This window comes from Acidovorax sp. 35-64-16 (assembly GCF_002281195.1).
GTDB lineage: Bacteria > Pseudomonadota > Gammaproteobacteria > Burkholderiales > Burkholderiaceae_C > Acidovorax > Acidovorax defluvii.
Genome location: NZ_NCFM01000011.1, coordinates 1 through 56,697, shown reverse-complemented (window position 1 = coordinate 56,697; position 56,697 = coordinate 1). Strand labels below are relative to the sequence as shown.

Annotated in this window: 47 protein-coding genes, 1 pseudogene and 1 riboswitch (1 of these 49 only partly in view); of the genes and pseudogenes, 19 read left to right on the top strand and 29 right to left on the bottom strand. The window is 63.8% G+C overall.

Annotation, left to right across the window (positions count from 1 at the left end; translation table 11 throughout):
- A protein-coding gene (locus B7Y64_RS09630; protein ID WP_291327131.1) for a hypothetical protein crosses the window boundary here: on the bottom strand, positions 1-282 show its beginning. The gene continues 420 nt to the left of window position 1, outside the view; 282 of the gene's 702 nt are visible here — the first part of the coding sequence; it begins with the start codon at positions 280-282; the stop codon falls past the left edge of the window.
- Between B7Y64_RS09630 and B7Y64_RS09625 the strand changes: the two genes are divergently transcribed.
- The gene (locus B7Y64_RS09625; RefSeq protein ID WP_291327129.1) at positions 281-499 is read left to right on the top strand and encodes a hypothetical protein; all 219 of its coding nucleotides are present in this window, start codon (positions 281-283) and stop codon (positions 497-499) included. The two genes, B7Y64_RS09630 and B7Y64_RS09625, sit on opposite strands and share 2 nt — an antisense overlap.
- Before the next feature lie 139 nt (positions 500-638).
- On the opposite strand, the gene B7Y64_RS09620 is transcribed toward B7Y64_RS09625, so the two are convergent.
- The 5 genes from B7Y64_RS09620 to B7Y64_RS09600 form a co-directional block, all read right to left on the bottom strand.
- Positions 639-1,883 (bottom strand): acyl-CoA dehydrogenase family protein, encoded by a 1,245-nt coding sequence (locus B7Y64_RS09620; RefSeq protein WP_291327127.1) that lies wholly within the window; start codon positions 1,881-1,883, stop codon positions 639-641.
- 33 nt (positions 1,884-1,916) lie between these two features.
- Entirely contained in the window at positions 1,917-3,002 is a 1,086-nt protein-coding gene (locus B7Y64_RS09615; RefSeq protein WP_291327126.1) for a phosphotransferase, read from the bottom strand.
- Between the two features lie 90 nt (positions 3,003-3,092).
- A complete protein-coding gene (locus tag B7Y64_RS09610; protein WP_024815278.1) occupies positions 3,093-3,812 on the bottom strand; it encodes a Crp/Fnr family transcriptional regulator in 720 nt (239 codons plus the stop codon).
- Positions 3,813-3,973: 161 nt separating this feature from the next.
- Complete coding sequence (locus B7Y64_RS09605) at positions 3,974-4,753, bottom strand: oxepin-CoA hydrolase, alternative type (RefSeq protein WP_291327124.1); 780 nt, start codon at positions 4,751-4,753, stop codon at positions 3,974-3,976.
- A gap of 34 nt (positions 4,754-4,787) precedes the next feature.
- Entirely contained in the window at positions 4,788-6,311 is a 1,524-nt protein-coding gene (locus B7Y64_RS09600) for a 3-hydroxyacyl-CoA dehydrogenase (protein ID WP_291327122.1), read from the bottom strand.
- 71 nt (positions 6,312-6,382) lie between these two features.
- Here B7Y64_RS09600 and B7Y64_RS09595 point away from each other — a divergent pair, with 71 nt between their 5' ends.
- A complete protein-coding gene (locus B7Y64_RS09595; protein ID WP_291328734.1) occupies positions 6,383-8,575 on the top strand; it encodes a hypothetical protein in 2,193 nt (730 codons plus the stop codon).
- A gap of 163 nt (positions 8,576-8,738) precedes the next feature.
- Here B7Y64_RS09595 and B7Y64_RS09590 read toward each other — a convergent pair whose 3' ends face one another.
- From B7Y64_RS09590 to B7Y64_RS09575, 4 genes are read right to left on the bottom strand one after another with little or no spacing between them, the layout of a single operon-like run.
- A complete protein-coding gene (locus B7Y64_RS09590; protein WP_291325458.1) occupies positions 8,739-9,641 on the bottom strand; it encodes a thiamine phosphate synthase in 903 nt (300 codons plus the stop codon).
- Between the two features lie 5 nt (positions 9,642-9,646).
- Positions 9,647-10,456, bottom strand: a complete 810-nt coding sequence (locus tag B7Y64_RS09585; protein ID WP_291325456.1) for a thiazole synthase — start codon at positions 10,454-10,456, stop codon at positions 9,647-9,649.
- Between the two features lie 14 nt (positions 10,457-10,470).
- Positions 10,471-10,668 carry a sulfur carrier protein ThiS gene (gene thiS / locus B7Y64_RS09580; protein ID WP_291325454.1) on the bottom strand — a complete coding sequence of 66 codons (198 nt, stop codon included), beginning with the start codon at positions 10,666-10,668 and terminating at the stop codon, positions 10,471-10,473.
- Positions 10,665-11,774, bottom strand: a complete 1,110-nt coding sequence (locus tag B7Y64_RS09575) for an FAD-dependent oxidoreductase (RefSeq protein WP_291328732.1) — start codon at positions 11,772-11,774, stop codon at positions 10,665-10,667. The genes thiS and B7Y64_RS09575 overlap by 4 nt, the downstream gene beginning before the upstream one ends.
- Positions 11,775-12,030: 256 nt before the next feature.
- Between B7Y64_RS09575 and thiD the strand changes: the two genes are divergently transcribed.
- On the top strand, positions 12,031-12,885 hold the full coding sequence (thiD, locus tag B7Y64_RS09570; protein WP_291324641.1) for a bifunctional hydroxymethylpyrimidine kinase/phosphomethylpyrimidine kinase: 855 nt from the start codon (positions 12,031-12,033) through the stop codon (positions 12,883-12,885).
- Between the two features lie 48 nt (positions 12,886-12,933).
- Here the strand turns inward: thiD and B7Y64_RS09565 are convergent, their stop codons facing one another.
- The 14 genes and pseudogenes from B7Y64_RS09565 to B7Y64_RS09500 form a co-directional block, all read right to left on the bottom strand.
- On the bottom strand, positions 12,934-13,329 hold the full coding sequence (locus B7Y64_RS09565) for a glutathione S-transferase N-terminal domain-containing protein (RefSeq protein WP_291324640.1): 396 nt from the start codon (positions 13,327-13,329) through the stop codon (positions 12,934-12,936).
- A 70-nt stretch (positions 13,330-13,399) separates the two neighbouring features.
- Positions 13,400-14,671 (bottom strand): cytosine permease, encoded by a 1,272-nt coding sequence (locus tag B7Y64_RS09560; protein ID WP_291324639.1) that lies wholly within the window; start codon positions 14,669-14,671, stop codon positions 13,400-13,402.
- 68 nt (positions 14,672-14,739) lie between these two features.
- Positions 14,740-14,845: riboswitch (TPP riboswitch) on the bottom strand.
- A gap of 191 nt (positions 14,846-15,036) precedes the next feature.
- Positions 15,037-16,467 carry a GGDEF domain-containing protein gene (locus B7Y64_RS09555; protein ID WP_291324643.1) on the bottom strand — a complete coding sequence of 477 codons (1,431 nt, stop codon included), beginning with the start codon at positions 16,465-16,467 and terminating at the stop codon, positions 15,037-15,039.
- A 151-nt stretch (positions 16,468-16,618) separates the two neighbouring features.
- Entirely contained in the window at positions 16,619-17,683 is a 1,065-nt protein-coding gene (locus B7Y64_RS09550) for an NAD(P)/FAD-dependent oxidoreductase (RefSeq protein WP_291324638.1), read from the bottom strand.
- Between the two features lie 61 nt (positions 17,684-17,744).
- Positions 17,745-18,074, bottom strand: coding sequence for a ferredoxin FdxA (fdxA, locus tag B7Y64_RS09545; RefSeq protein ID WP_024815265.1), 330 nt, complete (start codon positions 18,072-18,074; stop codon positions 17,745-17,747).
- Between the two features lie 104 nt (positions 18,075-18,178).
- Entirely contained in the window at positions 18,179-19,549 is a 1,371-nt protein-coding gene (locus tag B7Y64_RS09540) for a GTP-binding protein (protein ID WP_291324637.1), read from the bottom strand.
- Complete coding sequence (gene cysD / locus B7Y64_RS09535) at positions 19,549-20,493, bottom strand: sulfate adenylyltransferase subunit CysD (protein WP_291324636.1); 945 nt, start codon at positions 20,491-20,493, stop codon at positions 19,549-19,551. The genes B7Y64_RS09540 and cysD overlap by 1 nt, the downstream gene beginning before the upstream one ends.
- 176 nt (positions 20,494-20,669) lie before the next feature.
- A complete protein-coding gene (locus B7Y64_RS09530; RefSeq protein WP_291324635.1) occupies positions 20,670-21,302 on the bottom strand; it encodes a phosphoadenosine phosphosulfate reductase family protein in 633 nt (210 codons plus the stop codon).
- A complete protein-coding gene (locus B7Y64_RS09525) occupies positions 21,299-21,694 on the bottom strand; it encodes a DUF934 domain-containing protein (RefSeq protein WP_111868143.1) in 396 nt (131 codons plus the stop codon). Before B7Y64_RS09525 ends, B7Y64_RS09530 begins: the two co-directional genes overlap by 4 nt.
- Before the next feature lie 12 nt (positions 21,695-21,706).
- The gene (locus B7Y64_RS09520) at positions 21,707-23,500 is read right to left on the bottom strand and encodes a nitrite/sulfite reductase (RefSeq protein ID WP_291324634.1); all 1,794 of its coding nucleotides are present in this window, start codon (positions 23,498-23,500) and stop codon (positions 21,707-21,709) included.
- A gap of 15 nt (positions 23,501-23,515) precedes the next feature.
- Positions 23,516-24,319 (bottom strand): sulfite exporter TauE/SafE family protein, encoded by an 804-nt coding sequence (locus B7Y64_RS09515; protein WP_291324633.1) that lies wholly within the window; start codon positions 24,317-24,319, stop codon positions 23,516-23,518.
- Between the two features lie 241 nt (positions 24,320-24,560).
- A complete protein-coding gene (gene mnmC / locus B7Y64_RS09510) occupies positions 24,561-26,501 on the bottom strand; it encodes an FAD-dependent 5-carboxymethylaminomethyl-2-thiouridine(34) oxidoreductase MnmC (RefSeq protein ID WP_291324632.1) in 1,941 nt (646 codons plus the stop codon).
- 114 nt (positions 26,502-26,615) lie between these two features.
- A pseudogene (locus tag B7Y64_RS09505) lies at positions 26,616-26,681 on the bottom strand (oxidative damage protection protein); the annotation flags it as partial.
- A 28-nt stretch (positions 26,682-26,709) separates the two neighbouring features.
- Positions 26,710-26,982, bottom strand: coding sequence for an oxidative damage protection protein (locus B7Y64_RS09500; protein WP_005799545.1), 273 nt, complete (start codon positions 26,980-26,982; stop codon positions 26,710-26,712).
- Between the two features lie 154 nt (positions 26,983-27,136).
- On the opposite strand from B7Y64_RS09500, the gene B7Y64_RS09495 reads away from it, so the two are divergent.
- Entirely contained in the window at positions 27,137-28,159 is a 1,023-nt protein-coding gene (locus B7Y64_RS09495; RefSeq protein ID WP_024815257.1) for a sulfate ABC transporter substrate-binding protein, read from the top strand.
- A gap of 249 nt (positions 28,160-28,408) precedes the next feature.
- On the opposite strand, the gene B7Y64_RS09490 is transcribed toward B7Y64_RS09495, so the two are convergent.
- A complete protein-coding gene (locus tag B7Y64_RS09490) occupies positions 28,409-29,482 on the bottom strand; it encodes an AI-2E family transporter (protein ID WP_291324631.1) in 1,074 nt (357 codons plus the stop codon).
- 246 nt (positions 29,483-29,728) lie between these two features.
- On the opposite strand from B7Y64_RS09490, the gene B7Y64_RS09485 reads away from it, so the two are divergent.
- The 5 genes from B7Y64_RS09485 to B7Y64_RS09465 all read left to right on the top strand — a co-directional run bounded on the left by B7Y64_RS09485 (position 29,729) and on the right by B7Y64_RS09465 (position 37,326).
- A complete protein-coding gene (locus B7Y64_RS09485) occupies positions 29,729-32,605 on the top strand; it encodes a 2-oxoglutarate dehydrogenase E1 component (protein ID WP_291324630.1) in 2,877 nt (958 codons plus the stop codon).
- 48 nt (positions 32,606-32,653) lie between these two features.
- Positions 32,654-33,922, top strand: coding sequence for a 2-oxoglutarate dehydrogenase complex dihydrolipoyllysine-residue succinyltransferase (odhB, locus tag B7Y64_RS09480; RefSeq protein WP_291328730.1), 1,269 nt, complete (start codon positions 32,654-32,656; stop codon positions 33,920-33,922).
- Between the two features lie 96 nt (positions 33,923-34,018).
- A complete protein-coding gene (lpdA, locus tag B7Y64_RS09475; protein WP_291324570.1) occupies positions 34,019-35,449 on the top strand; it encodes a dihydrolipoyl dehydrogenase in 1,431 nt (476 codons plus the stop codon).
- A gap of 90 nt (positions 35,450-35,539) precedes the next feature.
- On the top strand, positions 35,540-36,637 hold the full coding sequence (gene zapE, locus B7Y64_RS09470; protein WP_111866582.1) for a cell division protein ZapE: 1,098 nt from the start codon (positions 35,540-35,542) through the stop codon (positions 36,635-36,637).
- Complete coding sequence (locus B7Y64_RS09465) at positions 36,637-37,326, top strand: hypothetical protein (protein WP_291324571.1); 690 nt, start codon at positions 36,637-36,639, stop codon at positions 37,324-37,326. The genes zapE and B7Y64_RS09465 overlap by 1 nt, the downstream gene beginning before the upstream one ends.
- 63 nt (positions 37,327-37,389) lie before the next feature.
- On the opposite strand, the gene B7Y64_RS09460 is transcribed toward B7Y64_RS09465, so the two are convergent.
- Positions 37,390-38,196 (bottom strand): protein phosphatase 2C domain-containing protein, encoded by an 807-nt coding sequence (locus B7Y64_RS09460; RefSeq protein WP_291324572.1) that lies wholly within the window; start codon positions 38,194-38,196, stop codon positions 37,390-37,392.
- A gap of 323 nt (positions 38,197-38,519) precedes the next feature.
- On the opposite strand from B7Y64_RS09460, the gene B7Y64_RS09455 reads away from it, so the two are divergent.
- Positions 38,520-40,571 carry an ATP-dependent DNA helicase gene (locus tag B7Y64_RS09455; RefSeq protein ID WP_291324573.1) on the top strand — a complete coding sequence of 684 codons (2,052 nt, stop codon included), beginning with the start codon at positions 38,520-38,522 and terminating at the stop codon, positions 40,569-40,571.
- Here the strand turns inward: B7Y64_RS09455 and B7Y64_RS09450 are convergent.
- Positions 40,534-41,331, bottom strand: coding sequence for an outer membrane protein assembly factor BamD (locus tag B7Y64_RS09450; RefSeq protein ID WP_111866590.1), 798 nt, complete (start codon positions 41,329-41,331; stop codon positions 40,534-40,536). The genes B7Y64_RS09455 and B7Y64_RS09450 overlap by 38 nt on opposite strands.
- A 199-nt stretch (positions 41,332-41,530) precedes the next feature.
- Here B7Y64_RS09450 and dnaE point away from each other — a divergent pair, with 199 nt between their 5' ends.
- From dnaE to clpA, 3 genes are all read left to right on the top strand, one after another.
- The gene (gene dnaE / locus B7Y64_RS09445) at positions 41,531-45,079 is read left to right on the top strand and encodes a DNA polymerase III subunit alpha (protein ID WP_024815246.1); all 3,549 of its coding nucleotides are present in this window, start codon (positions 41,531-41,533) and stop codon (positions 45,077-45,079) included.
- Between the two features lie 96 nt (positions 45,080-45,175).
- Positions 45,176-45,544, top strand: coding sequence for an ATP-dependent Clp protease adapter ClpS (clpS, locus tag B7Y64_RS09440; protein WP_114655870.1), 369 nt, complete (start codon positions 45,176-45,178; stop codon positions 45,542-45,544).
- Positions 45,545-45,601: 57 nt separating this feature from the next.
- Entirely contained in the window at positions 45,602-47,950 is a 2,349-nt protein-coding gene (gene clpA / locus B7Y64_RS09435; protein WP_024815244.1) for an ATP-dependent Clp protease ATP-binding subunit ClpA, read from the top strand.
- A 138-nt stretch (positions 47,951-48,088) separates the two neighbouring features.
- Here clpA and B7Y64_RS09430 read toward each other — a convergent pair whose 3' ends face one another.
- The gene (locus tag B7Y64_RS09430; protein WP_291324579.1) at positions 48,089-49,357 is read right to left on the bottom strand and encodes a lytic murein transglycosylase; all 1,269 of its coding nucleotides are present in this window, start codon (positions 49,355-49,357) and stop codon (positions 48,089-48,091) included.
- Between the two features lie 282 nt (positions 49,358-49,639).
- Here B7Y64_RS09430 and sbcB point away from each other — a divergent pair, with 282 nt between their 5' ends.
- A complete protein-coding gene (gene sbcB, locus B7Y64_RS09425; protein ID WP_291324574.1) occupies positions 49,640-51,085 on the top strand; it encodes an exodeoxyribonuclease I in 1,446 nt (481 codons plus the stop codon).
- A gap of 147 nt (positions 51,086-51,232) precedes the next feature.
- Positions 51,233-52,489: a cystathionine gamma-synthase family protein gene (locus tag B7Y64_RS09420; RefSeq protein WP_291324575.1), complete on the top strand. Its 1,257-nt coding sequence runs from the start codon at positions 51,233-51,235 to the stop codon at positions 52,487-52,489.
- 151 nt (positions 52,490-52,640) lie between these two features.
- Here the strand turns inward: B7Y64_RS09420 and B7Y64_RS09415 are convergent, their stop codons facing one another.
- The gene (locus tag B7Y64_RS09415; protein ID WP_291324576.1) at positions 52,641-53,870 is read right to left on the bottom strand and encodes a spore maturation protein; all 1,230 of its coding nucleotides are present in this window, start codon (positions 53,868-53,870) and stop codon (positions 52,641-52,643) included.
- A 324-nt stretch (positions 53,871-54,194) separates the two neighbouring features.
- Here B7Y64_RS09415 and B7Y64_RS09410 point away from each other — a divergent pair, with 324 nt between their 5' ends.
- The 4 genes from B7Y64_RS09410 to B7Y64_RS09395 all read left to right on the top strand — a co-directional run bounded on the left by B7Y64_RS09410 (position 54,195) and on the right by B7Y64_RS09395 (position 56,593).
- Positions 54,195-54,908 carry a YebC/PmpR family DNA-binding transcriptional regulator gene (locus B7Y64_RS09410; RefSeq protein WP_291324577.1) on the top strand — a complete coding sequence of 238 codons (714 nt, stop codon included), beginning with the start codon at positions 54,195-54,197 and terminating at the stop codon, positions 54,906-54,908.
- Positions 54,909-54,971: 63 nt separating this feature from the next.
- On the top strand, positions 54,972-55,256 hold the full coding sequence (locus B7Y64_RS09405) for a DnaJ domain-containing protein (protein WP_024815238.1): 285 nt from the start codon (positions 54,972-54,974) through the stop codon (positions 55,254-55,256).
- Positions 55,253-55,831: a hypothetical protein gene (locus B7Y64_RS09400; RefSeq protein ID WP_111866601.1), complete on the top strand. Its 579-nt coding sequence runs from the start codon at positions 55,253-55,255 to the stop codon at positions 55,829-55,831. The genes B7Y64_RS09405 and B7Y64_RS09400 overlap by 4 nt, the downstream gene beginning before the upstream one ends.
- Positions 55,832-55,843: 12 nt before the next feature.
- Positions 55,844-56,593 carry a hypothetical protein gene (locus B7Y64_RS09395; RefSeq protein WP_291324578.1) on the top strand — a complete coding sequence of 250 codons (750 nt, stop codon included), beginning with the start codon at positions 55,844-55,846 and terminating at the stop codon, positions 56,591-56,593.
- Positions 56,594-56,697 lie beyond the last annotated feature (104 nt).

Here is a 56,697-nt window from a genome sequence, read left to right as displayed (position 1 = left end):
CGCCTGTGCCGAAAAAACGTGGATGCGGGCGGCCAGTTTGTCTACCACCGCAAAGGGCAGGCCCTGGTTGTCGCCGGTGCCTTCGATCCAGCGCACCAGCTGGCGCACCAAAGGGCTGGTGCCAGCAGCAGGGTGGCCGTCTGCGAGCGGCGTTGCGGGCAGGTTTGCCGACGCTGCGTGGCCTGCCGGGGCCATCACTGTGGCAATCCACGCACCTGCACCACACAGCAACGTGCGGCGGTTCAGCGGCAGGGGATTCAGGGGTGTGCAAGAACGAGGCATGGCGCCTGCCATCGTATCGTCTTGGTGCGGGCCGATGGCTGCCATCGCGGTGAAATCATTCCATCTGTGCGGGGTGTGCGCACAAAAAGCACCCTGGCCTGGGGGTGATCCGCAGAGTCGTGAGGCGTGTGAAGACTTTCTCGCTGCAATTGTTTTCTTTGCAGATGAAAAAATGAGCCAAAACGGGCTTGAGCCCTTATTCCGTAAGCGCTGGTAGCTATCAAAATAAGAAAACCCGCCCAGGGCTGCCGAGGCAACCCGAAGGCGGGGAGGGGTGGCAAGCGGGCCTTGGCAATACTGGTGTGCGTGGCACCCGCCAGCGCACAGCGGTGTTGTCAGCCAGCAGCCGCGGGCGATCAGGGCTTTGGCGGTGCGTACTTGCCCAGTTCCATCTTGGCGATGGAGTTGCGGTGCACTTCGTCCGGGCCATCGGCAAAGCGCAGTGTGCGTGCCTGGGCGTAGGTAAAGGCGAGCGGGAAGTCGTCACTCACGCCGCCGCCGCCGTGCGCCTGCATGGCCCAGTCGATCACGTCGCAGGCCATGGTGGGTGCCACCACCTTGATCATGGCGATTTCGGTGCGTGCGACCTTGTTTCCGGCGGTGTCCATCAGCCACGCGGCCTTGAGCGTGAGCAGGCGGGCCATGTCGATCTTGCAGCGCGCCTCGGCAATGCGCTCTTGCGTCACGCCTTGCTGCGCCACCGTCTTGCCAAAGGCCACGCGCGCCATGGAGCGCTTGCACATGAGTTCCAGTGCGCGCTCTGCCAGGCCGATCAGGCGCATGCAGTGGTGGATGCGTCCGGGGCCAAGGCGCCCTTGTGCGATTTCGAAGCCACGGCCTTCGCCCAGCAGGATGTTGGAGGCTGGAACGCGCACGTTCTCGAACAGCACCTCGGCGTGGCCGTGGGGTGCGTCGTCGTAGCCGAACACATTAAGTGCACGCACGATCTTCACGCCGGGTGTGTTGGCGGGCACGAGGATCATGCTCTGCTGCGAGTGGCGTGGGGCGTCCGGGTTGGTCTTGCCCATGGTGATGAACACCGAGCAGCGCGGGTCCATGGCACCCGATGTCCACCACTTGCGGCCATTGATCACGTAGTCGTCGCCGTCACGCTCGATGCGGGTGGCGATGTTGGTGGCGTCGCTCGATGCCACGTCGGGTTCGGTCATGGCGAAGGCTGAGCGGATCTTGCCTTCGAGCAGTGGCTTGAGCCAGCGGGCCTTGTTTTCCGCGTCACCGTAGCGGGCGATGGTTTCCATGTTGCCGGTGTCTGGGGCCGAGCAGTTGAAGACTTCGCTCGACCACAGCACGCGGCCCATGATTTCGGCCAGGGGGGCGTATTCCTGGTTGGTCAGGCCCGCACCGTGGTAGCCAGATGCCTCGGCCGTGTCCACGGGCAGGAACAGGTTCCACAGCCCGGCGGCCTGGGCCTTGAGCTTGAGGTTTTCGATGGTCTGCAGCGGCGTCCAGCGCTTGCCCACGGCCGTGTTGGCGGCCAGCTCGGCGGCGTAGGCTGCCTCGGCCGGGTAGATGTGGTCGTCCATGAACTGGAGCAGCTTGGCCTGCAGTTCCTTGGTCTTGGGGGAGTAGTCAAAGTCCATGGGGGGTCTCCGTCAAAAAAATCGATCGTGGGTTTAGCTGCGCTGGGCGAACGACCAGGCCAGCTGGGCCATGGGGCGCGCCGTATCGCCCGAGGCCTTGGCCTGCGCGCTGGAGGCTGTGCCCGCCTCCACCCGCTTGGCGATGCCCTGCAGGATGGCGGCGATGCGGAACATGTTGTAGGCCATGTAGAAGTTCCAGTCGGCGCGCAGCGCCTCGGGCGTGGTGATGCCCGTGCGCTCGCAGTACAGGCGGATGTAGCTGTCCTCGTCGGGAATGCCCAGCGCCGCTAGGTCTTGGCCCGCGATACCCCGGCCCATCGCGGCAGGGATGTGCCAGCTCATGCAGTGGTAGCTGAAATCGGCCAGGGGATGGCCCAGGGTGGACAGCTCCCAGTCGAGCACAGCAACCACGCGCGGCTCGGTCGGGTGGAACATGAGGTTATCGAGCCGGTAGTCGCCATGCACGATGGAGACCTTGCTCTCATCGCGGGCGCTGGCGGGCATGTTGGCGGGCAGCCACTGCATGAGCTTGTCCATCTCTTCGATGGGCTGGGTGATGGAGGCCACATACTGCTTGCTCCAGCGCCCGATCTGGCGATCAAAGTAGTTGCCGGGCTTGCCATAGCTTGCCAGGCCCCTGTCGGCAAACTTCACCGAGTGCAGGGCCGCAATCACGCGGTTCATTTCGTTGTAGATGGCGCCGCGCTCTGTCGGCGTCATGCCGGGCAGGGACTGGTCCCACAGCACACGGCCCTGCATGCACTCCATCACATAAAACGCGCGGCCAATCACCGATTCGTCTTCGCACAGCACATGCATGCGTGGCACTGGCACATCGGTGCCATACAGGCCGCTCATCACCGCAAACTCGCGCTCGATGGCATGGGCCGATGGCAGCAGCTTGGCCACAGGGCCGGGCTTGGCGCGCATCACATAGCTGGCGCCGGGGGTGATGAGCTTGTAGGTGGGGTTGGATTGCCCACCCTTGAACATCTGGACCGTCATGGGGCCGGTAAAGCCCTCCATGTTGCGGGTGAGCCATGCGGTCAGGGTGTCAATGTCGAATGCATGCTGCTCCGAGACCGGGCGCGTGCCAACGAAGTGATCAAAGTTGCTCATAGTTCCAAAAGGTAGTCGCACTGAGAGGGCGTGGTTGCCGCACCGCAGGCGCAAGAAAATGGGGCCTGCAGCAGCCCAGGGGCGCTGTGCTCAGGCGTCGGCTTCGGCGATCCGCATCAGCGCCTGGCGGTCGCGCACCACCAGGCCGCCCGGCTCGATGCGGATGGCATCTTCGCGTTCCATGGCCTTGAGTTCCTGGTTGACCCGTTGGCGTGATGCACCCAGCAGTTGCGCCAGTTCTTCCTGTGCCAGCTGCAGGCCAATGCGCATTTCGCTGCCGTCCGACAGGCTGGGAATGCCGTAGCTGCGCACCAGGTGTACCAGCTGCTTGGCCAGGCGTGCGCGCAGGGGCAGGGTGTTGAGGTCTTCGACCAGGCCGTAGAGTTGCCGGATGCGCCGCGCGTGCAGGCGCAGCATGGCTTCGTAGAACTCGGTGTGCGCCGCAAGAATTTTCTTGAAGTCGGCCTTGGCCACGCACAGGATGGTGGTGTCGCCATGTGCATAGGCGTCGTGCGTGCGCCGGTCGCCGTCGAAAATGGCCACGTCGCCGAACCAGATGCCCGGCTCCACATAGGTCAGCGTGATCTGCTTGCCGGAGATGGAGGTGGAGCTCACCCGCACCGCACCGCGCGCGCAGGCAATCCACTCCTCGGGCGGGTCGCCGCGGGCGGCTATGAGGCCGCCATCCTTGAAGCGTTTGACGTAGGCACATCGCAGGATGTCGTGTCGAAGGGATGGTGAGAGGGATGAAAACCAGCGACCGGAATTGATCGCTTCACGTTCTTCGATAGTAAGAATCGGGTCGTCCATGGCCTGTCTTTTGTGTGACTTGAAACAGAACCATTGTCGCGTGAGGGACGGGCACTTACTGTCAGGGTTGTCACCTGCGTGTCTGCTGCCTTTGCCCAAAGCAAAACCCCCGAAACCTTGTGGGGCGCCGGGGGTGCGTGGGTGGGAGGTGAAGTGGGCAGCTATTCGTATTGCGGGGTGTGCTTGTCCAGAAATGCCGCGATGCCCGCACCGGCATTGGCGTGGTGCAGATTTTTGACAAAGTGGTCCCGTTCGCTTGCCAGGTGTGCGGACAGGGTGTTGCGGGGCGCATCGCTCACCAGTTCCTTGATGCTGGCCAGCACGTTGGGCGCCCGCGCATTGAGCTGCTCTGCCAGCGCCAGCGCGGTCGCCAGGGCACTGCCGGGCTCGGTCACGCGGTTGACGATGCCCAGGTCGTGCAGGCGCTGGGCAGTCAACCGGTCGCCGCACATGAGGATCTCGGTGGCCAGCTGGCGCGGCAGCGCCTGCGACAGGCTCCAGCTGGCGCCGCCATCGGGCGACAGGGCCACGTTGCTGTAGGCCATCACAAACACCGCATTGCGGGCCGCCACCACCAGGTCGCATGCCAGTGCCAGCGAAAAGCCGGCGCCTGCCGCAGCGCCTTCGACTGCTGCAATCACCGGCTTGGGAAAAGTACGAATGGTCTCGATCCAGCTGTGCAGGCCTTCGATGCTTTGCGCCTGCACCTGCGGGTCGGCCTGGCGGCTGGCTTGCAGACGCAGCAGGTTGCCTCCTGAGCAAAACACGCCTGCGGCCCCGGTGATGACAACACTGCGCACCTCGGCGCTGCTCTCGGCCACGTTGAGTGCCTCGATGCCGGCGGCATACATGGCGGGGTCGATGGCGTTGCGCAGTTCCGGGTTGCTGAGCGTCAGAACCAGGGTCTGGCCCTCGCGGGCGGCTTGAAGTTGTGCGGGCATGGGGAGTTTGCAGGCGGTAGGGTTGGGTGCTTCCTCAATGCTCTTCAACGTGTGCCAGGCTCAGGCCGATGGCCCCGCGCCGGCGCAACCAGGGGCTGGGGCGGTACCGTGTGTCGCCATACACCGTTTGCATGTTGAACAGCACTTCGAGGATGTTGGTGGGGCCCCAGCGGTCACCCATGGCCAGTGGTCCGAGTGGGTAGCCCAGCCCCAGCGTGACAGCGGTTTCCAGGTCACGCGGGCTGCAGATCTGCTGCTGGCAGATGTCGCTGGCAATGTTCACGATGGTGGCCACCACGCGCTGGGTGACAAAGCCACCGCTGTCCCGGATCACGCTAACGGCCTTGCCGTCGCGGGCAAAAAGGGCGTGTGCAGCGTCCCGAATATCCACGCGCGTGGCCGGATTGGTGGCCAGCACGCGCCGCCGGGTGGCAGCATCGTCAATGAGCATGTCGATGCCGATGGTGCGGGCGGGATCGAGCCGTTCCACGACCGCGACGGTGGTGATGTCAAAACCCAGCGGTGCCACCAGCGAGATGGCAGTCTGCGACGGTGATGCGCCCGTTTCAATGGTGGCGCCCAGGTCCTTGAGCAGTTGGTAGAGCTCGGCGCGCCGCGCCGCGCGTGTTGAAACCCACACCGGTGGAATGCTGGCAACTTCGGGAACAGCGGGTTCGGCAGGAACCTGCGCCACGCCGTTTTCGTAGCGATAAAACCCTTCGCCCACCTTCTTGCCGAGTATTCCGCCCGCCAGACGCTGCGCAGTGATCACGCTGGGGCGAAAGCGCGGTTCTTCGTAATACTGGTGGTAGATCGACTCCATCACGGGGTGGGAGACATCCAGGGCCGTTAAATCCATGAGTTCGAACGGCCCCAGCTTGAAGCCCACCTGGTCGCGCAGGATGCGGTCGATGGTGGCGAAATCGGCCACGCCTTCACCGACGATGCGCAGCGCTTCGGTGCCAAATCCACGCCCCGCATGGTTGACGATGAATCCTGGGGTGTCTTGCGCCTGTACCGGTGTGTGCCCCATCTGGCGCGCATAGTGGGACAGTGACTCGCACACTGTGGGGGCCGTCTTAAGCCCGGCAATCACCTCCACCACCTTCATCAGCGGCACGGGGTTGAAGAAGTGAAAGCCCGCCAGCCGTTCGGGCCGCCGCAATGTGGCCCCGATGGCGGTCACCGCCAGTGAGGATGTATTGGTGGCCAGCACGGCGTGTGGCCCCACCACGGCCTCCAGTTGGGCAAAAAGGGCCTGTTTGGCATCCAGACGCTCCACGATGGCTTCGATGACGAGGTCACACGACGCCAGGTCGGCGATGGTGGGAACGGGCTCAAGTAGGTTGCCCCAGCCCTGGGCCTGTTCATCGGAAATGCGTCCTTTGTCTTGCAGGCGCTGCCATTGGGCCTGGATGCTGCCGCGCGCCGATGCTGCGGCGTCCGGTTGCATGTCGAGCAAGAGAACCCGACTGCCAGCCTGGGCCGCTATTTGTGCAATGCCTCGGCCCATGGCGCCCGCGCCTACGATGCCGACGATGGGAAACTGATTTTTCATGGCGGCATTATGGCGTTGGCGTTCTTTGGCACTTGTGTGCAAAAATGACCACACCAAAAAAAGAAATTTTTGTGAAATTGCGTAACGTTATTTTCGGGGCCGGGTGTTGGGTGGTCGTCGGCGGTGCTGCAGCCATTTCGCTGGGGCAAAGCCGGGGGGCCGTCATTCTTGGTGCTCCAGTCGATCTCGCCTTTGATGTGCAACCCGACGAGGGGGCAGATATTGCCTCGTCCTGTGTCACGGCAGATGTGGCGTTTGGCGACTCTCCGGTTCCCGAATCCCGGGTGCGGGTGTCTGCGTTGCCCAAGTTGCCGGGGCGCTCCCCCGCGGTGCGTGTGCAGGTGGCGGGTTCGGTGAATGAGCCCGTCATTTCTGTCAGGATGTCGGCTGGATGCTCAGGAAAAATCACCCGCAACTACACTTTTCTGGTTGATCCACCCGTTGCCTACGTGCCCGGCCACGTGGTGAACATTGACCAGTTGGCGTCGGTCCCCCCCGCATCAGGCCGCGATGCGGGCGCAGGTGCGGGGCGCCCCGCTTCGTCTCCCGCCATGCGTCGCAACGCACAAGCGCCCGCCGACCCCAGTGCACAGGCCGACGCCACAACTCCTGCCCCCCGCAAGCCACAGACCACCAAGCAGCTAGCTCGCGTTGCACCACCCCGTGCGCCTCGGGCTGTGGCCCCCAAAGCACCCGCACGCGAGGCTGCCCCTGTCAAGGTGGCGGCATCGCCCCCGGCGCCAGAGCGGTCACGGCTGGTAATGGAACCGCTGGATGCCTTGGCCGATCCGTCCGTTGCGCTGCGTCCTTCAGTCGACATGGGTGCCCTGCCGGCCCAGGCCTCGGCCTCACAACGGCTCGAAGCAGCAGCGGCCTGGAAGGCTATGAACACGGCACCCGAAGCGGCACAGCGAGACGACGAACGCGTGCGTGCGCTCGAAGCCGAGATGGCCGTCTTGCGTGCCAAATCCGCCTCCGACCAAGCCAGCTTTGCTGAATTGCAGCAGCGACTTGCCTTGATCGAGAGCCAGCGCTTTCCTGCAGGGCTTGTTTATGCGCTGCTGGCTTTGCTGGCCTTGGTATCGGGCCTGCTGGCCTGGGTATGGACCAGGGCGCGCCGCGATTCCCGGCTGGCCATACAGGCCTGGCGCGATTCGGTTGCGTTGAGTGCCAAGCACGGCGATGCCGGTCATCACGATCCCCATGATCTGGTACCCCATCCCCACGACACGTGGGGGCCGGAGGACTCTTCGCAATTTGCTGAAGATACGTATATTCACGCCGGATCGCAGCCCGTCCAGCCTGGAGACGCGCCCTCGATGGCAACGCCAGAGCGCGCGCCGCAACCCATATCGGTGGCAAAAGCCGCGCCACCCACCGAAAGCCCCTGGCACATCGTCAACCCCGAAGCCCTTTTTGATCTTCAGCAGCATGCCGAGTTCTTTGTTTCGGTAGGTCAGCACGACCAGGCCGTGGAGGTGCTCAAGAAGCACATTGCAGCCCATCGCGAAACCTCGCCATCGGCTTATCTGGAGCTTTTGCGGCTGTACCACACGCTGGGCCGCTCGGACGACTTTGCCCAGCTGCGCGAGCAGTTTTGCAGCCACTTCAATGCGCAGGTGCCTGAGTTCTCGGCGTTCAGCCGCCAGGGCCGACCTCTGGAGCATTACCTTGATGCACTGGCCGCCATCGAAGCAGAGTGGACCTCGTCCTCCGTGCTGCAGTTGCTCGAAAAGTATCTGTTCCGCAGGGCGGGGGATGCATCGGTTGCACCGTTTGATCTGGCGGCATTTGACGATCTGTTGCTGTTGCTGGCCATTGCGCAAACCACGCCGGCAAGCGCTCGTGGGGCAGCGCCTCCGCGCATGCGCACAACACCACTTGCTTCGCCGCTGGATGCTCTGGACGGCGCAGTGTCAGAGCCGTTGCACGTTAAATCGCCTTCGGCTGCGGTCCCCGTTGTCGATCTGCCCCTGGATTCGCTGACGGCCAGCCTGGAGTTTGATTTTGGTCATCATGCGCCCGCAGCGCCCGAACTTTCTAGCAACGCAGTCCTGAAGCCCGGCGCACCAACAGAGTCCCATGAGCTGGACCTGGATTTGTCCGATCCTCCGCATCTCACGCTCAGCGATCTGCCACCCGTTCCGGTCACGGTGGCGCCGCGTCCAGACCAGCCGATTGGCTTTGGCATGGCCAACGATCTGGTGGAAGTGCGCCTTGAACTCGAAGAGCTCGAACAACGCAAACCCGAACCCAAGGTGTGAACCGAACCCGGGGCGCTGCGGTGCCAGGTCGCTCTCGGTCATGCTGACGTGAGAACCACCCCCGCTACCGACGCTTGTGCGGTGTGGTGGGGGTGTTGCAGCCACCGGCAAATCCCCGGCAGCCTGGACGCTGACCCATTTACGCTGTCCCAGCGCCAGGGCGCTACGTTGTGGCCATGCGTGCCATTAGCTGGCGCGCAGCCTTTTCGGGGTTGGGTGCGTTGACCAGCGCCCGCACCACCGCGATAGAGCCCACGCCGGTGCCCAGCACTTCGCCAAACTGATCAGCGCCAATGCCTCCAATGGCCACCAGTGGATAGCCTTGCATCAGGCGCGCATAAGCCGCCAGGCGGCCTATGCCCTGGGGCGCCGTCGCCATTTTTTTGAGCGTCGTGGGAAACACCGCCCCCAAGGCGACATAGCTGGGGCCCACGGCGTCGGCGCGCACCATTTCTGCGTAGCCGTGCGTGCTCACCCCCAGCCGCAGGCCCGAGGCCTGCAGGGCTTGCAACTCGCTGGGTTGCAGGGCGTCGAGGTCTTCCTGCCCGAGGTGGACGCCATAGGCCCCGGCCTCAATGGCCTGGCGCCAATGGTCGTTGATGAACAGCAGCGCCTGCGTGCCTTGCACCGCCTGCACGGCTGCTGTCACCTCGCGCGCCACGGCGGCGCAGTCGTCTGATTTGAAACGCAGCTGCACGGTGGGTACGCCGGCCCGCGCCATGCGCCCCACCCACACCGCATCGGGCAGCACGGCATACAGGCCCAGCTGCTGCGGACAAGACGCAAAGGCGCTACGCCGTGGCGCTGGCTGCAGGCCAAAATCCTGCGGCTCATCAGGCCATGGCGTGGGCGCAAAATGGCCCATGCGCGCGCTGCGTGCCTGCCATGCGTGGGCCACGCACTCTGCATCGTGCGTAATGAACCCGAGTGCGCTGCAAGCCTGAAGCGCAGCCTGGTACACCGGATCTGGCGATGTGGGCGCTGGCGTGGGCTGCGCCGCAAAGCCGGGAAACGCGCTGGCATGGTGCTGCAGGATTTCTTGCAGCATGGCGTGGACATCACTCATGGGCGTCATTCGTGGGCGTGGTGCCAGAAGGGGGTGCCAAGCACGGGGGTGCTGGCCTGGGCGGTGTCCTGGGCTGCCATGGCGCCGGCCTTGCGGGCAGATCGCCCCGCCTGCACCGCGTCGGCAAATGCCCCGGCCATGGTGACGGGGTCTTGCGCCAGTGCAACGGCAGTGTTCAGCAGAACGCCGTCATAACCCCATTCCATGACCTGGCAGGCGTGCGAGGGCAGGCCCAGGCCTGCGTCCACCAGCAGCGGCACATCCAGGCGCTCGCGCAGCAACTGCAGCGCATAGGGGTTGACGGGGCCGCGCCCGGTACCAATGGGGGCAGCCCAGGGCATCACGGCCTGGCAGCCTACGTCCACCAGGCGCTGGCACAGCACGAGGTCTTCGGTGCAATAGGGCAGCACCTGAAAGCCGTCCTTGATGAGTTGCGCGGCAGCTTCCACCAGGTTGAGCGTGTCGGGCTGCAGCGTGTAGTCGTCGCCAATCAGCTCCAGCTTGATCCACGGGGTGTTGAACACCTCGCGCGCCATGTGCGACGTGGTGATGGCCTCTTGCACGCTGTGGCAACCGGCGGTGTTGGGCAGGATGGGCACATTCAGGCGGCGCAGCAGCTCCCAGAAGCTGTTGCCCGCCTCGACACCAAGGCTGCCCTGGCGGCGCAGTGATGCCGTGAGCATGGCCGGGCGCGCGCGCTGCACTGCGGCTTCCAGCACGCTGGGTGATGGATAGCGTGCTGTGCCCAGCAAGAGGCGGCTGGAAAAAGACTGGCCATAAAGGACCAGCATGTCGTCGGAATTGGAAGAGGTCATGGCATGCGGTGGCATCAGCCACCCGTCACAGGAGAGATGATTTCCACCCGGTCGCCGGCCTGCAGCAGCTGATCGGCGTAGTGGGTGTTGGGCACAAAAACGGTATTGACCGCTACCGCGAAGGGCGGACGCGCCGCCACGGCGGCAATGGCATCGGCCAGCGTGGCGCTGTCGGGCAGTTCGTGGGATGTCTGATTGATCAGAATGTTCATGGCAACGCGCGGCTGTCGTCTCCGGTGGGCAAGGCAAGATCAAAGCGGGATGCCAGCGGCGACTGGCCCGTGGCCATGAGCTCCAGCACCACGTCGAGCATCGCCGGGGCGATCATGAAACCATGGCGGTATAGGCCGTTCACTTCCAGCACCCGGGGTTGCGATTGGCGCACGGCGGGCAGATTGTCGGGCAATGTGGGGCGGCACTGGGTGGCGATTTCCACAATGCGGGCCTCCGCAAAGCCGCTGTGCACGGCATAGGCGGCGCTCAGCAGCTCCAGGGTGGACCGCACGCTGGCTGGTGACAGGTCGTCGGATTCGATTTCCGTGGCGCCAATCACAAACAGATGATCTTCCTTGGGCGCAATGTAGATGGGGTAGCGCGGGTGCACCACCCGGGTGGGGCGCCGCAGCGTGACTTCGGGCGCGTGCAGGCGCACCACTTCGCCCCGCACGCCGCGCAAGGCACGCCATTGGCCGCGCGCACCCAGACCGCGGCAGTCGAGCAGCCAGTCGGCCTGCCCGGGTGTGCCGGGCGAAAACTCGCCAGGGTCGCGCGGGGTGTGCCAGTGGCAGCGCACCTGCAGGCGATCCATCTCGTGGGCCAGGGCGGCCAGCAACTGACGGTTGTCCAGCTGGCCTTCACCGGGCAGATAAAGCCCTTGCGAAAAGCGGTGCGCCAGCGTGGGCTCGGCGGCAGCCACGCCGGCGCTGTCGAGCACCTGCATTGCGGGCAGATCGGGAATGGTGGTCTGGGTGGTTTCCAGCAGGCGCTGCAGCCGCTGCGCCTCGGCAGAGTCCTGGCGGTGCCAGACGATCAGCGTGCCTTCTTGCTGAAAGAACACCGGCTGTTCCAGCGCCGCCAGCATCTGGGGCCAGCGCGTGAGGGAGTATTGGCCCATGCGCACTACCCCCGGTTCGGTCACGGCCGACTCAGCCAGTGGGGCCACCATGGCGGCCGCAATGGGCGCTGCGGCATGCTCGGCGGCCGGGCCGCCGCTGTCGAAAACCTCAACAGAGTGGCCTTGGCGGGCCAGTTCAACAGCCAGAAGCCGGCCCATGAGGCCGGCACCCAGAATGACAATGGAGGAAGGTTGGAGTTTCATGCGTCCTTCTGTAGGCAACAGGAGGACAAAACGGGGCTGTGCCGTTACTGGAAACTCCCCACGCCAGCATGACCTGGATCGGGTAGCGGAGCCCAGCGCCAAGAGGTGCTGTGAGAACTTGTCGTTTCGTGGCTCCAGGGTCTTTCTCAGTCGCGCGCCATATTGGCGGGACACCCCTGTTTCGTCCGTAAGCCGGAATTACAGCATATCCCTCTGCGCCCCGAATTGACCTGGCGCATAGGCCATAATTTTTGCCATGACAACTCCAACAAGCTCCGCTACGCTGCGGCCGCGCTACGTGCGCGTGCTGTCCATCGCCGGCTCCGACAGCGGCGGCGGCGCAGGCATTCAGGCCGACCTCAAAACCTTCAGCGCGCTGGGCTGCTACGGCATGACCGCCATCACCGCCATCACCGCGCAAAACACGCTGGGCGTGACGGGCATCCATGGTGTGCCGCCCGACATGCTGCGCGCGCAGATCGATGCCGTGGCGCAGGACATCGGCGTGGACGCAGTCAAGATCGGCATGCTGGCTTCACCCGAGGTGGTGCGGGTGGTGGCGCAGGCCATCCGCACCCACCGCCTTCCCCATGTGGTGCTCGACCCGGTGATGGTGGCCACCAGCGGCGACCGCCTGATCGCCAGCGAAACCGTGCAGGTGTTGGTGGACGAGCTATTTCCGCTGGCCGAAGTGGTCACACCCAATCTCGACGAAGCTGCGTTGCTGCTGGGCCGCGAGATCGAAGGCATTGATGCCCTTGACGACGCGGCGCGGGACCTGTTGGCCCTGGGCGCGCCTGCCGTGCTGCTCAAGGGCGGGCACCTGAAAGGCGAGCGCGTGGTGGACCTGCTGGCCACGCGGGCAGGCCTGCGCAAGCGCCTCGAAAGCGCGCGCATTTCCACGCACAACGGCCATGGCACGGGCTGCACGCTGTCGTCGGCCATCGCCGCATTTTTGGCGCAGGGTCTCCCACTGCCGCAGGCCGTGGAAAAAGCCCGTGCCTACATCCTGGGCGCCATTGCTGCCGGTGCCGATGTGCATACCGGCCAGGGCCACGGGCCACTAAATCATGGTTATGCGCCCATAGTGCAGCGGGTGCTGCAAGATTGAGTTCGAGTCCTGCGTGGCCCGTTAAGAGCTGAAGCGCTAAAGAGGTCCTCAAACCACCTGCGCGAAATTGCTGCGCAAGTAGGCAATGATTTTTTCGGAGTCGTAGAGCCAAAGGCTGTTGCCAGCTTCGTCCGTGATCTTCAGGCAGGGTGCCTTGGTGTGGCCACCTTGCTGCGTCAATTCGGCTCTGGCGGGACCTTCCGGCTGAGCGTCCACCTGGGTGATTTTCAGGGACAGGCGACGCATTTCCTGGCGCACCTTGATGCAAAAAGGGCAGGTCTTGTATTGGTACAGGGCGAGTGCGCGGCACGATTGGTCCACCGAATCTTGTCCGGCAGTGGAACGCACTATGCCCTGGGGACGCGTCAAGGCCTCCTTGAGCAGCATCACGGGGCCCAGAACAATGCGCAGGGTCTTGAAAAAGAATCGAACAAAATATTTCATGGGCCATTTTAGGCAAGCAGAGCGCTGTCCCTTTGTGGGCAGACCATGGGCTGCCCTTGCGCGAAATCGTTCAGCGGCGTGGGCGGGTTGCGAATGCCAGCACAAAACACAGCACCAGCGTGGGCAGAGCGGCACCGAGCAACGTGGAGACCATGGGCATCAGGTGGTAGAAAGCAATGCCTGCCAGCCAGATGGCAACCGGCACAGGGTTGACTTTGCGCGCCTGCGCCAGCAATGCGGGCGCATTGGTGCCAAAAGCCAGGCGCCCCAGGATGACGCCGAACAAGGGCACAAATACCGAGCTCAGCAGCAGCAAAAACGGCTCCAGGCTGTGCATGGGCAGCACCAGCGCCAGCGCGGTGCACAACGCTGTCATGGCCAGGCCCCAGCGGCGCACGCTCCAGCGTGGCAGCAGGCTGTGGGCCGATACGGCGCCCGAATAGGTGTCGCCATAGGCGTTGTCCACCTCGTCAATCAGGATCAGCGATAGCGCAATCAACCCGCCCTGGGCCAGCAGCAAGGCCTGCACCAGATCCTTGCTGGGCAAGGTCAGTGCCACCAGTACACCCAGCGCATAGCACCACAGGTTGGCCAGCGCATAGCCCAGCCAGGTGCCGCGCAAGGCCGCGCCGCCGTTTTTGCCGTGGCGGGCGTAATCGGCCACCAGGGGCAGCCACGAGATCGGCATGGCAATCACCAGATCCAGCGCGGGCAGTACGCCCATGCCGCCTTCGCCTTTGCGGTTCCACAGCGCTTCAAAACCCTGGGCCTGCGCCAGCGACAAAAATTGCCAGCTCAGCCACAGAAGCGACACCACCACCAGCGGCAGCGCCACGCGCGCAATCACCTTGCGCACCAGCTGCACCATCGAGCCGCTGATGAGCAGCATCACCACGCCGCCCCACAGCAGCGTGGCCAGCACTGGCCAGTGCGCGCCTGCCATGGTGGCCGATTGCTGACCGATGGCTACCGTGGCATCGCGCATCACCACCAGCTCAAACGTGCCCCAGCCCACCAGCTGCACGATGTTCAGGATGATGGGAAGCCCCGCAAAGGTGCGGCCATACACCGCATGCATCAGGCCCGCACTGGCCAGCCCGCTGTCGCAGCCCAGCTTGGCCACCCAGCCCAGCAGGCCGGCACCCAGGATGGAGCCCGCCGCGATGGCCCACAGGGCCTCTTGGGTGCCCAGCGCGGGCATCAGGTACGCGCCCACTTGCATCACCAGCAGGCCAACGCCCAGGCTGAACCACAGCGACGCGTGGTCATGCCAGGCAAAGACGCGCCGCTCGCTCGAAACGGGTGTCAGCGCCTCGTTGGCAGATGGGGTGTGGGTGCTCATGCGGGTTCCTTGGCAGTGCGGTGCGTTGCAGCGCAAGGAAGACCCGGGCCAAGCGCGGTCAAGGGCGTGGAATGGCGGACGGGCTTCCCTGCGCGAGGATGATCTCAGTCAGGTTCAAAGGGACTCTCTCAGCCCGTGCAGCGTTGGCGCTGCGGGGCACCCCTAGCGGTGCAGCGCCTTGCGGCGGTGCGGGGCGGATTCTAGCGGGGTGGGGCAGGGCGCAGGCTGGAGTGCAGGGAGACTATCCAGAAATCTCGGTTCCCGAGGCGAACTCATCCGGCCTGCAGAAGGCGCTGCTATCAGGGTCGCGCCCCATCTGCCTGGCGGTGCGGAGTCCGAAAGAGACCCCTTCGAGCCAGAAAACCTCAGGCTGCGTCCGACCGCCGGTCCTGCTCTCTTGCCTGGTAAAAACGACTCTTTTGTGCGTACATCTCCTGATCCGCGCGATGCACCACGGCTTCCATGAACGCTCCTTCCTGAGCGCACGCAGATCCCATGGAAACCTGGATGGTGTGCCCGGGATAGAACTGGTTGTTCAACTCCAGAAGAGACAAAATTCGCTCTTGCATCGCCTGGGCGCCGCGCTCATCCGTTGCGGGTAGCAGCACCATGAATTCATCGCCGCCGATCCGGGCTGCGCAAGCCGGCGCATCCACCGCCTTGGCAAGCACCTCGCCCACGCGGCGCAGCATGGCATCCCCTGCGGCATGGCCGTGCTCGTCATTGACGGTCTTGAGGCCATTCATGTCGATGGCGATCACTGAAAGGGGCCATGGCCCCTTGCGCGACAGGCGGTTCAGCTCTTCCATATAGAAAGCGCGGTTGCGCAACTGGGTCAGCACATCATGCTTGCCCAGGTATTCCAGATAGGCCTCGGCTTTCTTGCGCGCGGTGATGTCCACCAGGGACAGCAGAACCAATCCCCAGTTCTCGGCATGGCTGCTCATGACGGCGAACTCCAGGTGGATGTGCAGTACGTCACCCGAGAGGGCATAGTTCACCACTTCGCGCTGCTGCACCAGCTTGCCTTCCCACAAGTCCTGCAACTGCTCGGCAAAGGATTCGTACATTTCCCCCCGAAAAACCCGTGAGAGGTTCTGCAGCAGTTCTGGCTTGCCGCTTGCGCCAAACATCTCCAAGGTGCGGCGATTGACGTCGATCACGCGGATTTCCTGCATGCAGCGCGTGACGAATTCCGGATGCACTTTCAGAAAGGTTCTGAAGTCGCGGATGCCCCGGGTGCGCACTTCATCGAGCAGTCGCTTCACCTCGCTGAAGTCTTCTACCCAAAGCGATACGGGCGAGTGTTCGAACAGGTCCCGGGTATATCGCTCGCTGCGCTGCAGCTGTTCCGTGCCCCGAACCTCGGTTGTCACATCCTCCAGTGACACCAACACCCGGCTCCAGCTGTCCTCATAGCCGGGAAGCACCCGGGCGCGGACCTGAACATCCAGCCGTCGCCCGTCCAGGGCATAGTTCACTGACCGGGTCTCGAAACCCTGCTGGCCTTCCCACAGCGCAAGTAGCTCTGCCACGATGCTGTCGAGCATGTCCCCACGGAAAACCTCATGCAGCCGACTCTGCAGGGTTTGCTGATCCGCAGCCTTGAACAAGTCGAGGGTGTACTGATTGACCTGCACCACCTTGTAGGACTGGCTGCAGCGTTGCAGCCGCTGCGGATTTTCTTGCAAGAAGGCGAGCAGATCGGTGACGCCGTCCGCACGCCACTGGTCAAACAATTGTTTCAGCCCGCTGTAATCTTCCATCCACAGCGATACAGGGGCAAGGTTGAACATGTCTTCAAAGTCGAGACCTGTTGCAAGAGATTGGGTTAGCACTGACACCTCCAGCGGGCATTATTGCCTACGCCAGTCCCGCAAAATGCGCTCTCTCAACGGGTCACAGGAGATCGAGGCAGCTTCAGCAGCATCGGAGTGATCCGCTGGGTTAGTTCGCCTTGACTCCGAGCAGCTTTTGCAACTTCTCGCTGCTGGTCGTGTACTCCAGCGGCAGCTTGTGCCCCGCCAGCCACTCGGCCGCGCCAAAGGCGGCGAGCGCGGCTTCGTGGAAGCCGCTCAGAATGAGCTTGCGCTTGCCGGGGTAGGTGATGGCGTCGCCCACGGCGTGGATGCCGGGCACGCTGGTGGAGAAGGTGGCGGGGTTGACCACGAGCTGCTTGCGCTCTAGCTGCAGGCCCCATTCGGTGATAGGGCCCAGGCGCGGCACCAGGCCCAGGCGCACCAGCAGCAGGTCGAGCGGCAGGCGCAGCGGCTGGCCCTCGGGCGTGGTCAGCTCCAGCGCGGCCAGGCGCCCCTGTTCTTCGACGATGCCGCTGGCCACGCCGATGGCAACCTCGATGCGGCCCGAGGTGCGCAGGGCTTGCAGTTGCTCCAGCAGTGTGGGCGGGGCGTCGAACACGTCGCGACGGTGCTGCAGGGTGGTGTGTGCGGGGCGCTGCGCCTCGGGGGCGGTGGCGCAGTCAATGGCCTGCTGCACGGCGGGTTCGTCGCCGCCGTGCACCACCACGCGCTGGCCGGCGAGGTTGGTGCTGTCGTCCAGGCGGTAGCGCAGCTGGGTGCCTTCGTAAGCCTCCAGGCCAGGCAGCTTGAGGGCGCGTGGCATGAAGGCACCTACGCCGGCGGCGATGAACACAGTGCGCGCCAACAACCGGGTGCCCTGCGCGGTGCCAACGAGGAAGCCGCCGCCTGGTTGGGTCTGCACGGTGTTCACCTGCTGGCCCAGGTGGAACGTGGGGCCAAAGGGCTTGATCTGCGCGCACAGCCGCTGCACCAGTTCGTGCCCGGTGCAGGCCTCAATGGCGGGAATGTCGTAGATGGGTTTGTCGCCGTACAGCTCGGCGCACTGGCCGCCGGGGTGGGGCAGGGCGTCGATGACGTGGGCGCGCAGGCCGTGCAGGCCCAACTGGAACACCTGGAACAGGCCGACAGGCCCCGCACCGATGACGACGGCGTCAGCGGCGGTGGGGGCCAGGAGGGCAGTGGCGGTGTTCACGGGATGGGGCGCGGGTGTGGGGCTGCGCAGTGCAGGCCCGGGAGGGGCGCCTCGCGCGCAATTAGCGGATCAGGTCCTTGACCTTGCCTGGCTTGCCGTTCCACTCGTCGGCGTCGGGCAGGGCGGGCTTGCGCTTGGTAATGCTCTTCCAGCCGTCAGCAAAAGACAGGTCGGCGTTGAGCTTGATGAACGCGAGCTGGTCTGCCGGCAGGTCTTCTTCGGCAAAGATGGCGTTGGCCGGGCACTCGGGGATGCACACGGCGCAGTCAATGCACTCGTCGGGATCGATGACGAGCATGTTCGGGCCTTCGCGGAAGCAGTCCACGGGGCACACGTCCACACAATCGGTGTACTTGCACTTGATGCAGTTTTCGGAAACGACGTGGGTCATGGCAGGAATTGTGTGGGTCGGTGAAAACCCTTGATTTTAGAAGCTTTCACCGACGAGATTAAAGGGGCCTTGCGGTCAGTGTGGGTTCAGGGGATTGATGCAGGTCAGTTGACCAGCACGGCCCCAGCGGTTTTGTGGCTGGCAGTGTCCACCAATATCAGTGATCCGAGCACGCGCGCTGTGCCAAATGCAGCTGCGGGAATGGCCTCTTGCAGCAGCAGATCCACATGGCCGATGGCATTGGGATCGAGTTGCGTGGCGGGCTCTTCGGCCAGCGTGTTGATGTTGAGCCGGTGCACCACGGCTTTCACCTTGGCCTTGACCCAGCGGTGGCCATGCAGCGCCCAGTAAACACGGCCCGCCACCAGGGGCTCGTCGTCCATCCAGGCCACGGTGGTGCGCAGCTCGCGGCGGGCGGGCCAGGCGGGCACAGCGGCGGGCGTGTCGAAATCGTCTTCGGCCGGGGCTGCCTCGGTGGGCGCAGCCACGATCCAGTCGCCGCGCGATACATCGACTTCGCGGTCGAGGATGATGCCGGCGCTCGTGCCCGCGGGCACCTTGCCTGGGCGGCGGGCATGGTCCAGCACCTGGGCCACGGTGGCCAGCTGGCCGCTCGGGAAAATCTGCACCGGGGTACCGGGCGCGACGTTGCCCGCAGCCACGCGGCCCCAGAACACGCGGCGGCCTTGCGAGGTGTCCGACGACGATGACGAGGATTTTTCAACCCATTGCACCGGGAAGGCCAGGGCCAGCGCCGTGTCGGCGGGCGTGTTGGGCAGCGCTTCGAGCACCTGCAGCAGCGTGGGGCCCTGGTAGCCGCACCAGCCTGCGTTGGCGTCCACCACGTTCCAGCCCTTGAGGGCCGACACGGGCACCATGGCGTGCACCGCAATGCCGGCGGCCTGGGCAAACGCGGCCAGTGCGCCCTGGATGTGCTTCCACGCCAGGGCGGGGTCGGCCACCGCGTCGAGCTTGTTCACGGCAAACACCAGCGCGTTTACGCGCAGCAGGTGGGCCAGCAGGCTGTGGCGGCGGGTTTGCGGCAGCAGGGCCAGCTGCGGGTTTTGCCAGTCGAGCTTGGTGGCATCGACCAGCACCACGGCGGCGTCGGCGCTGCTGGCGGCGGTGACCATGTTGCGGGTGTACTGCTCGTGGCCCGGCGCGTCGCCAATGATGAACTTGCGCGTTTCGGTGGCGAAGTAGCGGTAGGCCACGTCGATGGTGATGCCTTGCTCGCGCTCGGCGGACAGGCCATCGGTCAGCAGGGCCAGGTCGGTCTCGCCGCCGCGCTGCACGCCGGCCAGGTGGTCCTGCAGCACCGCCTTGGTGTCCACCAGCAGGCGGCCAATCAGCGTGCTCTTGCCGTCGTCCACGCTGCCGCAGGTGATGAACTTGAGCGCGGAGATATGGTCATTTTGGGCTGCAGCGCTTTCTGGATAAGCGCTTGCAGCTATTGAATTGATAGTATTTGTCATTAGAAGTACCCGTCTTTCTTGCGCTTTTCCATCGAGGCGTCGGAGGTCTTGTCGTCCATGCGGGTGGCGCCGCGCTCGCTCACGTCGGCGGCCAGGGTCTCGATGACGATGTCGGCAGCCGTGGCGGCCGGGCTTTCCACCGGGCAGGTGCAGGTGATGTCGCCCACGGTGCGAAAGCGCACCTGGCGGGTCTCTACCGTTTCGCCTTCGCGCGGCGGGGTCAGCTCGGTCACGGGCACCAGCAGGCCCTTGCGTTCGACCACCTGGCGCTGGTGGGTGTAATACAGCGAGGGCAGCGCGATGGCCTCGCGGTCGATGTACTGCCACACATCGAGCTCGGTCCAGTTGCTGATGGGGAACACGCGAAAGTGCTCACCGGGCTGCAGGCGGGTGTTGAACAGCGTCCACAACTCGGGGCGCTGGGCTTTGGGCTGCCACTGGCCAAAGCTGTCGCGGTGGCTGAAGATGCGCTCCTTGGCGCGGGCCTTTTCCTCGTCGCGGCGGGCGCCGCCGATCAGCGCGTCAAAGCGGAACTCTTCAATCGCTTCGAGCAGCGTGACCGACTGGTGCACGTTGCGCGACTCGCCCGGGTGCGCCAGGCGCACGGTGCCGCGCGCCATCGAATCCTCGACGCTGCGCACGATGAGTTCGGCGCCCAGTTCCTTGGCGCGGAAGTCGCGAAAGTCCGTCACCTCGGGGAAGTTGTGGCCCGTGTCGATCATCAGCAGCGGGTACGGAATGCCGCCGCCGCTGGCCTTGGTGCCAAAGGCCTTTTCGGCGCACTTGAGCATGACCAGCGAATCCTTGCCGCCCGAGAACAGCAGGGCGGGGCGTTCGAAAGCGGCGGCCACCTCGCGCAGGATGAAGATGGTTTCTTCTTCCAGCGCGTCGAGGTGGCGGTTGCTGAGGTGGCTCAGCGTGGAGGTGTCGATGCGGGCGTTCATGGGTGAATGTGCTCAGTGGTTCGGTTCAATGTCCGGGACGTATGCAACTGGCGCAGTCCAGGCGAGGGCAGCCACGCAAGGGCCGCCTCGTCGCGCTGGCTGCGTCCCCCTGCCCGCATGGCGCAGCCATGCGAGAGCGGGGGGAAGGCGCGAAGCGACTCAGGGGGGTGGTCATTTCAATGCGCCAGGTGCAGGCCGCACTCGCGGTTGTCTTCGCCCTTGGTCGGGTCCACGTAGTCGAAGTTGTTGGGCAGGCCGTGCTTGACGCAGTATTCGTGCAGGTCTTTGGACGACCAATGCAGCAGCGGTGCGACCTTGATCAGGCCATCGGGGTTGATGCTGACGGGGTCCATCTGTGCGCGCACGGCGGTGTCGGTGGCGCGCAGGGCGGTGAACCAGACTTGCGGTGCGGTCTCGCGCAGGGCGCGGGCAAAGGGCTCGAGCTTCACCTCGGCGGTGAAGGCCGCATGGCGTGGGTCGTCGAGCGCGGGCGTTGCGCCGTCCACCGCCTCGCGGTGCGCGCGCGAGCGGCGTGGCAGGTAGATCTTGAGGTTCAGCCCCAGCTGTTTGGTCACCTCGTCGGCGAAGCGGTAGGTGGCTTCAGTGTTGTAGCCGTTGTCCATCCAGACCACGGGAACCTGGGGGTTGACGCGCGTCACCAGGTGCAGGATCACGGCCTCGAACGGGCGAAAATTGGTGGTGACGATGGTGGGCTGGCCCAGGCCCACGGCCCACTCCACCAGGGCCGACGCATCGCGGCCCCAGCGGGCATTGACCTGCGCCAGGTCGAGCTCGCGCACCGCGCTCATGCCGCCTCCCGTGCGAAGAGCGGGCGCGGCTCCAACGCATCGCCCTGGTAGAAGGCGCTGTAGCGCGCAAACTGGCGCTCGGCGGCCGCCAGGTTCTGGCCCTCGGCCAGCACGGCGCTCGTGAAGCCGCTGCGCGCCATCTGCACCAGCTGGTCGATCAGCACATCGCCCGTGGCGCGGAGGTCGCCCGCAAAGCCATGGCGGCGGCGCAGCAGCACGGCCTGGCTGAACGCGCGGCCGTCGGTGAACTTGGGAAAGTGCAACTCGATGCGCTCCACGCCCTGCAGCGCGCCGCTGGCGACGATGTCGGTCAGCTCGGCGTCGTTGGCGATCTGCAAGGTTTTTTCGGTTTCAGCGCTTGTGGGTAAAGCGCTGGCAGCTATTATTTTCATAGTGATCTGGATTTATTCGGTGATGGCTTCTTCTTGCGCCTGCTTGGGGTGGCGCGCGCCGTTGGCGGCGTCCTTGAACGGGTCGTGGCCGATGCGGCGCAGCGCATCAATGAAGAACTCGCCAGGCTTGCGCAGTGCGCGGAAGGTGGTGAGCACGGCCTCGATCACGTCGGGCACTTCCGAGGCGGTGAACGAGGGGCCGACCACCTTGCCCGCCAGGGCCGGGCCAGACAGGCGCGTGCCGTCGGCACCGCCCAGCGTGATCTGGTACCACTCCTTGCCGTCCTTGTCGACCCCGAGGATGCCGATGTGCCCGCTGTGGTGGTGCCCGCAGCTGTTGATGCAGCCGCTCATGTGCAGGTCGATGGGTCCCAGGTCGAAGACTTCGTCGAGGTCCTGGTAGCGCTCGGTGATGGCCGCGGCAATGGGCAGGCTGCGCGCATTGGCCAGCGAGCAGAAGTCGCCGCCCGGGCAGGCGATCATGTCGGTCAGCAGGCCGATGTTGGGCTGGGCCAGGCCCAGCTTGCGCGCGGCTTCGTACAGGGCGGGCAGGTCGCTTTCGAACACCCAGGGCAGCAGCAGGTTCTGCTTGTGCGTCAGGCGCGCCTCGCCCGCGCTGAACTGGTCGGCCAGCTGTGCCAGCGCGCCCATCGTGTCGGCGTCGGCATCGCCGGGTGCAAAGCCCACGCGCTTGAACGACAGCGTCACGGCGCGCATGCCGGGCAGGCGGTGGCCGGTGACGTTTTGCTGCAGCCAGCGCTGGTAGAGCTGGCCGTCGGTCTTGACGCTGCTGGGCAGGTTGGCGGGTTTCAACTCGGGAACCACAAAGTTGGCCTGCACGCGGTCCAGTTCGGCCTGGGTGATGGTGTGCGGGGCGCCGTCCTGCTCCACGATGGCCTTGTACTCGGCCTCCACTGCGTCGATGAATTGCTGGCCCTCGGCCTTCACCAGGATCTTGATACGCGCCTTCCACTTGTTGTCGCGGCGGCCGTAGCCGTTGTAGACGCGGATCACGGCCTCGATGTAGTTGAGCAGCTGGTTCCAGGGCAGAAACTCGCGCACTACGGCGCCGATGATGGGCGTGCGGCCCATGCCACCGCCCACCTTGACGGTAAAGCCCACTTCGCCCGCACTGTTCTTGAGCGCCTGCACGCCGATGTCGTACCAGCCGGTGGCGGCGCGGTCTTCGGCAGAGCCGTTGAACGCGATCTTGAACTTGCGCGGCAGGAAGGCGAACTCGGGGTGCAGCGTGCTCCACTGGCGTGCGATCTCGGCGAAGGGGCGCGTATCGACGATGCCGTCCTCCGCAATACCTTCATACGCCTCGGTGGTGATGTTGCGGATGGTGTTGCCGCTGGTCTGGATGCCATGCATGCCCACGCTGGCGAGCAGGTCCATCACGTCGGCGGCCTTGGTGATGGGGATCCAGTTGAACTGCACGTTGGTGCGCGTGGTGAAGTGCCCGTAGCCGTATTGGAGCGGCGCTGCGTGCAGTGTCAGGCCGGGCTGGGCGGCCTGCAGTTCGTCCTGCGTGGCCTGGGCATGGGCCAGCAGCTCGGGTGTGGGCTTGTCGTAGTCACGGGCGATGCGGGCCAGCATGCGCAGTTGCGTGCTGCTGATTTCGCCGTAGGGCACGGCAATGCGGGCCATGGGGGCGTAGCGCTGGATGTACCAGCCGTTTTGCAGGCGCAGCGGCAAAAGCTGTTCGTCGGTCAGTTCGCCGCGCTGCCAGCGGTCGAGCTGGTCGCGGAACTGCTGGGCGCGCAGTTGGACGAATTGCTTGTCGAATTGGGTGTATTGGTACATGGGGCAATGAGCCTCTTAAATCAAAACGAGTTTGGCGCCCGCCCAGGCGAGCAGCACGGAAAGGGCCGAGCGGATCAGGCGCTCGGGGGTGCGGGAAACCAGGCGCGAGCCCAGCCAGATGCCGGGCAGCGAACCGGCCAGCAGTTGCAGCAGCAGCGGCCAATCAACCGAGCCCAGCGAAGCGTGGCCCAGGCCGGCCACCAGCGTCAGCGGCACGGCGTAGGCAATATCGGCCGCAATGATGCGCGGCAGCGGCAGGTGCGGAAACACCAGCAGCAGCACGGTGACGCCAATGGCCCCCGCGCCCACCGAGGTGAAGGTGACCAGCATTCCGATCACCGCGCCCAGCAGCACCGGCAGGCTCCAGTGGCGTGGCTCGGCGGCGTTGGCCGCATTGGCGCGGCGGGCAGCCACCTCGGCAGCCTGGTGTTGTGGCGAAAACGCCAGCACCTTGTAGGCCGTGGCAGCGGCCGTGAGCAGCAGGGCAATGCCCAGCGTGCTCGTCATGAGGTGCTGGGCCTGTTCGGTGGCTGGCCCCATGCGGTGCAGCAGCCACAGCGCAGCCAGTGCCGCCGGAATGCTGCCCGCGCACAGCAGGCCCACCACGCGCCAGGGCACCAGGCGCTGGCGCGCCATGCTCACGGTGCCGCCCATCTTGGTGAAAGCCGCAAACAGCAGGTCGGTGCCAATGGCCAGGTGGGGCTTGACGCCAAAGAAGAAGATGAGTATGGGCGTCATGAGCGAGCCGCCGCCCACACCGGTCAAGCCCACAATCAGCCCAACGGCAAAGCCCGCAAAAACAAACGCCAAATCATGCATGGCTGCGAATGTAGAGGCCCGGCTTATGAAAACAAACGATTGTTTCGTGCTGCCCTTATGCGAATAAGCTTATGCACGAGCTGTGGCGCGGGTTGCGCGGGGTTTGGTGGGGTTTTGTGCCTTGTTCTTTTGCGGCCCAGGCAAGCCGCTACCGTGCAAGCGCCACCCGCTGAACTGGTGGCGTCCCGCTTTCCGCGCGCAGCGCGAAGAAAGGCGGAAAGGCGCGAAACGCCACGGGAGGTTATTTCTCCAGCCGCGCCGTGCCCATGGCGCGCGCCAGACGCGCATCCAGTGGCAGCGGCTCGGCATTCACCAGCGCGGCCAGCAGTTCGCCGCACAGCACGGCCCGCGTGAGCCCGCGCGCGCCCATGGCGGTGCAGACCCACAGGCCGGGCAGGGACTGGGCATCGACAGGGCCGACGATGGGCAGGCGGTCGGTTGCGGTGCAGCGCACGCTGGCCCAGGCGCGCACTGCGGCACTATCCGAGGGCGATGTGCTGGCAAACGCCGCCTGCAGCGTGGGCGCCGCGTTGGGCAGCAATTCCTGCAAGCGCCGCCAGTTGGTGGCATGGGCAGCCGCCACTTCGGCGGAGGTGAGCGGCAAGGCGTCCACGTCCCGTTCAAAGGTGGAACCCATGTGCCAGGCAAGGCCCGCGTCTCGCTGAACATGGGCGACCAGGCCGCCATTTCCGTTGACCGGAAAAGGGGGCAGGGCAGCAGCCCCCGTGTCTTGCCGACCCCACGACAACTGACCGCGCACAGACTGCAGTGGCAGGGTGGGTGCTGATGAGGCTGCAAGCAACGCATTGCAGGCCGGGCCTGCGGTCAGCACCACGCATTCAGCCTCGGCAATGGTGTGGCCGTGGTCATCCAGTGCCTGCCATATCCCGGTGGCGGCGCTGTCCCCGGTGGTGGCGCTGTTGGTCGCCGGGCTGCGCTGCAGCCGCGCTACCGATTTGCGGGGGCACCAAGCGATGCCAGGCTGCGCCAGCAATGCGCGGACTAGGCGCGCGGGTTGCACCCAGCCCGCTTTCGCATGCCAGCAGGCGGGGGTGTCTTGCGCCAGCCCGGCGGCTTGCAGGGTGGGCGCGCTGGCTGCCTGGCTCCAGTCGGCACCAGGGCTTTGTTCCCAGCCTGCGGGCAGGCCCAGGTTCTGCTCGGTCCGGCGCTCCAGCACGCCGCAAGGATTCCAGTCCACGCCATCCTGCAACAACGCCTTCGACTGTTGCAGCATGGCGCGCACGCCGCTGCGCGATACGCGCGAGAAAACGTTGTCGTCCGGGGAGAGATGCGGGGCGAACAGACCCACCGGCAGTCCGGAGGCCCCCGCCGCCGGTGCATCGCCCATGTCCAGCACCTGCACCTGCCAGCCGCGCCGCGCCAGGCTGGCTGCCGTGGCGGCGCCCGCCAGACCTGCGCCGATCACCAGGCAGCGGGCCGGTGCAGCGTGCACGGGGCGGGTAGGGGAGGTGCGCGAAGTGCGTGGCTCCCACCGAGGATCGAAGGTGGCTTGCAGGTTGTCGCGCTTGGGCGGCACGCCCGGCACCTTCTCTACATTGAAGCCGCATTGCGTGAGCGCATCGCGCACTGCGCGCGCAATGGTCCAGGTGGCCAGGCGCGTGCCCCGGCGGCAGCAGCGCGCCACGGCCTTGAGCGTGTGCAGGTTCCACAGTTTTGGATTGCGCTGCGGGCTGAATCCGTCCAGATAGACCGAATCCACGGTCCATTCCTGCTGGCGCAGCACCGTTTGGGCGTCGCCAATGCACAGTGTCAACATCACGCGCCCGGCATCAAAGGTGAGGCGGTGCACGCCCGGCAACAGCCCCCAGAACTGGTCGTGCAATTCCTGGGCCAGCGGCGCAAGTTCCGGGTGGGCCGAGGCAGCGCGCAGCAGGTCAGCGGCACTGACGGGCCAGGCCTCTGTCGAGATGAAGTGCAGCAGGCGGGGGCGCTGCGCATCGGTCCGCCACGCCGCCCAGGTGACCAGAAAATTCAGCCCGAAGCCGAACCCGGTTTCGAGAATGCGCCATTGGGCCTGTCCGGCCCATGCCGCAGGCAGGCCGCAGCCGTGCAGGAAAACCTGGTGCGCCTGATCCAGCCCACCGTTTTCACTGTGATAACGGTCGCCGAAGCGGGGGCTGTACGGGGTGCCGTCCGGGAGCCAGTCAATGGGTTCGGACATGAGGAGCGATGAAAAAAGACGCGGGTCCGCGGTGGCTTGCAGGCCGAGGCCTGACCGGCACCGTCAACCGATTACCGTTGTGAATGAAACAGCTTATTGCTGCACTGGACCGCATTACGCGCTGGGCGGCACGTAGCCTGCAGCGGCGTGTGCGCCACCGCCAAAGAAATGGTTTTGACGAACCCACTTTTTGCAGCGCTGCACTGCGTTACGCGCTGGGCGGGACGTATCCCGCTGCGGCGTCTGCGCCGCCACCAAAAAAGTGGTTTTCCATCTGTCGGGCGAGGTATTGGCGGGCGCGGGCGTCGGCCAGGTTCAGGCGGTTTTCATTGACCAGCATGGTCTGGTGCTTGATCCAGTCCGCCCACGCCTGCTTGCTCACGTTTTCCCAGATGCGTTTACCCAGTTCGCCAGGGTAGGGAGGAAAGTCGAGACCTTCGGCTTCCTTGCCGAGCTTGATGCATTGAACGGTGCGTGCCATGGGATTTCCTTGTGTGATGTGCGAGCAAAAGGGTTGCTCAGATGATTTGGGTATAAAGAACTGAAATCTTAGTCGTTCCAGTTTTGAAGATGGCCTTCCAGAATGCGTTTCATCGGTGTTTTGCACCGCAACCCATTCATAAAAGAGGCTTTCAATGAACTTTCGCCGCAACTTTATCAAGTTTCCCTTCGCCGTCGCCCTGGCTGGCAGTTTGGCCCTGACAGCATTGCCGTCGTTTGCACAGTCTGTGACGCTGCTCAATGTGTCATACGACCCCACCCGGGAGTTGTATGTGGAATTCAACCAGGCCTTTGCCAAATATTGGAAGGGCAAGACCGGCCAGGACGTGACCATCAAGCAAAGCCACGGCGGCTCGGGCAAGCAGGCGCGCTCCATCATCGACGGGCTGGACGCCGATGTGGCCACCCTGGCGCTGGCGGGCGACACCGATGCGCTGCACAACAATGGCGGCTGGGTTCCGAAAGACTGGCAAAAGCGTCTGCCGCACAACAGCTCGCCCTACACCTCCACCATCGTGCTGGTGGTGCGCCAGGGCAACCCAAAGGGCATTAAGGACTGGGATGACCTGGTGCGCGCCGATGTGAAAGTGATCACCCCCAACCCCAAGACTTCGGGCGGTGCGCGCTGGAACTACCTTGCGGCGTGGGAATTCGCCAAGCGCAAGTTCGGCAGCGATGCACAGGCCAAGGATTTTGTTGCCGAGCTGTACGGCAACGTGCCCGTGCTCGACACCGGCGCGCGCGGCTCCACCATTACCTTTGCACAGCGCAACCAGGGCGACGTGCTGATCGCCTGGGAAAACGAGGCCTACCTGCTCGAAAAGGAATTTGGCACCAAGTTCGATGTGATTGCGCCCTCGATTTCCATCCTCGCCGAGCCTGCCGTCACGGTGGTGGACAAGAACGTGGACAAGAAGGGCACGCGCGCCGTGGCCGAGGAGTACCTGAAGTTCCTCTACACCGAAGAGGGCCAGGACATCGCCGGCAAGAATTTCTACCGTCCGGCCGTGTCCGATAAGGCCAAGGCCAAGTACGCCAAACAGTTCCCCAAGCTGAACCTGTTCACTATTGATGCCGCTTTTGGTGGCTGGAACAAGGCGGCCAAGGACCACTTTGCGGACAACGCGAGCTTCGACCAGATCTATTCGCGCAAGTAAGCCGCCGCCCCATGACTCCCCGGTCGGCCTGGCCGCAGGTGCCACGGCTGGGCACGGCGCTGTGGTGCGAACGAGTTGAGGATATTAAGCGAAAAAGGCCTTTAGCCCTTGTCGGTAAAGCGGTAGAAGCTATAAAAATAATAGCAATTCGTAGCGCTGATCAATGGCTGCGCGCAAAACGCCTCTGCATCCAGTTGCTTCGTATTAAACGGCCAAGTCCGTAACGCGGCCGGGCGCGCGAGGCGCCGCTCAGAGTTTCATACCTGGCGGGTTGGCTGGTGGGTGCGGGGGGGCAAAGAGGTCCCAGCTGGCGATGAACAAGGCGGCAATCGCCGGGCCGATGACAAAACCGGTCAGCCCGAACATGGCCATGCCGCCCAGCGTGGAAATCAGCACCACGTAGTCCGGCATCTTGGTGTCCTTGCCTACGAGTATGGGCCGCAGGACGTTGTCCACGAGTCCGATCACGCCAACGCCATACAGCGTGAGCACCACGCTCTGCCACACGGCGCCGGTGGCCAGAAAGTAGAGTGCCACCGGCCCCCACACCAGTCCGGCGCCCACTGCGGGCAGCAGCGACAAAAACGCCATGGCCACACCCCAGAGTACGGGGCCCTGAATGCCCAGAATCCAGAAAATCAGGCCCCCCAGCGCACCCTGTGAGGCCGCCACCACGATGTTGCCCTTGACGGTCGCGCGGATGACGGTGGTGAACTTGCTGGACAGCTGGTGCTTGTGTTCTTGGGCCAGGGGGATCGCGTTTCCGATGCGTGTTGCCAGCGCCGCGCCGTCGCGCAGCAAAAAGAACAGCAGGTACAGCATGATGCCAAAGCTCACCACGAACTCCAGGGTGTTTTGCCCAATGTTCAGCGCCTTGGTGGCCACAAACTGGCTGGCCTGCACCGCCACAGACGAAAGCTTTTGCTGCAACTCGTCCAGGGTTGTGAGGTGAAAGCGGTCCAGCAGGCCGGCGGCCCAGGCCGGCAGGGCGGCAATGATCTGCTGCAGATACTGGCCAAAGTTCAGCTCGCCTGATTTCATGCGGTCGTAGATGCCTGTGGCTTCCTGTGCCAGGGACAGCATGATCAGGGTCATGGGCAAAATGACGATCAGCATGCACAGCGCCAAAGTGGCAAGGGCCGCGCGGTTGGGGCTGCGTGGCATGCGGCGCAGCAGCCTGCGGTGCAGGGGCGCAAACAGGATGGCCAGCACCAGTCCCCAGAACACCGCGCCATGAAACTGCCAAAGGATGGCCCCGAAGGCGACTGTGACCAGCGTCAAGAGAATCAGGAACACGCGGTTCTGAAAGGGTGAGGGTGGCATGGAGGTGCAGTGGCAGTGGAATGCCCGGACTGTACGCGAGTGAATGGCCTCCAACCCGCTGCGGTGTCTGCGGGTGGGTAACCCCGGGGGGCGCCGGCTGGAGCGTCTGACGGTTCGATGGCACAATACCGCTCGTACAAAGGCCCTTCCCCAGCCACAGTCGCATCCGCAAATCGGTCCAGCCGTGTCGCGGAAGGTTTCTCAACCAGCTAATGCTTCCCCAAGGGAAGCGGAGGTCAGCGGAATATGAGCGATACGACATCCGTCTATCAAGCCTACCAAGGCAACACCTACCTCTTCGGCGGCAATGCGCCCTATGTCGAAGAGATGTATGAAAACTATCTTGCCAACCCTGGCAGCGTGCCCGATACGTGGCGCGATTATTTTGATGCGTTGCAGCATGTTCCCGCTGTCGACGGATCCAATGCCAAGGACGTTCCGCACCTTCCCGTGATCAATGCCTTTGCCGAGCGCGCAAAGCAAGGCGGCACCAAGGTGGTGGTTGCCAGCAACGATGCCGAGATGGGCCGCAAGCGCACCGCCGTGCAGCAGCTGATTGCCGCCTACCGCAACGTGGGCCAGCGCTGGGCCGATCTGGACCCCCTCAAGCGCACCGAGCGCCCCGCCATTCCCGAGCTGGAGCCCTCGTTTTACGACTTCACTGATGCAGACCAGGAAACGGTCTTCAATATCAGCAACACCTTCTTCGGCAAGGACACCATGTCCCTGCGCGAGTTGCTCAATGCACTGCGTGAAACCTACTGCGGCACCCTCGGTGCCGAGTTCATGTACACCAGTGACCAGGCGCAAAAGCGCTGGTGGCAGCAAAAGCTGGAAAGCATTCGCAGCAAGCCCCAGTTCAATGCCGACAAGAAACGCCAGATCCTTGACCGCCTGACGGCCGCCGAAGGCCTGGAGCGCTTTCTGCACACCAAGTACGTTGGCCAAAAGCGCTTCTCGCTGGAAGGCGGTGAGAGTTTCATCGCCGCGATGGACGAGTTGATCCAGTCGGCCGGCGCCAAGGGCGTGCAGGAAATCGTCATCGGCATGGCCCACCGCGGCCGCCTGAACGTGCTGGTGAACTCGCTGGGCAAGATGCCCAAGGATCTGTTTGCCGAATTCGACCACACGGCGCCTGAAGACCTGCCCGCCGGTGATGTGAAGTACCACCAGGGTTTCAGCTCTGACGTGTCCACTGCGGGCGGCCCAGTGCATTTGTCGCTGGCCTTCAATCCCTCGCACCTTGAAATCGTGAACCCGGTGGTGGAAGGCTCGGTGCGCGCCCGCATGGACCGCCGTGACGACCCCAAGGGCAGCCAGGTGCTGCCGGTGCTGGTGCATGGCGATGCGGCCTTTGGTGGCCAGGGCGTCAACCAGGAAACCCTGGCGCTGGCCCAGACCCGTGGCTACACCACGGGCGGCACGGTGCACATCATCATCAACAACCAGATCGGCTTCACCACATCGGATCCGCGCGACATGCGCTCCACCGTGTATTGCACCGACATCGTGAAGATGGTCGAAGCCCCGGTGCTGCACGTCAACGGTGACGATCCCGAAGCCGTCGTGCTGGCCACGCAACTGGCGCTGGAATTCCGCATGGAGTTCCGCCAGGACGTGGTGGTGGACATCACCTGTTTCCGCAAGCTGGGCCACAACGAGCAGGACACCCCCATGCTCACGCAGCCTCTGATGTACAAGAAGATCGCCGCCCACCCCGGCACGCGCAAGCTGTACGCCGACAAGCTGGCCGCGCAAGGCCTGGGCGAAACGCTGGGCGACGACATGGTCAAGGCCTACCGTGCCGCCATGGATGCCGGCAAGCACACGGTTGATCCTGTGCTGACCAACTTCAAGAGCAAGTACGCCGTGGACTGGAGCCCGTTCCTGGGCAAGAAGTGGACCGACGCTGGCGACACCGCGATCCCGCTGACCGAATGGAAGCGCCTGTCCGAGAAGCTCACTACCATTCCCGAAACCGTCACGCCGCACCAGCTCGTCAAGAAGGTCTATGACGACCGCGCTGCCATGGGCCGTGGCGACACTCCCGTGGACTGGGGCATGGGTGAGCACATGGCTTTTGCGTCGCTGGTGGCCAGCGGCTACCCGGTGCGTCTGTCGGGCGAGGACTGCGGCCGTGGCACGTTTACGCACCGCCATGCCGTGATTCACGACCAGAAACGCGAGAAGTGGGACACCGGAACCTACGTGCCGCTGCAGAACGTTGCAGAAAACCAGGCGCCGTTCGTCGTGATCGACTCCATCCTGTCCGAAGAAGCCGTGCTGGGCTTCGAGTATGGCTATGCGGGCTCCGACCCCAACACACTCGTCATCTGGGAAGCCCAGTTTGGCGATTTCGCCAACGGCGCGCAGGTGGTCATCGACCAGTTCATCGCCTCCGGTGAGGTGAAGTGGGGCCGTGCCAATGGCCTGACGCTCATGCTGCCTCACGGCTACGAAGGCCAGGGCCCAGAGCACAGCTCTGCCCGCCTGGAGCGCTTCATGCAGCTGGCGGCAGATGCCAACATGCAGATCGTCCAGCCCACCACGGCCAGCCAGATCTTCCATGTGCTGCGCCGCCAGATGGTGCGTGACCTGCGCAAGCCGCTGATCATCTTCACGCCCAAGTCGCTGCTGCGCAACAAGGATGCCACCTCGCCACTGTCCGAGTTCACCAAGGGCAACTTCCAGACGGTGATTCCCGAGCAGAACGAGGCCATCGACAAGAAGGCCGACAAGGTCAAGCGCGTGATTGCCTGCTCTGGCAAGGTCTATTACGACCTGGTGAAGAAGCGCACCGAGAACGAGGCCAACGACGTGGCGATCATCCGCGTCGAGCAGGTCTATCCGTTCCCGCACAAGGCGTTTGCCGCCGCGATCAAGAAGTACCCCAACGCCGTGGACATCGTCTGGTGCCAGGATGAGCCGCAAAACCAGGGCGCATGGTTCTTCATCCAGCACAACATCCACGAAAACATGCTCGAAGGCCAGAAGCTGGGCTACTCCGGCCGCGCGGCGTCTGCTTCGCCTGCCGTGGGTTATTCGCACCTGCACCAGGAACAGCAAAAGGCGCTGGTGGACGGCGCGTTTGCCAAGCTCAAGGGTTTTGTCCTGACCAAGTAAGGCCGGCAATCCCCCTCCAGAACAAAACCCCATTCCGAAAGAATTGATATGGCTATCGTAGAAGTCAAAGTACCGCAACTGTCCGAATCCGTGGCCGAGGCCACCATGCTTACCTGGAAAAAGAAGGCCGGTGAGGCAGTGGCCGTGGACGAAATCCTGATCGAAATCGAAACCGACAAGGTTGTGCTGGAAGTGCCCGCACCCGCTGCCGGCGTGCTGGCAGAAATCGTCCAGGGTGATGGCGCCACCGTGGTGGCCGAGCAGTTGATCGCCAAGATCGACACCGAAGGCACGGCCGGTGTCGCCGCTCCTGCCGCTGCACCTGCTGCTGCAGCTGCCGCGCCTGCAGCTGCTGTGGCCGTGGCCGCTGCTGCAACGGGTGGCTCAAAGGCCGATGTCGCCATGCCCGCAGCGGCCAAGCTGCTGGCCGACAACAACCTGTCGGTCTCGGCTGTGGCCGGCACGGGCAAGGATGGCCGCGTGACCAAGGGCGACGTGCTCGGCGCGGTGGCGGCTGGTGCGGCCAAGGCCGTGGCGCCCAGCGCCATTCCCACCGGTGTGCCCACCAAGGCATTGCCGCAAGTGGCTGCTCCGTCGGCTGCACAGAACCTGGGCGATCGTCCCGAGCAGCGCGTGCCCATGAGCCGCCTGCGCGCCCGTGTGGCCGAGCGTCTGCTGCAGTCGCAATCGACCAACGCCATCCTGACCACGTTCAACGAAGTGAACATGGCCCCTGTGATGGATATGCGCAAGAAGTTCCAGGACGCGTTCACCAAGGAACACGGCGTGAAGATCGGCTTCATGAGCTTCTTCGTGAAGGCGGCCGTGCATGCGCTCAAGAAATACCCGGTGCTCAATGCCTCGGTCGATGGCAACGACATCGTCTACCACGGCTACTTTGACATCGGTATCGCCGTGGGATCGCCCCGTGGTCTCGTGGTGCCCATACTGCGTAACGCCGACCAGATGAGCTTTGCCGAAATCGAGAAGAAGATTGCTGAATTTGGTAAGAAGGCTGCAGAAGGCAAGCTGGGCATCGAAGAGATGACCGGCGGCACGTTCTCGATCTCCAACGGCGGCACCTTCGGCTCGATGATGTCCACCCCAATCATCAACCCACCGCAGTCGGCCATTTTGGGCGTGCACGCTACCAAGGACCGCGCCGTGGTCGAGAACGGCCAGGTTGTGGTGCGCCCGATGAACTATCTGGCCATGTCGTACGACCACCGCATCATCGACGGCCGCGAAGCCGTGCTGGGTCTGGTGGCCATGAAGGACGCGCTGGAAGACCCCTCGCGCCTGCTGTTCGACATCTAATCGCCGAGCGCTGCAAGCATCGACCCACCCATGTGGCCTGGCCTGCGCTGGAGCCCGTCGGTGGGTTTTTCACCAACTGAATGAGTGAGATTTTTCATGAGCAAACAATTTGATGTCGTCGTGATCGGCGGCGGCCCCGGTGGCTACATCGCTGCCATTCGCGCAGCGCAGCTGGGCATGAACGTTGCCTGTATCGACGAATGGAAAAACGACAAGGGCGGCCCGGCCCCCGGCGGCACCTGCACCAACGTGGGCTGCATTCCGTCGAAGGCGCTGCTGCAGTCGTCCGAGCATTTCGAGCATGCCAACAAGCACTTTGCCGACCACGGCATCACCGCCACCGGCGTGAAGATGGACGTGTCCAAGATGGTGGCCCGCAAAGACAGCGTGGTCAAGCAGAACAACGACGGCATCCTGTACCTGTTCAAGAAGAACAAGGTCAGTTTCTTCCATGGCCGTGGCTCGTTCGTGAAGGCGGCGGCCGACGGTGGCTACGAAATCAAGGTGGCCGGCGCCTCCGAGGAAACTCTGGTGGGCAAGCAGATCATCATTGCCACCGGGTCCAACGCGCGTGCGCTACCCGGTGCGGAATTTGATGAAGTGAACATCCTGTCCAATGACGGTGCGCTGCGCATCGGCGCGGTGCCCAAAAAGCTCGCCCTGATCGGTTCGGGCGTGATCGGCCTGGAGATGGGCTCGGTCTGGCGCCGCCTGGGCGCGGAAGTGACCGTGCTCGAAGGCCTGCCAACTTTCCTGGGTGCCGTGGACGAACAGATCGCCAAGGAAGCCAAAAAGGCGTTTGACAAGCAGGGGCTCAAGATCGAACTCGGCGTGAAAGTCGGCGAGATCAAGAACAGCAAGAAGGGCGTCAGCATCGCCTACACCAACAGCAAGGGTGAAGCCCAGACCCTGGACGCAGACAAGCTCATCATCTCGATTGGCCGCGTGCCCAACACCATCGGCCTGAATGCCGAAGCCGTGGGCCTGCAGCTGGACGAGCGCGGTGCCATTGCGGTGGACGGCGATTGCAAGACCAACCTGCCTGGGGTGTGGGCCGTGGGTGACGTGGTGCGTGGCCCGATGCTGGCGCACAAGGCCGAGGAAGAGGGCGTGGCCGTGGCTGAACGCATGGCCGGCCAGCACGGGCATGTCAACTTCAACACCATCCCCTGGGTGATTTACACCAGCCCCGAAATCGCGTGGGTGGGCCGCACCGAGCAGCAACTGAAGGCCGATGGCGTGAAGTACAAGGCGGGCACGTTCCCGTTCCTGGCCAATGGTCGCGCGCGGGCACTGGGCGACACAACGGGCATGGTCAAGTTCCTGGCCGATGCAGTGACGGATGAAATCCTGGGCGTGCACATGGTGGGGCCGCAGGTTAGCGAGCTGATTGCCGAAGCCGTGGTGGCCATGGAGTTCAAGGCCAGCGCAGAAGACATTGCCCGCATCTGCCACGCGCACCCCAGCTTGAGCGAAGCGACCAAGGAGGCCGCCCTGGCCGTGGACAAACGCACGCTGAATTTCTGATTCTTTGAGTCAAATTGGCTGCTAGCGCTTATGCAGTAAGCGCTAGCAGCTATTTATTTTATAGCATCATAGTATCGGGGCATCTTCAACGTGACTGTCAAACAGACCTATCTCGCAGAACTTGCCGCCAAGGGTTTTCAGAGCGATCCGGCGCAATTGCGCGCGGTGGACGCCCTCCAGCGCTGCGCCCAGGACTGGGCGGCGTACAAGTCGCGCCGCTCCAACGCCCTTAAAAAGATCATCAACCGCCCCGAAGTTCCGCGTGGCGTATACATGTATGGCGGGGTCGGGCGGGGCAAGAGCTTTCTCATGGATTGCTTTTTCAACGCCGTGCCACTCAAGCGCAAGGTGCGACTGCATTTTCACGAGTTCATGCGCGAGGTGCACCGCGAGCTGGCTGGCCTGCAGGGCACGGTGAACCCGCTGGATGTGCTGGGTGCGCGCATTGCCAAGCGCTACAAGCTGATCTGCTTTGATGAGTTTCACGTCGCCGACATCACCGACGCGATGATCTTGCACCGCTTGCTGGCGGCGCTGTTTGACAACGGGGTGGGGTTTGTCACCACCTCCAACTTCAAGCCCGACGATCTGTACCCCGATGGCTTGCACCGCGACCGTATCCTGCCCGCTATTGCGCTGCTCAATGAAAAGCTGGAGGTCGTGAATGTGGACAACGGCACGGACTACCGGCGTCGCACGCTAGAGCAGGTGAAGCTTTATCACACGCCCCTCGGTCCCGAGGCAGATGCCGAAATGAATGCTGCCTTTGACCAGTTGGCCGAGGTGCACGATGAAGACCCCGTGCTGCACATCGAAGCGCGCGAGATCCGGGCGCGGCGCAAGGCGGGGGGCGTGGTGTGGTTTGACTTCAGGACGCTGTGCGGTGGCCCCCGGTCGCAGAACGACTACCTGGAGATCGCCACGCAGTTCCACACGGTAATGCTGTCGGATGTGCCCTATATGCCGGTCAACATGGCGTCGCCTGCGCGGCGCTTTACCTGGCTGGTGGACGTGCTGTATGACCGGCGGGTGAAGCTCATCATGTCGGCGGCTGTGCCGCCAGAGCAGCTGTACACCGAAGGACCTCTGGCCCACGAGTTTCCGCGCACGGTGTCCCGGCTGCACGAGATGCAGTCCAAGGAGTTTCTCGCGCTGGATCGCCGCACTGTTGATACGGGACTGACGTAATGAAAAACGCATGGGCAATTGGGGGGCTGGTCTGTTTGATCGCCGGGCATGCGATGGCGCAAGCGGGGGAGCCTGCCCCGCCTGAAAATCGTTACAGCGCCGTGCAGGCACAGCGGCAGGCCGAGCGCGAGCATATTTACCAGGAGCGCCAGGCCATCGCGGCCACGCGAAAGCGTGAGGAGACCGCGTGTTATCGCCGGTTTGCGGTAGAAGACTGCCTGCGCGACGTGCGAACCCAGGCGCGCAGGGCAGAACTGCAACTGCGCGGGCGCGAGCTGCAACTCAATGACGCAGAGCGCAAGGAAAAAGCCGCCGAGCGGTTGCGCTCGATCGAAGAAAAGCAACGCGTGGCTCCGGACCGTTCGCAACCCCAAGGCTCGGCACGAGGGGAGGGGCGTGGTGCTCCCGTCGGCGTGGAGGATTTGCGCACGCAGCGTCAACGAGACGCACAGCAGCGGGCCGAGCAGCAGCGAGCCCGCCAGCAGTCGAGCGCTGCAAACCAGGCGCAGCGTGCCAGGCAAAGCGCTGAGCGGGCGGCCACGGCGCAGTCCCGCCATGCTGAAAACGTGAAATCCGCGCAGGAGCGGCGCGAACGGGTGCAGAAAATGCAGGCCGAGTCTGCCGCCGCAGGGCGCCAACCGGCTGCTCCCTTGCCCGCGTCGTCGGGGCTGCCGCCCGTTCAACCCTGAAGTGCGGGGTGACGGGGACTAAGGGAAGCACGCGCCCGCGCATGCGAGCTGGCCCTGCGCGCTTCAGGCGGTTTTTGAGGAAATGGGGCTCAGTCGTCCCATTTTTTTCTCTTCTTCCAGGGCTTCAATCTTCACGACGACCAGCGACAGGTTATCGCCACCCCCGCGTGCGCGCGAGCGTGCCTTGTCGATCAGAAATTCGGTGGCCTCGCGCGGCGACAGGGAATCGACCACCGAGGCCAGCTCGGTGGGAGAAAAGTAGTGCCACACACCATCGCTGCAGGCCAGCAAAACATCGCCTGGCTGCAAGTGCTGGATGGTGTGGCTGGTGGTGGGTGGATCGCTCTCGGTGCCCAGGCAGCCCACCAGAATGTTGGAATGCGGATGGATGTTGGCCTCGGCTTCGGTCAGCTCACCACGATCGACCAAGGCCTGCACATAAGAGTGGTCGCTGGTGCGAAAGGTCAGCCTGGCACCCTCAAAATGGTAAATGCGCGAATCGCCCGCATGAACCCAGTGGCAGTCACCGCGCGGGTTGATCAAAAACGCCGCAATGGTGCTGTGGGGTTCCTGTTCGGATGAAATGGCCGTGAGGCGGATGACGATGTGCGCCTCTTCCACCATGTTCTTGAGCATTGCGGCAGGGTCGTCGGACTCTGGCGAGTAGCGTTCGAACAACTGGCGGGCCGTCATCATCACCTGGTCGGATGCCTTGCGCCCACCACTGCGGCCACCCATGCCGTCGGCAATCACGCCCAGCACGCAGCCGTTGTAGCGTTCGTGGGAGATCAGGGCCACTTGGTCTTGCTGGTATTCGCGGTCACCCTTGTGGATGCCGGTCGAGGCGATAAGGCGGAACGCTTTGGTCATGCTGGTGATTGTGGGGGGCGGCGGCTCAAATGCGCATCGGCGCAGGGCGCCAGACCACGTATTATTCATTCGCGTGTGGCATTTTTGCCATGCCCGTGAGCGCTTGGCGCCGTCAATGCCTTGAAATCGAACCTCCACTCCTTGCCTCGTCCGTTGATTGTTTTGCGTATGGCCCCTGCCGTATTGAACGTGCGCATCGATGAGGGCCCGCAAGAACAGCCGCCAGACGACGTTTTGCGCAGGCGCCTGAAGAACCGCCGCATGGCGTTGCGCAGCGCAATCGGCTGTTTCGCGCGCGCGCTCCAGCCCCAAGAGCCTGCGTGATGAGCCTGCTGGAAGCCGTGCACGCGGTATTTGAGCCCCAAGGGGTGCTGGCGCAGATGGGGTCGCACTACCTTGCGCGAGATGGCCAGATCCGCATGGCCGAAGCGGTGGCCCGAACCATTGTGCAGGGTGGCGCCCTGGTGGTGGAAGCGGGTACGGGTGTTGGCAAAACATTCGCGTACCTGGTCCCGGCGCTGCTCAGCGGAGAGCGTGTCTTGCTGTCCACGGCCACCAAGGCCTTGCAGGACCAGCTCTTTGCCCGGGATCTCCCCCAATTGGTTTCTGCGCTGGCCTTGCCGGTGCGCACGGCCCTGCTGAAAGGGCGTGGCAGCTACCTGTGCCTGCACCGGATGGAACAGGCCCGCCAGGATGTTGAGCTGCACGACCGCACCATTCAGCGGGTGCTGGCCAAGGTAGAGGTGTGGTCGCACAGCACGCGCTCGGGGGATCTGGCGGAACTGCCGGGTCTCGACGAGCGCTCGCCCGTCATTGCGCTGGTTACCTCCACCCGCGACAACTGCCTGGGGGCCTCGTGCCCGCGTTTTCGCCAGTGCCACGTCAACCTCGCACGGCGTGAAGCGCTGGCGGCGGATGTGGTGGTGGTCAACCACCATTTGTTCTTTGCCGATGTGGCCGTGCGGGAGTCGGGCATGGCCGAGTTGTTGCCAACCGTGCGGGTCGTGGTGTTTGACGAGGCGCACCAGATCAATGAAATCGGTGTGCAATTCATGGGCATGCACCTGACCACGGGGCAACTGCTGGATTTCTCCCGTGACATTCTGACCGCTGGTCTGCGGCATGCCCGTGGTTTGACCGACTGGAACATGGTGGCGGGCCGCATCGAGCAGGCCGCTGCCGATTTGCGGATTGCCGTGGGGCCGGGCGTGCCAGGCGCCAAGCTGCGCTGGCTCGGGGATGCGCCAGAAACCGTTGCTCCCGACGGCTGGCACGAGGCCTTTCGACGGGTATCTCTTGCCTGTGCACAAGCCCTGGAAACACTGGACCCGTTCAGCGAAACATCCCCGGACCTCATGCGCCTGTATGAGCGCGGCTCGGAGATTCTGGCGCGCCTGGGACGCTTTGCAGCACCCTGCAGCCCGGATGCGGTGCGCTGGGTAGAGGCAGGTGGGCAATTGCGGCTGGTGGAATCACCGCTCGATATTGCGCAGGCCATGCAAACCCGGTTGCTGGCGGCTCCTGCCGAAGCTTGCGAAGGCGAAGGCGACGAGTGGCCCGCGCCGTCGCAGCATGCTGGGCGGGCCTGGATTTTCACGTCTGCAACCCTGGGCGACGACGCCGGACTGACGTGGTTCACCGAGCGCTGTGGCCTGCAGGATGCTGAGATCTTGCGCGTGGAAAGCCCGTTCGACTATGCCTCCCAGGCCGCGTTGTATGTGCCGCGGCATGTGCCAAAGCCTTCTGATCCCGCGCACAGCATCGCTGTAGCCCGGTTGTCGGGGGCCGCTGCAGACCGCCTTGGCGGGCGCACGCTGGTGCTGACTACAACCCTTAAGGCTTTGCGGGTGATTGGGGATATTCTGAAAGACCGTTTCAGCAGCACTGAAGGGCTTGAAGTGCTGGTGCAGGGGGACTGGCCAAAGCGCCATCTGATGGAACGCTTTCGCGAGGGGGCGACAAGCGGCGGGCGCGGCTGCCTGCTGGTGGCCTCGGCCTCATTCTGGGAAGGTGTTGATGTCCCAGGCGACGCCTTGCAGCTGGTCATCATCGACAAGTTGCCCTTTCCTGCGCCCGGCGATCCGCTGATGGATGCGCGCAGTCAACGCATTGAGGTCGCCGGTGGGCGTTCGTTTCAGATGCTTGCGGTGCCCGAGGCCGCTGTGGCACTCAAGCAAGGTGCGGGGCGGCTGATACGGCGGGAATCGGACCGGGGCGTGCTGGTCGTGTGCGACACGCGGCTGGTGACCATGGGCTACGGCAAGCGGCTGATGCGCGCATTGCCTCCCATGCGTGTTCTTGAAAGTCCTGAGGAGTTTGAGGCCGCGCTGGATGCGCTCACCAGAACTTCCACCAAGGATTGGACTTTGCCTTGACGGTGCCCGTGGCGTAAACGCCTTGGGGATAGGAAGACTGCATGACCCGGCGTGCGTCGTCGCGCAGCTGGGTCATTCCGAGGGCATCGTAGGACTGGATCAGGATGTAAAGCGCCTCTTCGAGTGCGGGCACACCCTGGTAATCGGCCAGCGCGGCCTGCGCGCGGCCAATGGCTGCCACATAAGCGCCGCGCTGGAAGTAATAGCGGGCGACGTGCACCTCATACTGGGCCAGCGAATTGACGATGTAGGTCATGCGCTGGCGAGCGTCTTTGGCATAGCGGGAGTCAGGGAAACGCGTGGCCAGTTCGCTGAACGACTCAAAGGAGTCCTTGGCCGCTTTCTGATCGCGTTCGGACAGGTCCTGCTGGGAGATCCAGGAAAAAAGACCCAGGTTGTCGTTGAAGTTGACCAGGCCTTTCAGGTAGAGCGCGTAATCCAGTGCCGGGCTGGCCGGGTGAAGCTTCATGAACCGGTCGAGCGTGGCGATGGCCTGTGCCTTTTCGCCAGCCTTGTACTGCGCATAGGCCTTGTCCAGCTGGGCCTGCTGGGCCAAGGGAGTGCCTGCTGCGCGGCCTTCCAGCTTTTCGAGCAATGGCACCGCCTTGTCGAAAGCGCCGCTATTGAGTTCGTCCTTGGCTTCCGAGTAAATGCGGTTGGGGCTCCAGCCCGCTGTCTTGTCTTCCGGAGTGCTCGAGCAGCCCGCAAGCAGGCCGGCGGTCAGCAGGGCAGTGATAAAAGGCAGTGAGGCACGCAGCATTGCAGGCAGCTTTCAGGCTAAAGGTGAACGTGTGTCTTGTGAGGGGCTGTAAAGGTTGCCGCACCGATAGGGTGCGGCTTGGCCTGCGACAGAACCTGGACCGACGCTGGCATTGTACCGACGCACGCTGCCGAGCTTTGCGCGCTGAATCGGGTCATTTTCGATGCCGGACCAGGTGGGGCTTCCTACAATGGGGCCCATGTTTGTTCACCTTCGCCTGCACACCGAGTTCTCCGTCGTTGACGGCACCAATCGCATCGATGAGTTGGCCAAGGCAGCGGCCAAGGATGGCCAGCCCGCATTGGCCATTACCGATCTCAGCAACCTTTTTGGTGCCATCAAGTTCTACAAGGAAATGCGCGGCAAGGGCGTCAAGCCGATTCTGGGCGCCGAAGTGTTCGTGGAAGGCGAGGCCGGAGCGGCGCCGTCGCGCATATTGCTGCTGGTGCAGGGGCACCAGGGTTACCTGAATCTGTCTGAATTGCTGGCGCGCGCCTGGACCCGCAACGTGGTCAAAGCCCAGGCCATTTGCACCTGGGAGTGGTTGCAGGAGCTGGGCGAAGGGTTGATCGCTATCGCCGGGGCCCAGGCGGGGCCAGTGGGGCAAGCCCTCATGAAAGGCGATGATGCTGGTGCGGCGCACCTGGCGCTCCGGCTGGCCGGTATCTTCCCGCACCGTTTTTATATGGAGGTGCAACGGGCGGGACGCGCCGACGACGAGGCCCATGTCGTGGCTGCAGTGCAGCTGGCGGCTCGGCTCAATCTGCCGGTGGTCGCCACGCATCCCGTGCAGTTCGCCACCGCCGACGACTACGAGGCCCATGAGGCCCGGGTCTGCATCTCCGAGGGCGAAATTCTGGGCAACCAGCGGCGTGTGCGCAAGTTCACGCGCGAACAATATTTCAAGTCGTCGGCGCAAATGCAGGCGCTGTTTGAAGACCTGCCTGCCGCCCTGGCCAATTCGGTGGAAATCGCCCGCCGTTGCAACATCAGCCTGGTGCTGGGCAAGCCGCAATTGCCCAATTTTCCCATCCCACCCGTGAACGGGCAGGTGCTGTCGGTGGAGGATTACTTCCGCCATGTTTCGTTTGAGGGGCTGGAAGACCGCCTCAGGCTGCTATTCCCCGACGAAGCCAAACGCAATGCGCAGCGGCCGCGCTATGTGGAACGGCTCGAGTTCGAGCTCAACACCATTCTCAAGATGGGGTTCCCGGGCTACTTTTTGATTGTGGGCGACTTTATTCAGTGGGCCAAAACCCACGGTTGCCCCGTGGGGCCTGGCCGGGGCTCAGGTGCGGGGTCTCTGGTGGCCTATGCGCTCAAGATCACCGATCTGGATCCGCTTGAATACAACCTGCTGTTCGAACGGTTTTTGAATCCCGAGCGTGTGTCGATGCCCGACTTCGACATTGACTTTTGTCAGGCGAACCGCGACCGCGTGATCGACTACGTGAAGGACAAATACGGCAAGGATGCGGTAAGCCAGATCGCCACCTTCGGCACCATGGCCGCCAAGGCCGCCATTCGTGACGTGGGCCGGGTGATGGACATGAGCTACACCTTTTGTGATGGCATTTCCAAGCTGGTGCCCAACAAGCCGGGGCAGTCCTATACGCTGGCCTACCCACCTGACCCCAAGAAAGAGGGCGACAAGAACAACTACGCGCTCGAACTGGAGCCGCTGCTGGCGGAGCGGGTGCAAAAGGAAGAAGACGTCAAGACCGTCATCGAGATGGCGCAAAAGCTCGAGGGCTTGACGCGCAACATCGGCATGCACGCCGGTGGAGTGCTGATTGCGCCGGGCAAGCTCACCGATTTCTGTCCGCTGTACCAGCAGCCGGGCAGTGAGGCGGCCGTGAGCCAGTACGACAAGGATGACGTGGAGGCCATCGGCCTGGTGAAGTTCGACTTTCTGGGGCTGGCGACACTCACCATTCTGGAGATTGCGCGCGAATTCATCATGAAGCGCCACAAGGGGCAGGAGAACTTCAGCTTCGAGACCATTCCCCTTGACGATGGGCCCACCTACAAGCTCTTTTCCGATGGCAAGACTGAGGCGGTGTTCCAGTTTGAAAGCCGCGGCATGCAGGGCATGCTGCGCGAAGCCAGGCCCAGCCGCCTCGAAGATCTCATTGCGCTGAATGCCTTGTACCGTCCGGGCCCGATGGATCTGATACCGAGCTTTGTGAACCGCAAACACGGCAAGGAAGTGGTGGAGTATCCCCATCCGCTGGTCGAAAAGGTGCTGTCAGAGACCTACGGGATCATGGTGTACCAGGAGCAGGTGATGCAGACCGCCCAGGTGCTGGGGGGCTACTCGCTCGGTGGCGCCGACATGCTGCGCCGGGCCATGGGCAAGAAAAAGGCCGAGGAAATGGCCGAGCACCGCGCCATCTTCCGCAAGGGGGCTGCAGAAAAGAACATCAGTGAGCAGAAGGCCGACGAGGTGTTCGACCTGATGGAGAAGTTCGCGGGCTACGGTTTCAACAAGTCGCACGCGGCTGCCTATTCGCTGCTGGCCTACCACACCGGCTGGCTCAAGGTGCATTACACGGCCGAGTTCTTCTGCGCCAACATGACGGTGGAAATGGATGACACCGACAAGCTCAAGGTGCTGTTTGAAGATGCGCAAAAGAATTTCGGGCTGACCTTTGAGCCACCGGATGTCAACCGCGGCACTTACCGTTTCGAACCAGTGACCGACAAAGTCATTCGCTACGGTCTTGGGGCGGTCAAGGGCACGGGCCAGCATGCCATCGATGCCATCGTTGCGGCCCGAGAGGGGCGGGGCCAGGGGCCGCAGGGCTCCACCACGGGTCCGTTCAAGAGTCTGTTTGATTTTTGCGTGCGGGTGGACAAGGCGCGCCTGAACAAACGCACGGTCGAAGCGCTCATCAAGGCGGGGGCCTTTGATTCACTCAACCTCAACCGTGCTGCCATGGTCGCGTCGATTGACCGAGCCTTTGACTTTGCCGCTGCCACGCTGGCCAATGTCAACCAGGGTGGGCTGTTCGACATGATGGGCGACGACGCCCACGGATCGAGCACGCAGGAGCCTGACCTGGTGGACGCGGTTCCCTGGGGCATCAAGGAGCGCCTCACCCAGGAAAAAACGGCCGTGGGTTTTTATCTGTCGGGCCATCTTTTCGACGAGGTGGCGCAAGAGGTGCGTCGCTTTGTTCGCACCCAGATCGACGAATTGCTGGACAGCCGCGAGCCCCAGATTCTTGCGGGCATCGTCAGCGATTTCCGGGTGATCAACGGCCAGCGGGGCAAGCTGGGCTTGTTCCGGCTGGACGATAAGTCGGGCGTGATCGAGGCATCGGCCGACGAAGCCCTGCTCAATACCTACCGCAACCAGCTCAAGGAAGACGAGTTTGTGGTGATGATGGGGCGCCTGCAGCTGGACCATTTCAGCGGGGGGCTGCGCGTGAAGGTTCAGCAGGTTTGGGATATGGCCGGTGCACGCGCACGGTTTGGCAAATACCTCCATGTGGTGGTGGGGGACAAATCCCCCGAAGTGCCGCGACTGGTGCAGGAGTTTCCGCCCTGCCGTGAAGAGTCGGAGCAGGGCACTGTGCTGCATGGACTGCGCGTGCGCATGGGCGTGCGCTGTGTCGCAGAGCAGGGCGCTGCGGTGGCAGAACTGCAACTGGGCGATGCCAGCCGGTTTTATCCCACGGACGCGGCACTGGCAGCCTGGAGCGCCCAGGTGGGCACGGGCTCGGCCGTTGTGATCTATGAGTGACCCCGGCATTTTTGGGTGGGCGCTCTGGACGTGGTTGAAAAACACCCGGCCGTCATCAGATATCACTGTCGGCAGCGATGCTCCCGGGTCGCTAGAATGAATTTCATGGCAACAAAACCACCTTCTCCCCCCGTCGCGCTGCCCGTTACCCGGCCAGCGAAGGATGATGGCGGTTCGGTCGTGCTCGAAAGACGCGTGCAAAAGACCCGGCCGCCGCAGATGTACCAGGTGGTCATGCTCAATGACGACTACACCCCCATGGAGTTCGTCATCGTGGTGCTGCAGGAGTTTTTCAGCAAAGACCGCGAGCAGGCCACCCAGATCATGCTGAAGATACACCTCGACGGCAAAGGCGTCTGCGGCGTGTATTCACGCGATGTGGCTGCCACCAAGGTCGACCAGGTGCTGGAGGCCGCGCTCAAGGCCGGCCACCCGCTTCAATGCGTCAGTGAGCCTGTTGAATAACAGGTTTCTCGTCCCGATCTACAGTTATCTCTTCCACGCAAGCACAAAGGAGTTCACATGATTGCCCAGGAACTGGAAGTCAGCTTGCACATGGCCTTTGTTGAGGCCCGCCAGCAGCGCCACGAGTTCATCACCGTGGAGCATCTGTTGCTTGCACTGCTCGATAACCCCAGCGCAGCCGAGGTGCTGCGTGCATGTTCGGCCAATATCGATGATTTGCGGTCATCGTTGTCTAACTTCATCAAAGACAACACGCCGCAGGTTGCCGGATCGGACGAAGTGGACACCCAGCCCACACTGGGTTTCCAGCGGGTGATCCAGCGCGCCATCATGCATGTGCAGTCCACCGGCAACGGCAAGAAAGAGGTCAACGGTGCCAACGTGCTCGTGGCCATCTTTGGCGAAAAAGACTCGCACGCCGTGTACTACCTGCACCAGCAGGGCGTGACGCGCCTGGACGTGGTCAATTTCATTGCCCACGGCATCAAAAAGGGCGAGCCGCCAGAGCCCGCCAAGGCCGAGAACCAGGCCGAAGGCGAGGAGGGCGGCGGTTCGGAGCGCAGTGAGAAAGCGTCTCCGCTGGAGCAGTTCACCCAGAACCTGAACCAGCTCGCCAAGGAAGGCAAGATCGACCCGCTGATTGGCCGCCACTACGAGGTAGAGCGCACGATCCAGATCCTTTGCCGCCGTCGCAAGAACAACCCGCTGCTGGTGGGCGAGGCCGGCGTGGGCAAGACGGCGATTGCCGAGGGCTTGGCCTGGCGCATCACGCAAAACGACGTGCCTGAAATTCTGGCCGAGGCCGTGGTGTATTCGCTCGACATGGGCGCGCTGCTGGCGGGCACCAAGTACCGCGGCGATTTTGAGCAGCGCCTCAAGGGCGTGCTCAAGTCGCTCAAGGACAAGCCCAACGCCATTTTGTTCATCGATGAGATCCACACCCTGATCGGTGCGGGTGCTGCCTCGGGCGGCACGCTCGATGCGTCCAACCTGCTCAAGCCGGCGCTTTCCAGCGGCCAGCTCAAGTGCATTGGCGCCACCACCTTCACGGAATACCGTGGCATTTTCGAAAAAGACGCTGCGCTGTCGCGCCGGTTCCAGAAGGTGGACGTGGTCGAGCCCACGGTAGCCGAAACCATCGACATCCTCAAGGGCCTGAAGTCGCGCTTTGAAGAGCACCACAGTGTGAAATACGCTGCGGCCGCCCTGCAGGCTGCGGCCGAGCTGAGCGCCAAGTACATCAACGACCGCCACCTGCCCGACAAGGCCATCGACGTGATCGATGAAGCCGGTGCGGCCCAGCGCATCATGGTGCCGAGCAAGCGCAAAAAGACCATCGGCAAGGCCGAGATCGAAGAGATCGTGGCCAAGATCGCGCGCATTCCTCCCGCCAACGTCAGCAACGACGACCGCGGCAAGCTGCAGACGCTGGAGCGCGACCTGAAAAGCGTCGTGTTCGGTCAGGACAAAGCCCTGGAAGTGCTGGCCAGCGCGGTCAAGATGGCGCGCTCGGGTCTGGGCAAGGGCGACAAGCCGATCGGCTCGTTCCTGTTCAGCGGCCCCACCGGCGTCGGCAAGACCGAGGCGGCCAAGCAGCTGGCCTACATCATGGGCATCGAACTGATCCGCTTTGACATGTCGGAGTACATGGAGCGCCATGCCGTGAGCCGCCTGATTGGCGCACCTCCGGGCTATGTGGGGTTCGACCAGGGCGGCCTGCTCACCGAAGCCATCACCAAGAAGCCGCACGCCGTGCTGCTGCTCGATGAAATCGAGAAGGCGCACCCGGACATCTTCAATGTGCTGCTTCAGGTAATGGACCACGGTACGCTGACCGACAACAACGGGCGCAAGGCAGACTTCCGCAATGTGCTCATCATCATGACCACGAACGCGGGCGCCGAGACCATGAACAAGGCGACCATTGGCTTCACCAACCCCCGGCAGGCGGGCGACGAAATGGGCGACATCAAGCGCCTGTTCACGCCTGAGTTCCGCAACCGGCTGGACGCCATCGTCAACTTCAAGGCGCTCGACGAGCAGATCATCCTTCGCGTGGTGGACAAGTTCCTGCTGCAGCTCGAAACGCAGTTGGCCGAGAAGAAGGTGGAGGTCACCTTCACCGACACGCTGCGCAAGCACCTGGCCAAGAAGGGCTTTGATCCGCTGATGGGCGCCCGCCCGATGCAGCGCCTGATCCAGGACACCATTCGCCGGGCCCTGGCCGATGAGCTGCTGTTTGGCCGCTTGCAGGATGGCGGCCGCCTGACCGTGGACATCGAGGTCAAGACGGACGACAAGGGCGTGGAAACGTCCGAAGTGATGCTGGACATCCAGCCGCTGCCCAAGAAAGAGCGCTCGGCCAAGTCGGAGCCCGCTGAACCCGAAGAGGCCACTGCCGACTGATTGCGCTACGACCCCGCTCGCAGCTGGTGTGCCGCGATCGCGAGGCACACACCCCAAAGCCCGTGGCGCAAACCCCGGGCTTTTTTTATGGTGGCAGAGCGTTCTGAACTGGTGCTGCGCCTGTGCGCGGCGCGCTGTTTACCGGGGTGCCTGTAGCCGCTCAAGCAGCGCGTGCGTGGGATATCCGTCGGCCATGGTGCCGATGCTCTGCTGAAAACGGCGCAGGCCTGCGCGTGTTGCCGGGCCCATCACGCCGTCTGGCACACCCGCGTCAAAACCCTTTGCATTGAGTGCCTCCTGCAGCTGGCGCAGCTGGTCGCGATTCAGGGGGGCAATGTCGCGGGGCCACGCCCTGGCAACGGGTGGGCCACCGTCGATCTGGCGTGCCAGAAGGCCCACGCCCAGCGCGTAGTTGACGGAGTTGTTGTACCGCAGGATGGTGCGGAAATTGGTGCCCACCAAAAACGCTGGGCCGCGTGCACCTGCGGGCGTGATGATGGAGGCCTCGCCCACTTCGGGCAGGGGTTGCCCGTCCAGCGTGCGAACGCCTTCTGCCGCCCATGCTGCGCTGTTCTGGCGGGTGCGGATTTCGGTGCGTGCGTAGTCAAACCCGGCGGGCAGTTGCACTTCGACGCCCCAGGTCTGGCCGCTTTTCCAGCCCATGCGCGCCAGAAAATGGGTCGTGGACGCCGTGACATCGGCAATGCTGCCCCAGATGTCACGATGGCCGTCGCCGTCGGCATCCACGGCGTAGGCCAGAAACACCGAGGGCAGAAACTGCGTGTGCCCCATGGCGCCCGCCCAGGAGCCGATCATGCGATCGGCCGGGATGTCGCCCTGGTCCACGATGCGCAGCGCGGCCAGCAGCTCGGCTTGCGCCCAGGCGCGGCGACGTCCGTCGTAAGCCAGCGTGGCAAGCGCGTCCACCGCGCGGTAGGTTCCAAAGTTGCTGCCGTAGTTGCTCTCCATGCCCCAGATGGCCGTGATCACTGCGGCGGGTACCCCGTGGCGAGTGGCGGCAGCGTCCAGTGCGGCGTGGTGCTCCGCCCGCATGGCCTGGCCCTGTGCAATGCGCTGCGGCGACACGGCGCTGTCCAGGTAGGCCCAGGGCGTGCGGGTGAATTCGGGCTGGGCACGGTCCAGCTCCACCACGCGAGGTTGCCATTGTGCGCTGCCCAGCACTTCGCGCACGGTTTGGGGCTCAATACCCGCCGCCAGGGCTTGTTTCGAAAAAGCGGTGCGCCAGGCGTCGAATCCTTCTTCAGGGGGTACTTCGGAAGCCGTGTCAACTGGCGCGGAGACCTGCGCACTGTTGGCCGCAGGCGCCAAGGCCGTTGGCTGCGGCTTTGCCAGCCTGTCGGGGAGGCTTTCGGAAGCCGGCGCCGAGGCGCAACCTGCCAGGGCCATGGCCGCCACCAGTGTGGCAAGCGAGAGTGGCGCCACGAGGGGAGTGCGGTGGCGAGAGGAGCTGGAGGGGGCGTTTGGGGGGCTGTGCATGCGCCATTGTCCCGTGCAGCAGCGCGGGTGCAGCGTTGCAGGTGTATCACGGCGTGATGTGGTGGCAATCCTCTGGACCCACTTTCACTACTATTTTGATAGCTGTTCGCGCTTTATCTGTATGCGCTAGGGGCAAAAATAGCCTCTAAACCCGGTTACAGTTGGCCCTTCGCCCTTGTTTGCCCCTAGACCATGGCCCCCCACACCTTTCTCTGGCACGACTACGAAACCTTCGGTGCCAACACCCGGCGCGACCGGCCGGCGCAGTTTGCGGCCATCCGCACCGATGCCGCGCTGAACGAAATCGGCGATCCGCTGATGCTTTACTGCCAGCCGGCCAACGACTATCTGCCAGACCCGCAGTCTTGCCTCATCACCGGCATCACGCCGCAGCTGTGTCTGGAAAAGGGCGTGCCCGAGCACGCCTTTGCCAATCGTATCGAGGCCGAATTTGCGCAGCCGGGCACCATTGGCGTGGGCTACAACACCATCCGGTTTGATGACGAGATCACGCGCTTCATGTTCTGGCGCAACCTCATCGACCCCTACGCGCGCGAGTGGCAAAACCAGTGCGGCCGGTGGGATCTGCTGGACGTGGTGCGCATGACCTATGCGCTGCGGCCGGACGGCATTGCCTGGCCCAAAAAGGAAGACGGCACGCCCAGCTTCAAGTTGGAGCATCTGTCCAAAGCCAACGGCCTGTTGCACGAGGCTGCGCACGATGCGCTGTCGGACGTGCGCGCCACCATTGCGCTGGCGCGGCTGATCCGCCAGCACAACCCCAAGCTGTTTGACTTTGCCCTGTCGCTGCACAAGAAAGACCGCGTGGCCGCCGAGTTGCGCCTGCCGGCAACGGCCCTCACGGCACGGCCGTTTTTGCATGTCTCGGGCATGTTCCCTGCCGAGCGCGGTTGCCTCGCAGTGATGTGGCCGCTGGCCAGCCATCCCACCAACAAGAACGAGGTGATTGCCTGGGATCTCGCCCATGACCCGCGCGAACTGGCCACGCTGGGGGCTGACGAGATCCGCTTGCGCATGTTCTCCAGGGCGGCCGACCTGCCCGAGGGCACCACGCGCCTGCCCATCAAGACCATCCACCTGAACAAATCACCCATGGTGGTGGGCAATGTGAACACGCTCACCCCTGCGCTGGCGCAGCGCTGGGGCATGGATCTGGCCCAGGCGGCGCAGCATGCCGACATGGCGCGGACCTTGCCGGACATGAGCGGCATCTGGCCCGCCGTGTTTGCCCGCCCGGCCGAGCCCGTCCCCGATGTGGACCAGGACCTGTATGGCGGATTTGTGGGCAACAGCGACCGCCGCCACCTGAACGACTTGCGTACCCTGTCAGGGGCGAAACTGGCCACCGCGCGCACGGGCTTTGATGACCCGCGCCTGGCCGAGCTGGTGTGGCGCTACCGGGCCCGCAACTTCCCGGACACCCTGTCGCCCGAAGAGGCCGAGCGCTGGGAGGCGCACCGCGCAGCCTGCCTGTTCGACGGTGCGGGCGGGGCGCGCACCGTGGAGCAGTTGTTCACCGAAATCGACCAGATCTCGGAAACCGCCGACGACGATCGCACCCAGGAGATTCTGGGCGCCCTGTACGATTACGCCGAGCACATCGCGCCTGAACGCTGACCCCCCTGAGGCGCTGCGCGCCTTCCCCCCGAGGGGGACGCACCCAGTGGCCTGGCAAAGCCAGTTCCACGGGTGCGCTGGCATTTGGGGCGCGCCGGTTTCACGCTACAGCGCCCATTGCAAGCCGACAATCATCCGCAACCTTTTATGACGACACCGCAGAACCCCCATTTCACCACCCAGATCGTGCATGCCGACCGGCTGGGCGGCGCCGAGCAGGGCGCCATTCACCAGCCTATCCACACCTCGGTGCAATACGGCTTTGACAAGGTCGAAGACCTGATAGCCGTGTTCCAGGGCACCGCCAAAGGCGGCTTCAACTACGCACGCCAAGGCACGCCCACCACGGCCGCCCTGGAGGCCAAGCTCACGCAGATGGAGCAGGGGCAGGGCGCCATCGTCTTTTCCACCGGCATGGCAGGCATCTGCGCCATTTTTCTTACGCTGCTCAAGGCTGGGGACCATCTGGTGGCCAGCAAGTTCGTGTTTGGCAACACCAACAGCGTGTTTGGCACCCTGGCCGACCTGGGCATCGAGGTCACCACGGTGGACGTGACGGATGCCGCGCAGGTGGCTGCCGCCGTGCGGCCGCACACGCGCATGGTGTTTGTCGAAACCATCGCCAACCCCGGCACGCAGATGCCCGACCTCGAAGGCATTGGCGCACTGTGCAAAGAGCGCGGGCTCCTCTATGTGGTGGACAACACGGTGGCCTCGCCGTATCTGTTTCGTCCGGGCACGGTGGGAGCGGGGCTGGTGGTGCATTCGCTCACCAAGAGCATCGGTGGGCAGGGCGATGCGCTGGGCGGCGCCGTGATCGACACCGGTGTTTTTGAATGGAGCACTTACCCAAACATCTTTCCGGCCTATCGCAAGGGCAATGCCAAGGGCTGGGGTCTGCAACAGGTGCGCAAGAAAGGCCTGCGCGACATGGGCGGTGCCTTGTCGTCCCATGCCGCGCACCAGATGGCGCTGGGCGCCGAAACGCTGGCCCTGCGCATGGACCGCACCAGCGCCACCGCGCTGGCCCTGGCCCGGTGGCTGGAGCAGCACCCTGCCGTGGCGCGGGTGCATTACCCGCTGCTGGAGTCGCACCCGCAATATGCGCAGGCCAAAAAGCACCTCAAGGCGGGCTCGTGGCTGCTGTCATTTGAACTGCGCGACCCTGCGCAATGCCTGCCGTTGTGCAACCGCCTGCAGCTGCCCATCAAGGCCACGGGCCTGGCCGACACGCGCACGCTCATCATTCCGGTGGCGCACACCATCTTTTGGGAGGCGGGGCCTGAAGTGCGGGCCGCCATGGGCATTGGCGACAGCATGATTCGCCTGTCGGTCGGCCTGGAAGAGCTTCAGGACCTGCAGTCCGATTTTGAGCAGGCGCTGGCCGCCATTGCGGCGGTCTGATCGCTCGCCACTGCGCCCTGTGTCCGGGCGCAAGCGCTGCCAGACCATTCGCAGGGGCCGCAGCCTCGGGTGCCAAAATCCTTGGTTGCTATATTAATAGTAGCTGCTTACGCTTTATGGATAAGGGCTAGAGGCCAATTTGGCTTGAATTTCAGCCAAAAAACCGGTAGCACACCACAATGGCGGCCACCACCCCTGCCAGCTCTGCCAGCAGCGCGCAGGCCACCGCATGGCGTGCCCGCTGGATGCCCACCGCCCCAAAGTACACCGCCAGCACATAAAACGTGGTTTCGGTGCTGCCCTGGACGGTGGCGGCCACCAGCGCGGCGAAGCTGTCCACGCCCTGGCTCTGCATGGTTTCGATCAGCATGGCGCGCGCCGCACTGCCCGAAAACGGCTTGACCAGCGCCGTGGGCAGGGCGTCGACAAAGCGCGCATCCATGCCCAGCAGCTCCACGCACCAGCGGATGGCATCCAGCAGATAGCCCAGCGCACCCGAGGCGCGAAACACCCCCACAGCGCACAGCATGGCCACCAGGTAGGGCAGCAATCCCTTGGCCACATCAAAACCCTCTTTCGCGCCGTCGATAAACGCCTCATACACGGCCACCTTGCGCCAGGCGCCCACGCAGACAAACAGCACCACCAGCGCAAACAGCGTGAGGTTGCCCAGCAGCGAAGACAGCTGCGCCAGCGCCGCCGCGCTCAGCGTGGTCAACAGCGCCATGAAGCCTGCCAGTGCCAGGGCCACCGGCAGCAGATAGGCCAGCACCACCGGGCTGAACAGGGGCAACCGCTGCACCGCCGCCACGCTGAGCAGCCCCACCAGCGTGGAGGCAGACGTGGCCAGCAAAATGGGCAGGAACACCAGCGTCGGGTCGGGCGCGCCCTGCTGCATGCGGTACATGAAGATGGTGACCGGCAGCAGCGTGAGCGATGACGCGTTGAGCACCAAAAACAGAATCTGCGCGTTGGTCGCGGTGTCGGGATGCGGGTTCAGCTCTTGCAGCGCGCGCATGGCCTTCAGACCCATGGGCGTGGCTGCGTTGTCCAGCCCAAGCGCGTTGGCGGCAAAGTTCAGCGTCATCAGGCCCAGGGCCGGGTGGCCGCGCGGCACGCCCGGCATGAGCCGCGTAAACAGCGGCGCCAGCCAGCGCGCAAGGGCATTCACGATGCCGGCCTTTTCTGCAATGCGCAAAAAACCCAGCCACAGCGTGAGCGTGCCAAAAAGCAGCACCATCACCTCGACCGACAGTCTGGCCATGGAGAACAGGGCTTCGACCATGGCTGCAAAGATCTGGGCGTTGTCACCCACCAGCCATTGGGACAGTGCGGCGATGGCTGCGGTGACAAAAAAACCCAGCCAGAGGGTGTTGAGCAAGGAAGAAACTCCGTGTGGATGGTGGTCAGAAAGCGTCCGTTGGCGCCCGCTGGTATCCATTGTGCAGATGGGCCCGTTGCAGCGGGGTGGGGCCGCGCTTGCCAGTGCCCTGTCGAACTGGAGGCGCGGAGGGCAGTCAGCAGGTTAACCCGCTTCGTTCACTCCACATGCCAAAAGATGAGGCGAATCGCCGGGTGGTAATCTACAGGGTTCGGTTGCGTGCCAGGTTTTCTCTGGAAACTCCCGCGTGCAGCCGGCCCAGACACAAAACCAGGCGCCATTGAACAGGTTCATGGAGCGCCACAACACCAAGGAACATTCGCCATGGGCGCCCAGTGGAAAGCAAAAGGTAAGGCACAAGTCGCAGACGCCAGAGGAAAGCTGTTTGGCAAGCTGGCCAAGGAAATCATGGTGGCTGCGCGTGGCGGGGCCGACCCTGCCGGCAATTCGCGCCTGCGCCTCGTGGTCGAGCAGGCCCGCAAGGTCTCGATGCCCAAGGACACCCTGGAGCGCGCCATCAAGAAGGGTGCCGGTATCGGGGACGAGGCCGTCCATTTCGAGCGCGTCATCTATGAGGGCTTTGCCCCCCACCAGGTGGCCGTGATGGTCGAATGCCTGACCGACAACGTCAACCGCACCGCGCCCGAGATGCGCGTGCTGTTTCGCAAGGGCCAGCTGGGCACCTCGGGGTCGGTGGCATGGGATTTCAACCATGTGGGCATGATCGAAGCCGAACCCGCTACCCCCGGCGCCGACCCCGAGCTGGCCGCCATTGAAGCCAGCGCGCAAGACTTTGAAGCGGGCGACGAAGAAGGCACCACCACCTTCTGGACCGACCCGACCGACCTCGACCTGGTCAGCCGCGCGCTACCGGCGCAGGGCTTTACCGTGCTGTCGGCCAAGCTGGGCTACAAGCCCAAGAACCCGGTGAACCCCGCCAACCTGACGCCCGAGCAGCTCGAAGAGGTTGAGAGCTTTCTGGCGGCCATTGATGCCAACGACGACGTGCAGAACGTCTTTGTGAGCCTGGGCAGCTGACCGCCTATTTCCGCCCTGGCGCGCTGGCCATTACACCGGCCAGCGCGCCCATGTAAGCAATCCATGACCGCAGACCATTACGCAGCCCTTGGGCTGAGCGCCAACGCGTCGCTGTCCGACATCAAGAAGGCCTTTCGCCAGAAAGCCTCCTTTTATCACCCGGACAAGAACGATGCGCCCGACGCGGCACAGCGCTTTCAGGCCGTGCAAAAGGCCTACGAAGTCCTGTCGGACGACGAGGCCCGCCAGGCTTACGACGACAACCGCCGCCGCAACCTGCTGGACGACCCCCTGCAAACCGCGCAAGACATCTGGCAAACCTATTTCAAGAGCATTCTTCCTTCGTGAAACTTTCTTCCTACTTTTATGACTTGCGTTCGGCCTACCAGGCCGAGCTGGACGACCTGGTTTCGGACTCGGAGGGCAAGGATGTGCTGCGCAAGCGGCTGGCAGAAAAGCGCTCTGAAATCGGTTTCCTGGTGAAGATGATGGAGCTGGCGCCCGAGATGGTGGCGGTGGTCTTTCATCAGGGCTTCCGTTTTGCCAAGCCTTCGGTGATGGAGCACTTGCTCAGCCAGGGGGCCGACAACCTACCCGAGTGGGGCACGCTGACGGGCGCGGTCTCGCTGGAACCTTGGGCCGCCAGCCTGGCTCAAACCGTTTTGCGTGAGCCCGGAGGAACCGCTTTCATGGTCGTGGCGGCAGGGCTGGAGTATCTGCACCAGCATGCCCGTCTGGCACCGGCGGCCGCGCAGGGCGATACCGATCACGATGCCGATGAAGACGCTGAGGATGGGGCCGAGCACGACGATGACTACAACGCCCTGAGCGCTGACGATGCTGCCGACCCGCGCAACAGCCGCACCCGTGACGAGGCCAGCTCCAACTGGCTGGCCGAGGTAGGCTTTGACCGCAAAGACTGAGATTTTCCGTACATGAACCACCTGGCCCTCATCACCAAAACCACCAGCCTGATTGCCGCCGGCGACATCGTGGGCGCCGAGTCGGCGCTGGCCGACCTGGCCGACACCGAAGGCGACAACGCCCTGATGGTCGTGCTGGACCAGCTGGCACCCAAAGACGTGCTGGCCGTGATGCGCGAGTACGACGATTCCAAGGCATCTGTCGTCAACCTGCTGGTCACGCCCGAGCAGTTTGCGCGCGCCATGGTGCTGGAAAAGCAATACAAGGATCTCACCCACACGCACCTGCGCAACATGGTCAACGCCGTTATTTTTCGGGACGACGCCGACCCGGTGGAGTTTTTGACGGCGATTGGTGATCTGGAAGGCGGCAGCGAGGCCCTGGCCAATTACTTTGCCGAGAAGTGGAGCCGCATCGAGGCTTTTGCCCGCACCGGCACTTTTGACGCCACCGAAGACTACGGCCCCACCTTGAGCGATGACGAGTTGCTGGCATCGGGCTACGTGCAGCCCCGCATCGACCAGGACGAAGTGGCCGACCGCGACTGGATGCAGCTGGCCTGGCTGCTGCGCTACGAATGCCGCGACCTCTTTATCGAAACGCTGCTGGTGCTGCGCGCCAAGGCGCGTGCCCACGACATGGGCCTGGAAGAGGGCGATGACCTGGCCGAAGAAGACGACGGCAAGTTTGAAACCAGCGACACCGATCGCGGCAAGGCGACCCCGGCGGCCCGCGCTTCTGACGAAGAATCCGCGATTTAGCATGTCCCCCCTGAGTAACCGTCTTCAAAGTCAAGCACTATGAAGCGATGCGTCCCAAGGTTTGCCGGTTCTGACCATGGCGTTGAGCATGGTCAGCAGCTTGC

Bases quoted from the DNA above. Each gene is read 5' to 3' on its own strand.
- B7Y64_RS09485 (WP_291324630.1), top strand. From the start codon at position 29,729: ATGAGCGATACGACATCCGTCTATCAAGCCTACCAAGGCAACACCTAC.
- B7Y64_RS09625 (WP_291327129.1), top strand. From the start codon at position 281: ATGGCGCCTGCCATCGTATCGTCTTGGTGCGGGCCGATGGCTGCCATC.
- B7Y64_RS09565 (WP_291324640.1), bottom strand. From the start codon at position 13,329: ATGAAATATTTTGTTCGATTCTTTTTCAAGACCCTGCGCATTGTTCTG.
- B7Y64_RS09605 (WP_291327124.1), bottom strand. From the start codon at position 4,753: ATGCCCGCACAACTTCAAGCCGCCCGCGAGGGCCAGACCCTGGTTCTG.
- clpA (WP_024815244.1), top strand. From the start codon at position 45,602: ATGATTGCCCAGGAACTGGAAGTCAGCTTGCACATGGCCTTTGTTGAG.
- B7Y64_RS09495 (WP_024815257.1), top strand. From the start codon at position 27,137: ATGAACTTTCGCCGCAACTTTATCAAGTTTCCCTTCGCCGTCGCCCTG.
- B7Y64_RS09575 (WP_291328732.1), bottom strand. From the start codon at position 11,774: ATGAAACTCCAACCTTCCTCCATTGTCATTCTGGGTGCCGGCCTCATG.
- B7Y64_RS09430 (WP_291324579.1), bottom strand. From the start codon at position 49,357: ATGGCCCTGGCAGGTTGCGCCTCGGCGCCGGCTTCCGAAAGCCTCCCC.
- B7Y64_RS09555 (WP_291324643.1), bottom strand. From the start codon at position 16,467: ATGTTCAACCTTGCCCCTGTATCGCTGTGGATGGAAGATTACAGCGGG.
- B7Y64_RS09600 (WP_291327122.1), bottom strand. From the start codon at position 6,311: ATGAAAAATCAGTTTCCCATCGTCGGCATCGTAGGCGCGGGCGCCATG.
- B7Y64_RS09490 (WP_291324631.1), bottom strand. From the start codon at position 29,482: ATGCCACCCTCACCCTTTCAGAACCGCGTGTTCCTGATTCTCTTGACG.
- B7Y64_RS09620 (WP_291327127.1), bottom strand. From the start codon at position 1,883: ATGGACTTTGACTACTCCCCCAAGACCAAGGAACTGCAGGCCAAGCTG.
- B7Y64_RS09500 (WP_005799545.1), bottom strand. From the start codon at position 26,982: ATGGCACGCACCGTTCAATGCATCAAGCTCGGCAAGGAAGCCGAAGGT.
- dnaE (WP_024815246.1), top strand. From the start codon at position 41,531: ATGTTTGTTCACCTTCGCCTGCACACCGAGTTCTCCGTCGTTGACGGC.
- B7Y64_RS09540 (WP_291324637.1), bottom strand. From the start codon at position 19,549: ATGACAAATACTATCAATTCAATAGCTGCAAGCGCTTATCCAGAAAGC.
- clpS (WP_114655870.1), top strand. From the start codon at position 45,176: ATGAATTTCATGGCAACAAAACCACCTTCTCCCCCCGTCGCGCTGCCC.
- B7Y64_RS09610 (WP_024815278.1), bottom strand. From the start codon at position 3,812: ATGGACGACCCGATTCTTACTATCGAAGAACGTGAAGCGATCAATTCC.
- B7Y64_RS09515 (WP_291324633.1), bottom strand. From the start codon at position 24,319: ATGCATGATTTGGCGTTTGTTTTTGCGGGCTTTGCCGTTGGGCTGATT.
- mnmC (WP_291324632.1), bottom strand. From the start codon at position 26,501: ATGTCCGAACCCATTGACTGGCTCCCGGACGGCACCCCGTACAGCCCC.
- B7Y64_RS09405 (WP_024815238.1), top strand. From the start codon at position 54,972: ATGACCGCAGACCATTACGCAGCCCTTGGGCTGAGCGCCAACGCGTCG.
- B7Y64_RS09450 (WP_111866590.1), bottom strand. From the start codon at position 41,331: ATGCTGCGTGCCTCACTGCCTTTTATCACTGCCCTGCTGACCGCCGGC.
- cysD (WP_291324636.1), bottom strand. From the start codon at position 20,493: ATGAACGCCCGCATCGACACCTCCACGCTGAGCCACCTCAGCAACCGC.
- B7Y64_RS09525 (WP_111868143.1), bottom strand. From the start codon at position 21,694: ATGAAAATAATAGCTGCCAGCGCTTTACCCACAAGCGCTGAAACCGAA.
- B7Y64_RS09615 (WP_291327126.1), bottom strand. From the start codon at position 3,002: ATGAGCAACTTTGATCACTTCGTTGGCACGCGCCCGGTCTCGGAGCAG.
- B7Y64_RS09420 (WP_291324575.1), top strand. From the start codon at position 51,233: ATGACGACACCGCAGAACCCCCATTTCACCACCCAGATCGTGCATGCC.
- B7Y64_RS09520 (WP_291324634.1), bottom strand. From the start codon at position 23,500: ATGTACCAATACACCCAATTCGACAAGCAATTCGTCCAACTGCGCGCC.
- B7Y64_RS09410 (WP_291324577.1), top strand. From the start codon at position 54,195: ATGGGCGCCCAGTGGAAAGCAAAAGGTAAGGCACAAGTCGCAGACGCC.
- sbcB (WP_291324574.1), top strand. From the start codon at position 49,640: ATGGCCCCCCACACCTTTCTCTGGCACGACTACGAAACCTTCGGTGCC.
- fdxA (WP_024815265.1), bottom strand. From the start codon at position 18,074: ATGACCCACGTCGTTTCCGAAAACTGCATCAAGTGCAAGTACACCGAT.
- thiD (WP_291324641.1), top strand. From the start codon at position 12,031: ATGACAACTCCAACAAGCTCCGCTACGCTGCGGCCGCGCTACGTGCGC.
- B7Y64_RS09560 (WP_291324639.1), bottom strand. From the start codon at position 14,671: ATGAGCACCCACACCCCATCTGCCAACGAGGCGCTGACACCCGTTTCG.
- B7Y64_RS09530 (WP_291324635.1), bottom strand. From the start codon at position 21,302: ATGAGCGCGGTGCGCGAGCTCGACCTGGCGCAGGTCAATGCCCGCTGG.
- B7Y64_RS09460 (WP_291324572.1), bottom strand. From the start codon at position 38,196: ATGACCAAAGCGTTCCGCCTTATCGCCTCGACCGGCATCCACAAGGGT.
- B7Y64_RS09395 (WP_291324578.1), top strand. From the start codon at position 55,844: ATGAACCACCTGGCCCTCATCACCAAAACCACCAGCCTGATTGCCGCC.
- odhB (WP_291328730.1), top strand. From the start codon at position 32,654: ATGGCTATCGTAGAAGTCAAAGTACCGCAACTGTCCGAATCCGTGGCC.
- thiS (WP_291325454.1), bottom strand. From the start codon at position 10,668: ATGAACATTCTGATCAATCAGACATCCCACGAACTGCCCGACAGCGCC.
- B7Y64_RS09455 (WP_291324573.1), top strand. From the start codon at position 38,520: ATGAGCCTGCTGGAAGCCGTGCACGCGGTATTTGAGCCCCAAGGGGTG.
- B7Y64_RS09585 (WP_291325456.1), bottom strand. From the start codon at position 10,456: ATGACCTCTTCCAATTCCGACGACATGCTGGTCCTTTATGGCCAGTCT.
- B7Y64_RS09465 (WP_291324571.1), top strand. From the start codon at position 36,637: ATGAAAAACGCATGGGCAATTGGGGGGCTGGTCTGTTTGATCGCCGGG.
- B7Y64_RS09590 (WP_291325458.1), bottom strand. From the start codon at position 9,641: ATGAGTGATGTCCACGCCATGCTGCAAGAAATCCTGCAGCACCATGCC.
- lpdA (WP_291324570.1), top strand. From the start codon at position 34,019: ATGAGCAAACAATTTGATGTCGTCGTGATCGGCGGCGGCCCCGGTGGC.